The sequence below is a fragment of the Paraglaciecola sp. genome, assembly GCF_039964565.1.
Taxonomy (GTDB): domain Bacteria; phylum Pseudomonadota; class Gammaproteobacteria; order Enterobacterales; family Alteromonadaceae; genus Paraglaciecola.
On the sequence record NZ_JBDVXF010000049.1, the window covers coordinates 1 to 57,671 of the forward strand.

At 40.1% G+C, this 57,671-nt stretch carries 48 protein-coding genes (1 of these 48 running past the window's edge); 31 read left to right on the plus strand and 17 right to left on the minus strand.

Features of this window, described 5'->3' with window-relative positions:
• Window positions 1-624: 624 nt before the first annotated feature.
• On the minus strand, window positions 625-1,551 hold the full coding sequence (locus ABJK37_RS23495) for a LysR family transcriptional regulator (protein WP_348358890.1): 927 nt from the start codon (window positions 1,549-1,551) through the stop codon (window positions 625-627).
• Window positions 1,552-1,701: 150 nt separating this feature from the next.
• Between ABJK37_RS23495 and ABJK37_RS23500 the strand changes: the two genes are divergently transcribed.
• Window positions 1,702-2,379, plus strand: coding sequence for a hypothetical protein (locus ABJK37_RS23500; protein ID WP_348358892.1), 678 nt, complete (start codon window positions 1,702-1,704; stop codon window positions 2,377-2,379).
• Between the two features lie 144 nt (window positions 2,380-2,523).
• On the opposite strand, the gene rmuC is transcribed toward ABJK37_RS23500, so the two are convergent.
• A complete protein-coding gene (gene rmuC, locus ABJK37_RS23505) occupies window positions 2,524-4,002 on the minus strand; it encodes a DNA recombination protein RmuC (RefSeq protein WP_348358893.1) in 1,479 nt (492 codons plus the stop codon).
• Window positions 4,003-4,101: 99 nt separating this feature from the next.
• Window positions 4,102-5,619 carry a fumarate hydratase gene (locus ABJK37_RS23510; RefSeq protein ID WP_348358895.1) on the minus strand — a complete coding sequence of 506 codons (1,518 nt, stop codon included), beginning with the start codon at window positions 5,617-5,619 and terminating at the stop codon, window positions 4,102-4,104.
• A 137-nt stretch (window positions 5,620-5,756) separates the two neighbouring features.
• Here ABJK37_RS23510 and pabB point away from each other — a divergent pair, with 137 nt between their 5' ends.
• From pabB to ABJK37_RS23525, 3 genes are all read left to right on the plus strand, one after another.
• Window positions 5,757-7,190: an aminodeoxychorismate synthase component I gene (gene pabB, locus ABJK37_RS23515; protein WP_348358897.1), complete on the plus strand. Its 1,434-nt coding sequence runs from the start codon at window positions 5,757-5,759 to the stop codon at window positions 7,188-7,190.
• A gap of 6 nt (window positions 7,191-7,196) precedes the next feature.
• Window positions 7,197-7,763: a CoA pyrophosphatase gene (locus ABJK37_RS23520; protein ID WP_348358899.1), complete on the plus strand. Its 567-nt coding sequence runs from the start codon at window positions 7,197-7,199 to the stop codon at window positions 7,761-7,763.
• Between the two features lie 136 nt (window positions 7,764-7,899).
• On the plus strand, window positions 7,900-9,273 hold the full coding sequence (locus ABJK37_RS23525) for an L-serine ammonia-lyase (protein ID WP_348358901.1): 1,374 nt from the start codon (window positions 7,900-7,902) through the stop codon (window positions 9,271-9,273).
• Window positions 9,274-9,377: 104 nt separating this feature from the next.
• Here the strand turns inward: ABJK37_RS23525 and cysB are convergent, their stop codons facing one another.
• Window positions 9,378-10,352, minus strand: coding sequence for an HTH-type transcriptional regulator CysB (cysB, locus tag ABJK37_RS23530; RefSeq protein WP_215928755.1), 975 nt, complete (start codon window positions 10,350-10,352; stop codon window positions 9,378-9,380).
• A gap of 252 nt (window positions 10,353-10,604) precedes the next feature.
• Between cysB and ABJK37_RS23535 the strand changes: the two genes are divergently transcribed.
• Together ABJK37_RS23535 and ABJK37_RS23540 are read left to right on the plus strand one after the other, a co-directional pair.
• Window positions 10,605-11,294: an ATP-binding protein gene (locus ABJK37_RS23535; RefSeq protein ID WP_348358903.1), complete on the plus strand. Its 690-nt coding sequence runs from the start codon at window positions 10,605-10,607 to the stop codon at window positions 11,292-11,294.
• 58 nt (window positions 11,295-11,352) lie between these two features.
• On the plus strand, window positions 11,353-12,120 hold the full coding sequence (locus tag ABJK37_RS23540; RefSeq protein WP_348358905.1) for a hypothetical protein: 768 nt from the start codon (window positions 11,353-11,355) through the stop codon (window positions 12,118-12,120).
• Between the two features lie 40 nt (window positions 12,121-12,160).
• Here the strand turns inward: ABJK37_RS23540 and ABJK37_RS23545 are convergent, their stop codons facing one another.
• Window positions 12,161-13,057, minus strand: a complete 897-nt coding sequence (locus ABJK37_RS23545) for a LysR family transcriptional regulator (RefSeq protein ID WP_348358907.1) — start codon at window positions 13,055-13,057, stop codon at window positions 12,161-12,163.
• Window positions 13,058-13,227: 170 nt separating this feature from the next.
• On the opposite strand from ABJK37_RS23545, the gene ABJK37_RS23550 reads away from it, so the two are divergent.
• From ABJK37_RS23550 to ABJK37_RS23560, 3 genes are all read left to right on the plus strand, one after another.
• A complete protein-coding gene (locus tag ABJK37_RS23550) occupies window positions 13,228-13,941 on the plus strand; it encodes a CoA transferase subunit A (RefSeq protein WP_348358909.1) in 714 nt (237 codons plus the stop codon).
• A gap of 9 nt (window positions 13,942-13,950) precedes the next feature.
• Window positions 13,951-14,607: a 3-oxoacid CoA-transferase subunit B gene (locus ABJK37_RS23555; protein WP_348358911.1), complete on the plus strand. Its 657-nt coding sequence runs from the start codon at window positions 13,951-13,953 to the stop codon at window positions 14,605-14,607.
• A gap of 67 nt (window positions 14,608-14,674) precedes the next feature.
• Window positions 14,675-16,009 (plus strand): DEAD/DEAH box helicase, encoded by a 1,335-nt coding sequence (locus ABJK37_RS23560; RefSeq protein ID WP_348358913.1) that lies wholly within the window; start codon window positions 14,675-14,677, stop codon window positions 16,007-16,009.
• A 166-nt stretch (window positions 16,010-16,175) separates the two neighbouring features.
• Here ABJK37_RS23560 and ABJK37_RS23565 read toward each other — a convergent pair whose 3' ends face one another.
• Together ABJK37_RS23565 and ABJK37_RS23570 are read right to left on the minus strand one after the other, a co-directional pair.
• Window positions 16,176-16,730: an NAD(P)H nitroreductase gene (locus ABJK37_RS23565; RefSeq protein WP_348358915.1), complete on the minus strand. Its 555-nt coding sequence runs from the start codon at window positions 16,728-16,730 to the stop codon at window positions 16,176-16,178.
• A 65-nt stretch (window positions 16,731-16,795) separates the two neighbouring features.
• Complete coding sequence (locus tag ABJK37_RS23570) at window positions 16,796-17,419, minus strand: DoxX family protein (protein ID WP_348358917.1); 624 nt, start codon at window positions 17,417-17,419, stop codon at window positions 16,796-16,798.
• A gap of 210 nt (window positions 17,420-17,629) precedes the next feature.
• On the opposite strand from ABJK37_RS23570, the gene ABJK37_RS23575 reads away from it, so the two are divergent.
• From ABJK37_RS23575 to ABJK37_RS23585, 3 genes are all read left to right on the plus strand, one after another.
• Window positions 17,630-18,235 (plus strand): FlgO family outer membrane protein, encoded by a 606-nt coding sequence (locus ABJK37_RS23575; RefSeq protein ID WP_348358918.1) that lies wholly within the window; start codon window positions 17,630-17,632, stop codon window positions 18,233-18,235.
• A gap of 155 nt (window positions 18,236-18,390) precedes the next feature.
• Window positions 18,391-19,191, plus strand: coding sequence for a FlgO family outer membrane protein (locus tag ABJK37_RS23580; protein ID WP_348358920.1), 801 nt, complete (start codon window positions 18,391-18,393; stop codon window positions 19,189-19,191).
• A 48-nt stretch (window positions 19,192-19,239) separates the two neighbouring features.
• Entirely contained in the window at window positions 19,240-19,878 is a 639-nt protein-coding gene (locus ABJK37_RS23585) for a FlgO family outer membrane protein (protein WP_348358921.1), read from the plus strand.
• 157 nt (window positions 19,879-20,035) lie between these two features.
• Here the strand turns inward: ABJK37_RS23585 and ABJK37_RS23590 are convergent, their stop codons facing one another.
• Genes ABJK37_RS23590 through ABJK37_RS23615 form a run of 6 tightly spaced genes read right to left on the minus strand, consistent with a single transcriptional unit; the run spans window position 20,036 to window position 26,036 of the window.
• A complete protein-coding gene (locus ABJK37_RS23590; protein WP_348358923.1) occupies window positions 20,036-20,788 on the minus strand; it encodes a phosphocholine cytidylyltransferase family protein in 753 nt (250 codons plus the stop codon).
• The gene (locus ABJK37_RS23595) at window positions 20,785-21,384 is read right to left on the minus strand and encodes a gamma-glutamyl-gamma-aminobutyrate hydrolase family protein (protein WP_348358925.1); all 600 of its coding nucleotides are present in this window, start codon (window positions 21,382-21,384) and stop codon (window positions 20,785-20,787) included. Before ABJK37_RS23595 ends, ABJK37_RS23590 begins: the two co-directional genes overlap by 4 nt.
• Entirely contained in the window at window positions 21,381-23,708 is a 2,328-nt protein-coding gene (locus ABJK37_RS23600; RefSeq protein WP_348358927.1) for a PEP/pyruvate-binding domain-containing protein, read from the minus strand. The genes ABJK37_RS23595 and ABJK37_RS23600 overlap by 4 nt, the downstream gene beginning before the upstream one ends.
• A gap of 1 nt (window position 23,709) precedes the next feature.
• A complete protein-coding gene (locus ABJK37_RS23605) occupies window positions 23,710-24,486 on the minus strand; it encodes a methyltransferase domain-containing protein (RefSeq protein WP_348358929.1) in 777 nt (258 codons plus the stop codon).
• Complete coding sequence (locus ABJK37_RS23610) at window positions 24,483-24,995, minus strand: adenylyl-sulfate kinase (protein WP_348358931.1); 513 nt, start codon at window positions 24,993-24,995, stop codon at window positions 24,483-24,485. The genes ABJK37_RS23605 and ABJK37_RS23610 overlap by 4 nt, the downstream gene beginning before the upstream one ends.
• On the minus strand, window positions 24,996-26,036 hold the full coding sequence (locus tag ABJK37_RS23615) for a hypothetical protein (protein WP_348358933.1): 1,041 nt from the start codon (window positions 26,034-26,036) through the stop codon (window positions 24,996-24,998).
• Between the two features lie 1,040 nt (window positions 26,037-27,076).
• Between ABJK37_RS23615 and ABJK37_RS23620 the strand changes: the two genes are divergently transcribed.
• The 8 genes from ABJK37_RS23620 to ABJK37_RS23655 all read left to right on the plus strand — a co-directional run bounded on the left by ABJK37_RS23620 (window position 27,077) and on the right by ABJK37_RS23655 (window position 36,896).
• Window positions 27,077-27,751 carry a hypothetical protein gene (locus tag ABJK37_RS23620; protein WP_348358935.1) on the plus strand — a complete coding sequence of 225 codons (675 nt, stop codon included), beginning with the start codon at window positions 27,077-27,079 and terminating at the stop codon, window positions 27,749-27,751.
• 55 nt (window positions 27,752-27,806) lie between these two features.
• Entirely contained in the window at window positions 27,807-28,475 is a 669-nt protein-coding gene (locus ABJK37_RS23625) for a hypothetical protein (RefSeq protein ID WP_348358937.1), read from the plus strand.
• Between the two features lie 72 nt (window positions 28,476-28,547).
• Complete coding sequence (locus ABJK37_RS23630; RefSeq protein ID WP_348358939.1) at window positions 28,548-29,333, plus strand: hypothetical protein; 786 nt, start codon at window positions 28,548-28,550, stop codon at window positions 29,331-29,333.
• 257 nt (window positions 29,334-29,590) lie between these two features.
• Entirely contained in the window at window positions 29,591-30,376 is a 786-nt protein-coding gene (locus ABJK37_RS23635; RefSeq protein WP_348358941.1) for a hypothetical protein, read from the plus strand.
• Window positions 30,377-30,455: 79 nt separating this feature from the next.
• Window positions 30,456-33,776, plus strand: a complete 3,321-nt coding sequence (locus ABJK37_RS23640) for an SdrD B-like domain-containing protein (RefSeq protein ID WP_348358943.1) — start codon at window positions 30,456-30,458, stop codon at window positions 33,774-33,776.
• Between the two features lie 154 nt (window positions 33,777-33,930).
• Window positions 33,931-34,431 (plus strand): hypothetical protein, encoded by a 501-nt coding sequence (locus ABJK37_RS23645; RefSeq protein ID WP_348358945.1) that lies wholly within the window; start codon window positions 33,931-33,933, stop codon window positions 34,429-34,431.
• Window positions 34,432-34,448: 17 nt separating this feature from the next.
• Window positions 34,449-35,525, plus strand: coding sequence for a hypothetical protein (locus ABJK37_RS23650; protein ID WP_348358947.1), 1,077 nt, complete (start codon window positions 34,449-34,451; stop codon window positions 35,523-35,525).
• Between the two features lie 309 nt (window positions 35,526-35,834).
• Window positions 35,835-36,896: a LysM peptidoglycan-binding domain-containing protein gene (locus tag ABJK37_RS23655; protein WP_348358949.1), complete on the plus strand. Its 1,062-nt coding sequence runs from the start codon at window positions 35,835-35,837 to the stop codon at window positions 36,894-36,896.
• Between the two features lie 57 nt (window positions 36,897-36,953).
• Here ABJK37_RS23655 and miaE read toward each other — a convergent pair whose 3' ends face one another.
• Window positions 36,954-37,700, minus strand: a complete 747-nt coding sequence (miaE, locus tag ABJK37_RS23660; protein ID WP_348358951.1) for a tRNA isopentenyl-2-thiomethyl-A-37 hydroxylase MiaE — start codon at window positions 37,698-37,700, stop codon at window positions 36,954-36,956.
• Window positions 37,701-37,937: 237 nt separating this feature from the next.
• Between miaE and ABJK37_RS23665 the strand changes: the two genes are divergently transcribed.
• The 3 genes from ABJK37_RS23665 to ABJK37_RS23675 all read left to right on the plus strand — a co-directional run bounded on the left by ABJK37_RS23665 (window position 37,938) and on the right by ABJK37_RS23675 (window position 40,553).
• Window positions 37,938-38,186: a helix-turn-helix transcriptional regulator gene (locus tag ABJK37_RS23665; RefSeq protein ID WP_348358953.1), complete on the plus strand. Its 249-nt coding sequence runs from the start codon at window positions 37,938-37,940 to the stop codon at window positions 38,184-38,186.
• Window positions 38,186-39,400: a type II toxin-antitoxin system HipA family toxin gene (locus ABJK37_RS23670; RefSeq protein WP_348358955.1), complete on the plus strand. Its 1,215-nt coding sequence runs from the start codon at window positions 38,186-38,188 to the stop codon at window positions 39,398-39,400. The genes ABJK37_RS23665 and ABJK37_RS23670 overlap by 1 nt, the downstream gene beginning before the upstream one ends.
• A gap of 529 nt (window positions 39,401-39,929) precedes the next feature.
• A complete protein-coding gene (locus ABJK37_RS23675; RefSeq protein ID WP_348358957.1) occupies window positions 39,930-40,553 on the plus strand; it encodes an acyloxyacyl hydrolase in 624 nt (207 codons plus the stop codon).
• 211 nt (window positions 40,554-40,764) lie between these two features.
• On the opposite strand, the gene ABJK37_RS23680 is transcribed toward ABJK37_RS23675, so the two are convergent.
• A complete protein-coding gene (locus ABJK37_RS23680) occupies window positions 40,765-41,385 on the minus strand; it encodes a TetR/AcrR family transcriptional regulator (RefSeq protein WP_348358959.1) in 621 nt (206 codons plus the stop codon).
• Between the two features lie 378 nt (window positions 41,386-41,763).
• Here ABJK37_RS23680 and ABJK37_RS23685 point away from each other — a divergent pair, with 378 nt between their 5' ends.
• From ABJK37_RS23685 to ABJK37_RS23695, 3 genes are read left to right on the plus strand one after another with little or no spacing between them, the layout of a single operon-like run.
• Window positions 41,764-43,014, plus strand: a complete 1,251-nt coding sequence (locus tag ABJK37_RS23685; RefSeq protein WP_348358961.1) for an efflux RND transporter periplasmic adaptor subunit — start codon at window positions 41,764-41,766, stop codon at window positions 43,012-43,014.
• A gap of 10 nt (window positions 43,015-43,024) precedes the next feature.
• On the plus strand, window positions 43,025-46,201 hold the full coding sequence (locus ABJK37_RS23690; RefSeq protein WP_348358963.1) for a multidrug efflux RND transporter permease subunit: 3,177 nt from the start codon (window positions 43,025-43,027) through the stop codon (window positions 46,199-46,201).
• The gene (locus tag ABJK37_RS23695) at window positions 46,194-47,576 is read left to right on the plus strand and encodes a TolC family protein (protein WP_348358965.1); all 1,383 of its coding nucleotides are present in this window, start codon (window positions 46,194-46,196) and stop codon (window positions 47,574-47,576) included. The genes ABJK37_RS23690 and ABJK37_RS23695 overlap by 8 nt, the downstream gene beginning before the upstream one ends.
• A gap of 300 nt (window positions 47,577-47,876) precedes the next feature.
• On the opposite strand, the gene ABJK37_RS23700 is transcribed toward ABJK37_RS23695, so the two are convergent.
• On the minus strand, window positions 47,877-48,542 hold the full coding sequence (locus ABJK37_RS23700) for an HAD family phosphatase (protein ID WP_348358967.1): 666 nt from the start codon (window positions 48,540-48,542) through the stop codon (window positions 47,877-47,879).
• A gap of 63 nt (window positions 48,543-48,605) precedes the next feature.
• Window positions 48,606-49,439: a hypothetical protein gene (locus ABJK37_RS23705; RefSeq protein WP_348358969.1), complete on the minus strand. Its 834-nt coding sequence runs from the start codon at window positions 49,437-49,439 to the stop codon at window positions 48,606-48,608.
• 387 nt (window positions 49,440-49,826) lie between these two features.
• Here ABJK37_RS23705 and ABJK37_RS23710 point away from each other — a divergent pair, with 387 nt between their 5' ends.
• The 5 genes from ABJK37_RS23710 to ABJK37_RS23730 all read left to right on the plus strand — a co-directional run.
• Window positions 49,827-50,792, plus strand: coding sequence for a sugar-binding transcriptional regulator (locus ABJK37_RS23710; protein ID WP_348358971.1), 966 nt, complete (start codon window positions 49,827-49,829; stop codon window positions 50,790-50,792).
• Between the two features lie 79 nt (window positions 50,793-50,871).
• Complete coding sequence (locus ABJK37_RS23715; RefSeq protein WP_348358973.1) at window positions 50,872-52,587, plus strand: hypothetical protein; 1,716 nt, start codon at window positions 50,872-50,874, stop codon at window positions 52,585-52,587.
• 151 nt (window positions 52,588-52,738) lie between these two features.
• The gene (locus ABJK37_RS23720) at window positions 52,739-54,262 is read left to right on the plus strand and encodes a mannitol dehydrogenase family protein (protein WP_348358975.1); all 1,524 of its coding nucleotides are present in this window, start codon (window positions 52,739-52,741) and stop codon (window positions 54,260-54,262) included.
• Window positions 54,259-55,188, plus strand: a complete 930-nt coding sequence (locus ABJK37_RS23725) for a carbohydrate kinase (protein WP_348358977.1) — start codon at window positions 54,259-54,261, stop codon at window positions 55,186-55,188. The genes ABJK37_RS23720 and ABJK37_RS23725 overlap by 4 nt, the downstream gene beginning before the upstream one ends.
• Before the next feature lie 295 nt (window positions 55,189-55,483).
• A protein-coding gene (locus ABJK37_RS23730; RefSeq protein WP_348358979.1) for an EAL domain-containing protein crosses the window boundary here: on the plus strand, window positions 55,484-57,671 show its 5' portion. Its footprint extends 998 nt past the window's final position; only the first 2,188 of its 3,186 coding nucleotides appear in the window; its start codon is at window positions 55,484-55,486; the stop codon falls past the right edge of the window.

Genomic DNA, 57,671 nt, shown 5'->3' on the forward strand with positions numbered 1-57,671 from the left:
CCTTGATGGTCAAGAAAATGCCTAAAGGTGACTTAAGCTCGCCAGAAAAAGATGGCAAAACGGTACTCGCTTGGGCCTCTGAAAATGGCTTAGACGCTTCTCCTATCGTCGCTGCACTAAACGACAGAATATAAGCTTAAAAGAATTGTTCTAGAACGAACTGGGCTTCGGCCACCGAAACGTTCAACATGGAAGGTTAGTAGCTTATCCTGCTAACCTTTAAAAATGGCCTCTTTTGAGGCTGTTTTTTTTTGCACAAATAAAAATGTTAACCTCACAAAAAAAGCAACGATACTCTTTTCACTCTCGCACTGCTATTTAGCACTCTGTAATTTTTTGAGATGCAAAACATTAATAGCTATCCATTGCGGCTACATAATTTTCAGTCCAACGTGAGTGTTTTCAGTCAATGTTAGATTTTGTCACTATTATTCAGATAAGCAGGCCAGTTGCAAACATTCCTTAATCTATAATCTTACCAAGGACATAGCCTGATCTTGGGCATTATTTATAACGACTATTTACCCAGTCATTTCACTTTTTATTACTTTACTTACACAATCGACAGCACAGTTTATCCTCTTCCTCCAAGGTCAAACAATATATCTAAAAATAACACCAAGTTTAGGTGAGCAATTCCTCCATATGGGTGCTAAGAAAGTCCATTAGTACTCTTATTCTTCGATTGTGCTGCACATCTGCATGGCATACCAACCAAAATTCCAAATTTGGAATAGATATATCCACCATTATTTCCTGTAATTCACACCATTGTTTAACTAAATGTTTATGAGTAATTGTAATACCAGCCCCTTTCCTTGCCAGTTCAATCTGTAAAGGTAGGAAGTCTGTTTTGAAATTAAAATTTTTCTCAGTCAGAGGTAGACCTAATTGTTGAATCATCTTTAAAAATTGTGGATCTCTGTCGAACCCAATTAACTTATGCTGACTGATTTCTTGTAAGGATTTTGGACAACCATGCTTTAATAAATATTCTCTATTAGCAACTAAATTAAATTGTATGTCTGGTAAACGTTTAGCGATAAGATCAGGTTGTGTGGGCCGAAACATGCGTAACGCAATGTCGGCATCTCTTCTATGCAGACTTGTTGTTTGATTAGAAATATCAACTTCGACCTGGATTTCTGGGTAAAGCTGATTAAAAAGCATTATTGCGTGGGGCAAATAATATAATCCAATGACTTCGTTGGCACTAATCCGAATATTTCCTGCCAAAGATAGCGTAGCTCCCGAAGCGCTTCGCATAAAATGCTCTGATGCCTGTGACATCATATCGCTACTCTCTATTAATTTTGCCCCTAACTCGGTAATTTTCAACCCCTGAGTACTGCGTTCAAAAAGCGTTATTTGTAGTTTTTTTTCTAGTAAGGCTATTTGTCTACTTAATGTTGGCTGTGATGTTTGCAGCGCTTTGGCTGCTTTTGACAAACTTCCTAACTTTGCTACAACGGTGAAAACATGAATAAGCTCCCAAGATAAATGTTGCATATATTGTCTGTCTTTAGTCTCCAATATTGATAAAAACAGCATACGCTATTCATATATGGATAGCCACTGACAAAAAATCAAGATTCGATATACAAACCATATAAGTATACTAGGTTCAATCACTGTGAAATTACGATGTGAGTTTAATGCTTGACCGTGACTTTACACTACTTGTATAGGAAGAGGATTATTATGTTTATTGGTCATTATGCCGCTAGTTTTGCTTTAAAATCATGTAACAAGAACGCATCATTGGGCTTCTTATTTATTGCTGTGCAGTTCGTCGACATTTTATTTTTTCCACTAACGTTACTGGGTATTGAACATTTTAGGCTCATTGAAAACTTTACTGAGGCAACGCATTTTTCATTAGATTTTATGCCTTACAGCCATAGTTTAGTAGCCACTTTCTTTTGGGGTGCAGCAACATTCACATTTGTATTTTTTGCCTTATTTAAACACCACCAACTTAGACTTAAACTGGCAATGGTTTTTGCTATTGCCGTCATATCCCATTGGTTCTTTGATTTGTTAGTGCACACCCCAGACTTGCCATTAATAACAGATAATTCGTTAAAGGTTGGATTTGGATTATGGAATAACGATGTGCTTACTTATATTTTAGAATCAGTGATACTTATCGCTGGACTTTATCTTTATATGCGTTCATCAACAGGGGTAACTAAAATTGCGAAATACGGAATGCCAGTTTTTATTGTTGTTCTTTTGGGGATAAATATTATAAATATTTTTGGGCCTTTATCACCACAAGACAATGAGACTACTACCGCGGTATCAGCCGTTGTCGCTTATTTTGCTTTTGCATTAATCGCCTGGTTTCTAGACCGCAATAGGGTCAGTAATAGTTAACAAAAGAGTCAAGTCGAATTCGGAGTCACTAACTGATTTCACTTTGCTTATCACTTACTTCAAACTCGTCATATATTTGGGGAAATTAGCTGCCAATACTGAGCAGATAGATAGTCTGTCCCCCAAAATATGATGGCGAACAATCTAGTTTAATTCATCGTTTAAATCGGCGTTATCCAGTAAGTTTTTATCCAAAGTTTTATTACTCTGCACACCCAATTTACGAAATTGTTCAATCTGGCGAACAATATTGCCTTTTCCTGAAGATAATTTATTCATCGCCCCGTCATAACTTTTTTGACTCGACTCGATAGCTTTTCCCACCTTATCCATATCCACCATAAACCCATGGAATTTGTCATATAGTTTGGCGGCATTATCTGCAATTTTTTGGGCATTCTGATTCTGGTATTCGTATTGCCAAATATTGTTGATTGTACGTAAGGCCACCAGCAGGTTAGTAGGACTCACCAACATAATGTTGTTATCAAAAGCCAATTTCATTAATTCTGGGGCTTGGTCCGCCGCTAATAAAAAAGCCGACTCAATTGGGATAAACATCAACACATAATCTAAGGTTCGAATGCCCTTTAAGTCTTGATAATCTTTTCTACCTAACTCTCTTATATGGTTACGCAAGGAGTTTACGTGTTCTTTTAAGTGCATTGCTCGCGCTAACTCATCATCATGCTCATTAAAATAACGTTCGTACGCGGCGAGAGACACTTTAGAGTCGACCACAATATCTTTATCGTTGGGTAAATGCACCACCACATCTGGCTGGTAACTTTTACCCTGTTCATTTTTTAAAGCTACTTGGGTATTAAATTCATGTCCTTCTCGCAGGCCAGACTCTTTTAGCACTCTTTCTAATACCACTTCACCCCAGCTTCCTTGAGCCTTATTGTCACCTTTTAAGGCTTTGGTTAACGCGGCCGCATCGTGAGTCATTTGCTGATTAAGCTCTTTTAAGCCTAAAATTTCAGTTTTAAGGGAGGAGCGCTCCTGCCCTTCCTTGACATATTGATCTGTCACTTGTTTTTTAAATCCCTCAATTTGCTCTTTTAACGGTAACAAAATCGAATCCAACCCCGCTTTACTGGATTGGCTGAATTTTTCTTGTTTCTGTTCAAAAATTTTGTTCGCAAGATTTTCGAACTGCTCTTGCAAACGTTTTTCGGCGGCTTCAAGCAACTGCAATTTATCCTGACTGGCAATTTGTTCTTGTTCAAAACGTGCAGATTGTGACTCTAATTGGGTGCGTAACTCACTGGCTTGCTTATTACTTTGTTGATGTTGCTGCTGCCAGTAGTTTTTTTCTATTTCTAGCTCAGCAATTCTTTGAACTCGTTGTGTCAATTGACCCAATTTATTTTCGGTGCGCATTTGTTCTTGTTGGGCAGTGCGTTGCTCAGATGTGAAGTTTTTTATAGCCAAATCTTGTCGAGCAAGTTGCTCTCTTAATTGAGCTTCTTGTTGTGTTGCCAATAAATTGTTTTGTGCAATGGTTTTATAGGCACGTTGACTGGCTCTAAAGCCGGCAATTAACGCCCCAAATAAGCTTCCCAATAAAATTAAACCAATAAAAATAAATAATAATTTAGGGTCGTTAAATTGACTCATAATGGTGTGTTCGACTCTTGTTGTTACCTAAAGCTGGTGTGAATAAAAAAGGCGGTAAATTATCGCTGTAATTTACCGCCTCAATTTATTCTCAGATGTTTATTTTTCCATTTCAGCTATTTTAATTTTCCAAATTGCTGGTCCTGTTTCGTGGGCATTCGATCCAGTGCTATCTACCGCAACTGTCACAGGCATATCAACCACGTCAAACTCATAAATAGCTTCCATACCTAAATCTTCGAAGGCCACGACTCGCGCCTTTTTAATCGCTTTAGATACCAAATACGCCGCACCACCCACCGCCATCAAATACACAGACTTATGTTTCGCAATACTTTCGACTGTAGCCGGACCCCGTTCGGCTTTGCCTATCATGCCAATAATACCGGTTTGGTCTAACATCATATCTGTAAATTTATCCATACGCGTCGCCGTTGTAGGTCCAGCGGGACCCACAGCTTCATCACCGACTGCGTCGACTGGGCCAACGTAATAAATAAATTTGTTGTCAAAATCCACTCCTTCAGGTAACCCTTCGCCATTCGTTAACATGGTTTGAATACGTTTGTGAGCGGCATCACGCCCGGTTAACATTTTGCCCGACAATAATACTGTCTCGCCTACTTTCCATTCTTGAATATCTTCTTTGGTCACAGTATTCAAATCGACTCGGCGAGTCCCCTCGCCAACTTCCCAAGTTACTTTTGGCCAATCTTCTAATTTAGGTGGAGTAAACTCAGCCGGTCCAGAACCATCCAAATGGAAATGGGCGTGACGAGTCGCAGCACAATTAGGGATCATAGCGACAGGTTTTGACGCAGCATGAGTTGGAACAGATTTAATTTTGATATCAACGACTGTCGTTAACCCACCTAACCCCTGAGCTCCAATACCTAAATCGTTGACTTTTTTAAATATATCTAAACGCAACTTTTCTTCTGTCGACTCTGCACCTCGGTCCATTAATTCTTGTATATCAACAGGATCCATTAAACTCTCTTTGGCTAAAACTGCAGCTTTTTCAGCGGTACCACCAATGCCTATACCCAACATTCCTGGCGGACACCAACCCGCTCCCATAGTTGGTAAAGTTTTAACTACCCAGTCAGCGATATCATCACTAGGGTTTAGCATAACCATTTTAGACTTATTCTCAGAACCGCCACCTTTAGCAGCAATCATGACTTCAATCTCGTTACCGGGAACCGTATCAATGTGCACGACCGCTGGCGTGTTGTCTTTAGTATTGATTCTTTTGCCTGCAGGATCGGCGACAATTGACGCTCGCAATGGATTGTCAGGGTTAAGGTACGCACGTCGTGTTCCCTCATCAACCATTTGTTGTACAGTTAAATCGGTTTTATCCCATTGCACCGCCATACCAATTTTCACAAAACATGTAACTATACCCGTGTCTTGACACAAAGGTCGTTTCCCTTCTGCAGACATACGTGAATTGATGAGAATCTGCGCCATGGCATCTTTTGCCGCCTGACTTTGCTCTTTGTTATAAGCTTTTTCGACCGCTTTAATATAATCAAGGGGATGGTAATAAGAAATAAACTGCAAAGACTCTTCAATACTATCTATAAAATCCTGCTGACGGATAACTGTCATGGTTGCCTCTTAAATTTTCTAGGTTAAGTTTTTACTATTAGATATGATAACCTGAACACGAAATTTGCTCCACGACAATTCGGCAGCACTATTTGACTCCCATCAAGTAATTTTTAAGGTATACAGAACCAGCCACCATGAACAACCGCAAATATCCATTAAAAGTTTGCCCCCTTAATTTACCTAGTCACTATTCAATGGCTGACATCTTTTGCCACTATGCAGATCAAGCGTGGTCGATGCTTTTAGACTCCGCGAACAGTCAACACAAAGATGGTCGCTATGACATAATGGTCGCCAATCCTATTGCTACCGTATCCACAAAAGGTAATGTCAGTTATGTTTGGAATCGCCAAACCAATCACAACCAAGAGAACGCTAACAATCCTCTAACGTTAGTAGAGAATTTGCTCGAACAAATTATGCCAAGCACTCAAGTTGTCGGCGGCGACAATGCGCATTTACCCTTTATGGTAGGTGCCCTCGGTTTATTTGGTTACGACTTAGGTAAACGTTTCGAACATTTACCTGACAACAATAGAGATGAATATTCCACTCCCAACTTAGCAGTGGGAATTTATGGGTGGAGCGTCATAAAAGACAATGTAAGGCAGCAGTTTTATTTATGTTATCTGGACAATTACCCTCATCCATCAATCCAAGATATCCAACAACTAGCTGCAAGTGAACTGCCGTCGACCTCCTTTACTCTAAGTCGTCAATGGCAAGCTAACATGAGCCAAGAACAGTACACCCATAAACTGTCTAGAATATTGGCTTACTTAAATGCTGGAGACTGTTACCAAATAAACTTAGCACAACGTTTTTCGGCCCACTATAGAGGTGATGAGTGGCGCGCATACCAAGATTTAAGAGTCGCAAATCAGGCGCCATTTTCGGCATTTTTGCGTTTTGAAAATGGCGCGGTGATGAGCATATCACCCGAACGTTTTTTATCTGTAAAAGACCGTAAGGTGCAAACCAAACCAATAAAAGGGACCAGACCCCGTTGTGATAATGACGAAGACGATCAACTACAAATGTCAGCATTACTCAGTTCTGAAAAAGATCGGGCTGAAAACTTAATGATTGTTGATCTTTTACGTAACGATCTAAGTAAGCATTGTCAGCCTAGTAGTGTTGATGTTCCTGATTTATTTAAGTTAGAAAGTTTTGCGGCAGTTCATCATCTGGTCAGTACAGTCACGGGAAAGCTAAAAAACAGCAGCAGCCCTATGGATCTATTGCAAGGCGCTTTTCCAGGCGGTTCGATAACTGGCGCCCCAAAAATACGTGCAATGGAGATTATCGATGAGTTGGAGCCTAACAAGCGCAATGTTTATTGTGGAAGCATTGGTTATCTAGGGATATTGGGCGATATGGATACCAACATTTGCATACGCACATTGTTATGTGAAAATGATAAAGATGAACCTACCATCCACTGTTGGGCCGGTGGAGGTATTGTGTTAGATTCCGACGCCAAAGAGGAGTACCAAGAGAGCTTGGACAAAGTATCAAAAATACTACCTACATTAACTCAACAGTCTTCATTGACTAAACACGGATGATGACAGATGAATAAAGCGCAATTTATCACCCGTTTTCATCATGCCAAACAGGTCAACTCAGAGTCTGACTACCCTCTTAGAGCGCCTGGGAAGCCGGCTGCCGTATTGTTACCCATATTAGAATATAGTGACGAACTAACCGTTCTATTTACGGTTAGAGCCACTCACTTAAAACATCATGCGGGTCAAGTCAGTTTCCCTGGTGGTAAACAAGAGCTATCAGACAATTCGTTAGTGGAAACAGCATTACGAGAAACACATGAAGAAGTCGGATTACCTGCAAACAAAGTAGAGATTGTCGGAAACCTACCCTTGTATCGCACTGTCAGTCGCTATGAAGTGATACCTTATGTTGGTTTTATCTCAGCCCCAACAGAATTAACCTTAGATAAAAATGAAGTTGATAGCACCTTTGAAGTACCGTTAAGTTTTCTCTTAGATCAAAAAAATCATTTAATCCATTGGGTTAAACGTAATAATGGGCAGTTTCCCATTTATTTTATTCCTTGGAAACAACACAATATTTGGGGGGCGACAGCGGCTTTTGTGAGAAATTTGTCTAATCATTTTTAGTCTACCCATTTATTCTCTTTAAAAAACAACAGCAATCTTTACACCGCGCCTAGTCAACTTATCACCTTAGCTATTGTTCTCACTAAAATTAACCAGCACAATTAACTATTAATTTTTTTGTTGTGGATCGTACAAAATGATCAGTGTTTTTGACATGTTCAGTATCGGCATTGGCCCTTCAAGCTCACATACTGTGGGTCCAATGCGTGCTGCCAAGGCTTTCTGTGGGGAATTATCAGATCAAGGCTTTTTCGACACTATTGATGAAGTTCAGGTGGAGCTGTTTGGTTCCTTGGGGCAAACGGGTAAAGGTCACGGAACAGGTAAAGCGGTGATACTCGGATTACTAGGCTACGTGCCAGAATCCATTGATAGCTCATTAGTTGATGGCTTGCTAGAACAAGTTAAAAGCACACAACAACTCAATCTAGATGCAAAAAGGTTGATTAAATTTCCTGCTCAAAATGCCATTATTTTTCATCGTCGCAAATCCTTGAGCCAACACCCAAATGGCATGACCTTACACGCCATGAAAAATAGTAAAGTGCTCATTTCACAAACTTACTTCTCAATCGGGGGTGGGTTTATTATCCGCGAACAAGACTTTGCAGACCGAAAAGTAGCCGCCCTTATTCACGAAGAACAAGCCGTTCCCTTTAATTTTTCCAGTGCTAAGCAGTTACTTGAGCTTTGTAATGAGCAAGGTATGCGTATTAGCTCTATCATGATGAAAAACGAACAAGTATTTCAACCCAAAGAACAAATAGTCGAAAAACTCTGGCATATATGGCAAGTCATGTACAAAAGTGTGCAGACCGGTATTCATAATGAAGGTATTTTACCAGGGGGCTTAAAAGTGATGCGCCGTGCCCCGGGGTTGTATAATCGCTTACAAAATGAAAAAAATGCCGATCCAATGGTCGCCATGGATTGGGTGAATCTATTTGCATTAGCAGTCAACGAAGAAAACGCCGGTGGCGGCACAGTAGTTACAGCCCCTACTAACGGGGCCGCAGGCATTATTCCTGCGGTATTGTGTTATTACGATAAATTTGTAAAACCTGTCGACAAGGACACCGTAAGCCGCTATTTGTTAACTGCTGCTGCAATCGGGATTTTATACAAAAAAAATGCATCGATTTCTGGTGCCGAAGTTGGTTGTCAGGGAGAGGTAGGCGTGGCTTGTTCGATGGCCGCAGGTGCATTAACCGAAATAATTGGAGGTTCGGTGGATGCAGTTGAAAACGCTGCTGAAATTGGAATGGAACATAACCTTGGATTAACCTGTGATCCAGTCGGAGGGCTTGTACAAGTCCCTTGTATCGAACGCAATGCTATGGGTGCCATCAAGGCAATCAATGCTTCAAGATTAGCCCTGAGGGGCACAGGTCAACATAAAGTGTCTCTCGACAAGGTTATCAAAACCATGTGGGAAACGGGTAACGACATGAAGTCAAAATACAAAGAAACCGCTCGTGGCGGCTTAGCTGTCAATATTATTGAGTGTTAAAAAAGTAGCTCCATCCGTGCCAACAACCACGACTTAAACTAAAAACGGCGTCAGTTGTAATATTGACGCCGTTTTTTCAAATGTTAGATAACTTAACTGTGTTTTTACCTGACCGGCAAGGTTAAACCTTTAAACATTTTCTCTACTTCGTCGTTATTTTTTAACATCATCGCTTTTTCAACCACTGTTTTAGTAAGATGTGGTGCAAAACGTTCGATAAACTCGTACATATAGCTGCGTAAGAAAGACCCTTTTCTAAAGCCAATCTTAGTGGTGCTGTATTCAAACAAATGACTCGCGTCAATTTTAACTAAATCAGAGTCTAACTTATCGTCAATTGCCATTGAGGCTATCACCCCAACTCCCACACCTAGCCTGACATAAGTTTTAATTACGTCAGCATCTGTGGCAGTAAACACAATTTTCGGATCGATTCCGGCACTACTAAATGCTTGGTCTAAGGAGGATCGCCCAGTAAAACCAAACACATAAGTAACTAAATTGTATTCCGCAATGTCTTCTATGGTGATAGCAGTTTTCTTCGCTAGCGGATGATCACGGTTAACAATGATGCTCCGATTCCAGTGATAACAAGGCAACATCACTAAATCATTGTACAAATGTAACGATTCAGTAGCGATTGCGAAATCAGCTTCGCCCTTAGCGGCAAGATCACTAATTTGTGAAGGTGTGCCTTGGTGCATATGCAGCGAGACTTTTGAATACTTGTTCATAAAGCCTTTAATTACTTCAGGTAAAGCGTATCTCGCCTGCGTATGAGTCGTAGCAATATTCAACTTACCTTGATCTGGTAAAGTATGCTCTCGAGAGACAGCCTTGATGCTTTCAACTTTAGCCAATATTTCACGAGAGATATTAATGACATCTTGGCCTGCTTCCGTTACATGAGTAAGATGTTTGCCACTACGACCAAATATTTGTACGCCCAACTCATCTTCTAACATACGAACTTGTTTACTGATCCCAGGTTGTGATGTGTACAAGCTTTCTGCGGTAGCCGATACGTTTAAGTTGTTATTGAGTACTTCAACAATGTATCGGAGTTGCTGTAATTTCATGTATTAGCCTTGCTTGTTAACCGTGGGAGTTTTTATATATTAAAACGTTATATAACTTTAACAAGGTGAATTCCATTTTTTTTTAAAAAAAAGTTCTAGTTATATAAAAACCCAAACGGCCAAAAAGCTAAACCTGTAGGCAAATCAAATATCAAATTACGAAAAAGGTCTGATAAGATGCAACGAACGAATAGACTTATTTCACGTTCAACCCTATGTTTTTTCCGTTAATTTACCCAATGGGAATACCCTATGCCTAAAGATGAACTAATTGATTTTTCCACTGTATTGGGGTCTGCTGTACATGATATGAAAAACTCTTTGTGTCTGTTAATGCAATCAATTGAAAATTTGGGGCACACAGTAAGTGATTCCGATCCTCAATCCAAAGAGCATTTAGCATCGGCGCATTATGAGGCCTCAAGGCTCAATACAGGTCTAGTGCAATTACTTTCGTTATATCGAGCTGGATTGAACAGTTTGCCGCTCAATATTGACGAACATCATATAGAAGATGTCATCGACGATTTGTTAGCAACTAACGAAAGTTATCTAAGCCATAAAAATATGATTTTAGAAGTTGAGCAATCAGCCGATTTAGTATGGTACCTAGATTCGGATCTCATAGGTATTTTGTTAAATGACGTTTTAATAAATGCAATGCGTTACAGCCAAAAAAAGATACTGTTGAGTGTTTATTCAGAAAACGACAAATTAGTATTTAAGGTCGAAGATGACGGCCCAGGTTACCCACAAAGCATGTTAGACGCACATAACATCAATATGCAACACTGCGATATTGGTCAAGGTAGAACAGGGTTGGGGTTGTTTTTTGCAAGATTAATTGCTCAAGCACATACCAAAGCAGAGGCCAGAGGCACAATATCACTTAGAAATGGTGGTAAGTTAGGTGGTAGCGTTTTTATTCTGACGTTACCCTAGTTTACTCCTTGAAATAGCAAAGAGAGATTAAGCGCGAAAGTGGGAAAGTTATAGAGTTATGGTATTTACAATAATAATAATATTGATTGTTTCATTAGTGCTAGTTGGCATTATTGTAAACGCGATCCAACAACACAAAAATAAAATTGAAAGCGATCGTCGGGCCGAATTATCAAAACTAAAAAATATTATCGAGAATACCGAAACGGCGCTATTGGCCGCAGAGCAAATCCCTATCTCTCAAAGATTGATATTTATTCTGCAAAGAAGAATATTAGCTGCAATGAAAGCGGCTAAACAAATAGGTGACAACACAACGGGCTCAGACGATAGAATAAAAACTGCAGAAAGCAGCCTAAAAGCCATTGAAGTAAATAAGCCCCCTCCAAGCGAAGAAAGTTTTCAGTTACCTCAAAGCGACAAGCAAGTTATTCAGTTCATTCGCGGTATTAAAACCATGCGAGCGTTATTACGAGCAGAATTCAAAAAAGGCAAAATTGAAAGTCGAGTCTTCTTAGCAGAAGATAAGCTACTTGAAAGGTTACAACTACGCGCGAACGTTGACACCTTAATACGCCGAGGAGAGTCGGCCTTAAAAAATAATCAATTGGGATCTGCTAGGCAATGTCTAGAAAAAGCGATCAGTGCTCTCGCTTCTCAGCCTAACCCAGACGAATTTATTGTTACTAGACAGGCACAATTGGAAGAACAATTAGAGAACATTGAAAATAGCTTAAAATCCGTAAACAGTCGTGATGTGGCGAAAAAAGAAGAATCAGAAAGAAACGAACTCGACGAACTTTTTGCAGAAAAGAAAAAATGGTAATTTAGTCAAAACGTTGCGTTGTAATCACGAATCAATATTACTAGGAATAAGAAACATTATTCACTGTCCAGTGCCAAAAAGAAGATGCTACAGATGACAGATTGCCATTTTTTTGGCGAATGATCCCTACTCGTTTAGACAACCCACTTTGATGAATTTTCAAGCAAAGCAAATCTTTGCTCAACATTTGCTCTTTGCACAAAGCAGGTACTACCGATACACCTAAGTCATGTTTTACAAATTGCCCTAGAGTAGCAAGTTGACTTGCCTCAACCACAATATTGAGTGATAACCCATTGATAACCATGAATGAATCAATCCAATGACGAATGGCTGATCCTTTGTTCATAGCCACAAATGGGTAAGATGAAATCTGTGCCCATGACAAACTTTCGTTTGCACACAAAGGATGATTGACTGGCAGTACCGCAATAAAATCATCAGTAAGGATAGGATGAAACTGCAAACCATCCATTTTGTCATGTTCAAACGAAAAGCCTATTTCTGCTCTTCCTGCCTGTACATCTTTGATCACTGATTCCATGACCACATCTGCAACAGACAACTTGATATTAGGACACTCCGTTTTAAATTGTTGCAAAATACCCGGCAACAAACCCGCAGCAAACGAAGGCATAGCGGCAATTGATAATTTTCCTCGACCTAACGAAAATAAGTTATGTAAGTCTGAAAACGCTTCTTGCCAATCATCAATAAGGCGCTCCGCTACCGGCAAAAACTGTCGTCCTTCAGGACTCAATTCAACTTTTCGGGTGGTACGTGAAAATAATCCCCCCCCCAATTGAGATTCCATTTTTTTAATTGCCGAAGACAATGCCGGTTGCGACAGACACATTTTTTCAGCAGCCTGAGCAAAGGTGTGCGATCTCGCGATACATACAAAAATCTGGAGTTGGCGAAAAGATACGTTATACATAGAGTCACTCGTTCATAAAATCAATTAATAAATTAAATTTATTAATACAGACATTAATTTGATTTTACTATTTAAACGTATCTTTTACACTCTAAGCATTGTTGTTTATTTGCACCTACTAGATAGATGCATAATCAACACTCCTTAGTCACTTAACTTGAGAGTAAATCATGGCAGGTTTTAACAAGGTTGTAGAAAGTTACGAAGCGGCAATGGCCGGCTTACAAGACGACATGACAGTCATTGCTGGCGGATTTGGCCTTTGCGGTATTCCCGAAGGGTTAATTGCCCAAATAAAAAAAATGGGTACCAAAGGGCTCACTGTTGTTTCGAATAACTGTGGGGTTGACGGTTTTGGTTTAGGTTTGTTGTTAGAAGACAAACAAATCAGCAAAATGGTGTCATCTTATGTGGGAGAAAATGCTTTATTTGAGCAGCAACTTCTCAACGGCGAACTGGAAGTTGAGCTCACTCCCCAAGGTACCTTAGCTGAAAAAATGCGCGCTGGAGGCGCAGGGATCCCAGCCTTTTACACTGCAACAGGTTTTGGTACCCCTGTTGGTGAGGGAAAAGAGTCCAGAAAGTTTAATGGTCGTGATTATATATTAGAAGAATCAATTACGGGTGATTTTGCCATAGTCAAAGCGTACAAAGCCGACCGTTATGGAAATTGTATTTATCGCCATACCGCACAAAACTTTAATCCCATGGCGGCAACAGCGGGCAAAATTACTGTTTTAGAAGTCGAAGAGATCGTCGAGCCAGGGGAACTCTCGCCAAGTGAAATTCACACGCCAGGTATATACGTTGACAGAGTTATTGTAGGCCAGTTTGAAAAACGTATAGAACGTAAAATCCTTTCATCCGCTAGCAACAATCAATAGGTCATTATTATGTCATTAAGTAGAGAACAAATAGCTATGCGAGTAGCCCAAGAATTTGGTGATGGTCATTATATTAACTTAGGTATTGGCATCCCTACCCTAGCCGCCAATTATGTGGCTAGTGATATTGAAGTGATGTTGCAATCAGAGAATGGGTTACTTGGTATGGGTCCCTATCCGACCGAAGCGCAAGTCGACGCAGATATGATAAACGCCGGTAAAGAAACCGTTACTGCTGCTACTGGAGCGTCTATCTTTAGTTCTGCAGAGAGTTTTGCGATGATCCGCGGCGGCCACGTAGACTTAACAGTGCTTGGGGCTTTTGAGGTCGATTGCCATGGTAATATCGCCTCGTGGATGATCCCTGGTAAACTTATCAAAGGAATGGGAGGTGCCATGGATTTAGTTGCAGGAGCTCAAAACATTATCGTCACTATGACGCACGCTGACAAACATGGTAATTCAAAACTGTTAGAACAATGCACCCTACCCTTAACCGGCGTAAATTGTATTAACAAAATCATTACCGACTTAGCCGTTCTTGAAGTAAAAGACGGGGCTTTTCACTTAATTGAGCGCGCACCTGGCGTTTCAGTGGCAGAAATCCAGTCGAAAACTGCGGGCAAATTGGTAATAAGTGATAACGTTTCTGAAATGATGTTTTGAAATAAACCGACACAATTGTCAACAGCCTTGTATAATCGGCGTAATATCAGTTTTTAGAGCATGTCTTTTGCAATTTACCGACCTACCTTTACATCATAATTTATTAAAAGCCCTTGAAATTAAAGGGCTTGATTCTCCTACCGAAATCCAAAGTAAGGCTATCCCTTACGGTTTACTGGGCAACGATTTAATTGCCTCTTCTAAAACTGGCTCGGGAAAAACCCTAGCGTTTTTATTGCCGGCAGTACACAGAGTATTAACCAAACAACCACTGAGCCGCCGCGATCCGCGAGTGTTAATTTTGGCGCCCACTCGAGAGTTAGCTAAACAGGTGTTTTTACAGCTTAAGTGGTTAATTGCAAAACAGCCCCTCAAAGCCGCATTGGTATTGGGCGGAGAAAACTTTAATGATCAGGTCAAAGCGCTCAAACATCATCCACAGTTTATCGTAGGCACTGCAGGCCGAGTGGCCGACCATTTGGCTGGCAAATCGTTATTCTTGAACGGACTTGAGATGCTGATATTAGACGAAGCTGATCGTATGTTAGATTTAGGTTTTGCGTCACAATTAAGGCTTATCAATCAAGCAGCCGACCACCGCAAACGTCAGTCCATGATGTTTTCTGCCACGCTCGACAGCGCTGCGTTGCACGAACTAACCCAAACACTTTTAAAAAGTCCGCAACGCATTAGTGTGGGATCTGCGGGTGAAGAACATAAAGATATTCAGCAGCAATTTTATTTGGCTGATCACGTTACCCACAAAGAATTGTTATTGGCACATATCATTAAACAGCAAGATTACCGCCAAATAATAATTTTTACTGCCACCCGTACCGATACTGAAAGACTAACAGTGTTGCTAAAGGAGCAAGGATTTCACGCAGCAGCCCTAAGTGGTGATCTCACCCAAGGTCAGCGTAATAATATTATGAGTGAATTCGGCCGTGGTCAGCATCATATATTGGTCACCACCGACATCGCCTCTCGCGGCCTAGATTTACTGAATGTGGCTTTAGTGGTGAATTTTGACTTACCTAAATTGGCCGATGAATATGTCCACCGAGTGGGCAGAACAGGACGCGCGGGTAATAAAGGCCAAGCGGTATCGTTAGTTGGCCCCAAAGATTGGTTTAGCTTTTTAGCCATCAAGAGTTTTATGCAGCAAAACATTGAGTTTAGTGACATTGAAGGGTTAGAAGCTAAGTTCAAAGGCCTAAAACCTATTAAAGCCAAAACAGCCATCGGCAAAAAAGCGACGAATAAAAAGGTTAACCAAAAACCTAAACCCAATAATACGCCTAATCGAGTTAAAACCATGTTAGGTAAAGAAGTGGGAGATTTACCGATGAAACGTAAACCTAGAGTTGCGCAGAAACCAGAGGACGATCAAGAAGAATAACGACAGTAAAGATCGGCTTCTAAAAACAGAGTACAGACATGAATCTTTGTGCTTTTAGAGCACGCAAATTACAGAGGTTAAAGTGTCTAAACTGTAATCAGCAGAGCATCACTTTGATGCTCTGCATTGACAATTCAAGGTAGCAAGTTTTGTGTGTTGTTCGCAGTTATTCATCCCAAAATTCGAAAAACTCAGCGCTGTCTTTTGTGGGCTTAGGTAACGGCGTAACAGCAGATGATCCTAAATACAAAAAACCCACTATTTCGTCTTGCTCTGATAAATCAAATGCCTGTTTTACAATTGGATCATGGGCATAGCTGCCAGTTCGCCACACTCCTGCAAACCCCTGAGCAACGGCAGCCATTTGCATGGCCATAACCGCACAAGAAGCCGAAGCAACTTGCTCGACCCAAGGCACTTTTTCGTGCTCGGTATATTTTGCAATTACAACAATCACCATAGGAGCACGTAATGGCAATTGCGGCGCACGCTCAATTTCTTTTTCTGACTTATCTGCAGAAATGGCAGCTTGTTCATATATTTCGCCTAAGCGTCGTAACCCTTGTTTTTGGCAAACAACAAATTGCCAAGGGGTCAAGCTTGCATGATCAGGTACCCGCAACGCGGCCTGCTTAATATTCTCCAATACTTGGCCTTCTGGCGCCGGCGATTGTAGACGAGGTTGTGAGCTGCGGGTAAGTAATAAATCTAACGCTTGCATGAAATTATCCTATATTTCAAATTTGCCCTATCCTAATCAAAAAAACGTTCACGCGCAGAGATTTTTTATTGATGAACTAAATATTTTTTAGCCAAGAAATAATCAACACTAGTGAACTTGCCGCCACCGGTGAAAAACAACGAAAGCAGCATAATAAAGTAGGTCATGGCGAATTCAATCCCGTTGTTAAGTACCACAAATTTTCCACTGGATGTAAGCCATTCATAATTGCCATGCTCTTGCAAAATCTCTTTCGCAGCCGCTAATTTTGCAGGTGCATTAATTACTGCTTCGTTAAGCATGATCGTCCCATCAGACAACCAACTGCTGGCATCGGCAATCGCAGCCCAGCCATTTGGCCAGTGCACAGCAAACACTGCGACTAACATAGTCACCATTAGTGGGATAGATATCCAGCGCACAGCTAACCCCAGTAAAAGTAAGAGTCCTCCCAGCAACTCAGTTGCCGTTGCCAAAAACGCCATCAGCACAGGAAAAGGTAAACCCAGTCCATAGTCAGCATTACCAAACCAATCGACTATGGCATCGAAGCTCTGATATTTGTTCCAACCTGCTTGTAACATCACTGGCGCCAGATAAAGTCTTAACAACAAAGGCGCCACCCCTTCAAACGTTAAACTTTTGTCTAGTAACTTTTGTAACTTTGTATACGGTTTGATTAAATTCATATGTTTTCCAAATAATGTCGTCTGTTATTAAGAGGGAGCCAACACCCAAAACCTTTCGTGTCATTTTATTTTAGTCAGTTTCTAAGCTCAATTATTCTAAGCCCTCTTTTATTGGAGCCATAAACACTTTAAAAAACCTAGTATAAAAATGCTATTGGCATTTATTTTGCTCTGTAACCTCTTAAAGCTTATACGAAAGAAATAAACTCTATGCGAAATTTATGCTTAATGCCCCTAGTAGCGGTCTTGATTTCAGGCTGTGCCATGACCGGCTTAATGGAAGATAGCAACAATCATGTAGTAGTGAAGGATGCGAAATCAGAGCACCCATCAAACACACTACATGGACATGTTGAGAAACTCGCTAGACAACTATTGGGCACTTCGCAGTTTTTTGACACCGCCAACACCATAGCTATCGGCACAATTTTACCGACAATGGGTGCAAGCGGCGAGTCTTTGCCTTCAAACATGGCGTTAGGTTTACAAATTCAAGAAAGCCTTATGACCTTTGCGACGCAGGCAGGTTTACAAGTTATTGATTTTAAAACCATGCCAAATATTAAAATTAATAAACATGCCGATAAAATGCTCAGTAGACAAGTCAATGAACTGTCACCCAGCATCAATGCAGACTATTTCTTAACTGGCACCTATACCTTGCAAGAAAACAGCACTATGGTGAATATCAGGTTGATTCAAATACCAGAAAACATTGTGCTTGCAGCCGCAACGGATTATGTACCCAATGACGCCATGTGGAGTGCGTCAAAAGTTAATATGAAACACAATCAAATTTACCGAAACGCTTATTAGCGTTTTAGTTCGTAAGCGCTAAGTCGACCATTTAGCTAACTAATTAGATGTTTTGACTAAACCTTTGTTTGGCACTTTATTTGCTATTACGTTTGTTATTAGAAGCAATACAGCGCCCTAACAGGCCATATACATCGCACTTGAGGATCAATAACATGGCAGTAAAAACGTTCAGTCTTTTGGCAGTCTTGGCCCTTGTTGGTTGCTCTGCTTTTACGCCTACGGAAGACACAGTCAACACTAACGCAACCACTCAAGATCCCGAGGTGACCCAAGCCCAAAATGACGACTCCACCTTAGCTTCGAGTATGAGTTTTCAGAATCAATTTAAACAAAACTTCCAATATAAAAATGCCTTAGCGACTGACGTAAAACGTCAAGAAAACATTCAAAATTCAAAAGAGCACAGTATTAACCACTACGTACGTGGTCTAATGCAAGATCTAGTGGCGAACCTGCAGTATGTTAATTCGACCACTCCCGTTGCAGTAGTCAGTTTTGTGATGTTGGACAGTGATTACAATGACGCCAATTTATTGGGAATTCAAATAGCTGAAAGCCTAATCCATGAAGTACATAAATTCGGCATACCGGTAATTGACTTTAAAACGACAGGGTATATCAGGGTCACCGAACAAGGTGATTTTGCGTTCAGTAAAGATTACGAAGACTTTAGTGGTCAGATGCCAGCACGCTATATTGTAGGTGGCACTATGCTTAAGCACACCGATGGATATCTCGTTAACGCCCGCATAGTAGGCGTTAAATCTCAAGCGGTTGTGGCAAGTGCGCAAAGCTTTATACCCAACAGTGTATCAGCGCCAATTTTAGCGATGTCTCGTTTACACGACACACCCGAACAAAACCAAACTGTTGGAATGGGCAGCGTAACCAGAAGTCAAAATAAGATGCCCGAAAGCGCTTCTGCTAACAGCATTTCTTTAATTCAAGAATAATAACCAAACCAATGCCAACAACTTATCCTCATTTTTGGAAGTACGACAATGTTACAGACTAAAAAGTTAGTGAGTATTTTACTGTTAACCGCATCATTAGGGGCGTGTTCTAGTATAGAGCTCACCCAAGACAGTAATAAAAGGCTCTGTGCTAAAGATGACGGCACTTTCTACACTTGCCAAGACATGGTTCTGCAACAAAAAGAAATAACAGAAGCAACCTCTCATCCTAGTTTATTCACTACAGATTTACATTTTAATGGTTTAGATGAATATACCGAACAAATGGCGGCGGAATTACAACAAGATGTAAGGGGAATAGAAGTAGACCAAGCCATTGTTGTTGCCTCTTTTGTTAATTTGGACTCGTCACTACAAAACACCAACACTATTGGAATTCAGTTGGCAGAATCCTTTATAAACGAATTACAACAAATAGGGTTACCCGTCAGTGACCACAAAATAATGGGAAAACTCGATGTAAACGGCAGAGGAGACTTTGCATTTTCACGCGACATGGAACAACTCTCTAACAACGTTAATATTGGTTATGTGTTAACTGGTACCATGCTTCAAAATAGCCGTGGGATATTGGTCAATGCGCGCTTGATCAACTTTAAAACCAACGTAGTAGCAGCGTCATCATCAAAGTTTTTACCTAATGTAGTAATTAGCAACTTAATGTAATTGTTTGGTAGATCATAAGTTAGGTAAAAGTCTTGGCACATCTAATTCTTCTAGGGATATGTCGCCACAACAAATAGTGGCGTTAGACTCTTAAATATTTGCAAGTTGTTTCTAAATCGAGCACCCAAACGAGTAAAGTACCGCAAAAAAACAAATTTTAGAGACCAAAGTCAGCTGGCTGCTTACTCGCATACAAATTGTAATCATCAATCGTATCCATTTCGATCCAGCTTCCAGCCACCAATTCAACTTTTACGTTATGGTTATCAGCTACCTGTTGGATTAAATCGGTCATATACATATTCTTACTTGCCGCACCGTCACATTTTTTTAGGTAGTCAGCTAAAACCGTTGTTAGAAATTGCGTCTTAACTTTTATCATCCCCATGTACTGGGCCTGAACTTGCTCAATAGAATCAGGTTCCTTTCCAATATCCTGTAATTGATATTTTTCATCAAACTGGAAGGTTTCAGCATCCGTCAAGGGGTCTTCCAATCTTTGAGACCAAAGTTCGAGCCAATTCGTATTACCCAACACGACCATTTTAGAGTGTGAGTCAGAATCGATCAAAGTAGCCAAATGTGCGTTAGAATACGCGATATCGCCATACAAAATGAGGGTGTGTTCTTCAAAACATTGCCGCAATCTCGATAACATTTTGCTTAAACTAAATACCATGTTGGTCGAGTCGTATTCTTCATTAACAACGGTATCTACGCCTAAGATTTCAATATTTTCTTTACAGTAGCCTGTCACAACCGAAATGTCCGTTAATCCAAACGTTTTTAATTGCTGTAGTTGACGAACTAGTAAAGATTCTCCCCAAATACTGACCAATGACTTAGGCGTGTCTGCCGTTAGTGGACGTAACCTTTTACCTTCGCCCGCAGCTAAAATAATTGCTTTCATGAATTAAATGTCCGCTTAAAAAAATCGATATCAGGTTTTCGGAAAGGAATATGGCGTTCTGGGTGCCACATTATTCCGTAAAGTTTGTTATTCACATGCTTAACCGCTTTGATTACTTCATCTTCACTTACCGCCCAAGACTCAAGCGGTAAATCACAGTGTTTAGTGCCCCAGTTATGGTATGAATTCACCACTGTTTGTTGGCCATTAATACTGATGTTTTGTTGCTTTGCGACATGCCCGGCAACGGGTTCTAAGGGGTGTTGGTATGCCAATTGAATGCTTTGCATTCCGCGGCAAACCCCTATTAGCGGTTTGTTATTTTGAATAGCCCATTCAATTAAAAGCGTATCCACTTCATCTCGAGCGGGACAATCTCCTCCATATTTAGCAGGGCTATTACCGCCAGTTAAAAGCACGCCACTAAATACAAATTGCTCAAGATAGATTTCTACCAAATCGGGACTGTTTGGCATTAATATGGGTGTTAGACCACATGAGTGCAAAAATGGTAGCCACTTCTGATCTAGTCCGTCTCTTATTTCGTCGTAACCCGCCGGTTTATCAGCTCTCATAGTAACGCCGATCAATTTCATCTTAAAACCACAACCTTACGATTACCTGCGTCTAACTCCAGCAAAGCGGCGCTTTTCCATTTATTGTATAGCACTTCCCCCGCACCTATTACACTGGGTATTCCTAGTTCACCCGCTCGAATTGCCATATGACTATTCGCGCCCCCATACTTAGTGATAAGTCCAGATATATTATGTGAAAATAACCAATCGAAACCCGGATCCGCAGCAGGAATAAAAACGATTTTACCTTCCAGACTATCGATATCATCTAGGTCGACACTCGTGTGTGCCACCACTTTTAATAGTGTAATAAAATTAGGCTCTCCCTCTGGCATTTTAAAACAATAAACATCATCTGCATCAGTTATCAAAGGAGGTAGGATAAGTGTTTGAGTATCCCGATATAATAATTTTCCTTCAATAATTGAGTTGGTCATTAATGTTTGGATATCATCAGATGATGAATAAGCCTTATACAAAGCTGAAATATCACAAAACGCCATATCGCTTTTACTAAATCCAATTTCATCGCCTAATTGTTCAACTAAATAGATGGCATCGCTTAGGCTTTGCGAAAAGACAAATTTTGCGTACTCTCGCCCTTCGATCGCCCCTTTAATAAATCTAAACAATGAAATGACATCATGCTCAATACCTAAGTCCTCAAGTTTTGACTTTAGTTTTTCCAGTTGTTTCAGACTTAGAGAAAAATCCTCACAAATTTGATGATTACTATGGCTATCCTTACCATTAAAATATTTCTCGGGTGCTTGATCGTAACGGGGAGATAAAATGTCGTAAGTTCCAGGACGCAAGTGTCCGTATTTTTCTAAAAACGCGCTAAAAGACAAATTTACTTTATCTTTAGCCATATTCGAACTAACAGTTTCCAACGAGCGCATGAAGCTCTCATAGTTACCTTCAGTTAATATTCCTTCTGTTACCATGGATTTTAATAACTGTACCGCAATAAACCCCGCTCTAGCTAAACCAGCAAAAGGCAAGGTACCGTAACGTTTACAGTCCTCTAATAACCAATATATTTTTTCAACGGAGGTCAAATCGCTATCGACAATAGTTTGACGCCGGGCAGGCAATGATTCAATTTTAAGAATATCTTTGGACCACAAGCCATTGGGGTTAATGATATTATTAGTTAATGTTTTGAGCGAACTCGTTAGCTGAGAAATTTCATTCTCTTCGAAACCCACGTCTTTCAATACCAATAACCGTTTATCAATATCCAATGTAAAACACGAAAAAATGATATCAAATTCAACTTTGTCGTGCTTTTCGGGGCTAGTTTGTAATTGCTCAATGTAATAATTAATAAGCTTTTCAGCCAACGAAGAAGGAATATCTGCCGGAACAAAAGAGTTAAAGCTAACTCTTACATCTATATAGGGTAAACCTGCGAGACTAACCAACAACGGAAAACTGCGCAACTGCTTATACCCATAATTATTGCGTTGATAAGCCCAGGTCGAATTGGTGACTAACTCTCTATATAGTGAGAGCGCCAGAGGGTTAGGCCTAATTCCTATAATTTCTGCAGGGTTCCAGTCTGGCATAACTCCCAACAGTGTTTTCGCACCGTTTAAATAGGGGTGCGGCTTACTCAAACGACTAATAGTTGCATACACCCGTTCTAACAATAACTGATGTCTAGACTTTGAGTTAACAATTGGCATTGTACTTTCATTCACCAACACTAACGGTCTAACTTGAAACAAATATAATTGTTGCTGCTTATCAAACGCAAACTCTATATCCAAACTATCGTTTTCAAAGAGTAATTCTAATTCAGAACATAAACGTAGTAATACCCTGTGCCAATCAGCTTTGGCGTTACCAGATTGGCACTTCGCGATGTAGACAAGGTTTTCATTCAAACTGCCAGAAGTAACCGATTCAGTACTTCCACTTTGCGAATAATTGATAACATAATAGGGTGAATGAGTAGATGGTTCTTTAGTAAACACCACACCACTAATAGAAACATCACTCAACATAGGTTGAATAAAGATTTGATCGTTAATATTTTTTTGTTCTAAAGACGCGACTACTTGCGTTATGGCAGATTGCAATGCTGCTCTGCCGCAAACATTAAGTACTGAATCAAAATGGCCCGCTAATGAAGCATTTTCACCATCCTCAGCCATACCACTGCTTCGAACGACTAAATTTTCATTAGACCAGTGGGTATCCTCAAAAAAACGGTCCAATAAGGAAGAGGCATCTTTTAGCCACATGGCAAGGGTAAAACAAACTTGAGGTAGCACTATTGCGGCTTCGAGCTGCCCCTCAAGTTGCTTTAGTACATCGGCTTTACTTAGCTTCATATCATTTGTTGACTCTCGCCGCCCAAGCTCTTGTTTGGTAAGTAGTTTCAATAAAAGGCAAATCAGCCACTTTGTCCTCTACATATTTCATAAAGTCAGAAAAACACTGCTCGCCAGCCTGAACTCTAATATCATTGACCGACCACCATACACCTATGTATTCCTCTGGAGTCTGTTGTACTACGTGCCGACCTTCTAGATAAAGTACATCAGAAAACTGAGGGCAATCATTAAGATTATTCAGAAGGTTATCAGTAAAAGTCGCCCTTCCAGAAGACACTCTTTTTATATGTGGCGCCATCTCATATAAAGTCCGCTCGATTTCAGTAAGCAGTGGATTGACCTCTAATAAGCGTGGATTCCATAGCGCACAAAATATCCCTTGATTCCGCAACACTCGGCTAAACTCGGCAATGCCTTTTTGAAAATCTACCCAATGGAAAGATGAGGCCATGGTTAATACATCAGCAGAGTTACTAGGCAAGTTAGTAGTTTCTCCATTTCCTTCTATCCATTTTATATTAGTTTGTTGCGAGTCCTTTATACCAAAACTCCGCATGTCATCATTTGGCTCTACCGCTGTAGCCGAATTTAAACCACGCATGGCAACCATCCTAGTCCAAATACCAGTCCCGGCCCCCACATCAACAAAATCTATTTGATCGGCAGGTTTATTAGTTATGCCTAACAATGCATCCAATATAAATGGCGAATAGGCTGGTCTGAATTTAGAATAATTTTCGGCTAAACCGGTAAAGTCACCAAGTTTTTTTGTCATGGAAGTCTCTTCTCTATTATTAAATTGAAAATTTGATCTACTAGTGATTCTGGACAAACATTGCCATCATTCATTAAAACCAAATCTGGCGCTTTAGGTTCTTGCAAAGCAATATCGAAGCCAACAACATTTTTCCCACTACCTGCTTCAGCATCTGAATACAGGTTCTTTTGATTGCGTTGAAGTAAAACTTTCGGAGGGACTTTGATATAGACTTCTACGTAATTAGAAATGTGTTTAGCATTCCATGCTCTGACATCATCAAACATTGATACAGTTGCGCATATAGCAATTGATCCTTGTTTTGAAAACATTCGACTCAAACGAGCATAAGTAAAAGCCAATTTCTTACGTGACTCTGAATCGTAACGATGCACTTGCAAGGCATCACGTAAGGAATCTCCGTCCAGCACCAGAGATTGTAATCCCTTGTTGCGTAGTTGTTTAAGTAAGATATTGGCTAAGGTACTTTTTCCTGCTCCTGGCAATCCAGTCATCCAAATGACCATTTATACATCCCATTTTGATTTAAATTCAGGATAATAGCGGCAGAATATATCCAAATCCTCTTTCATCATATTTGCCACATAATCACGATCGGCGTCACTCAATTCATTAAGCTTAATGGCTGCCACATCCTGAGACATTTGCTCAGCATTTTTGGCCCAAACAGGCAAAACTTCACCCACGATATCCTTGATCCCATCATTGAGCATTTTACGGGTTTTACTCGATAAACGTTTATACTCTTGATTATTTTTAGGAATAAAGACTAAATCACCTTCAAGTTTAGGTAGGGTTGGACACAGCTCATAAATTTTCTCAGTATCGTGAATAATAATCCAAGGTTTGAGGTTTTTTTCCTTATGAAAAAACAAATCTACTGGCGCCATACCCATTCTGATAACTTCATTATTAAGCCTGAAATCGATTCCTTTTTGTAACAACTCTTTGGTATAGGTATTTTGTTTGTCGTGCAGCATATTACATTGATAATTATTGTCTACACCCAAAAAATTGTGAATATCGGTCATAGTTGATTCGATACTTTCTGTCTTCAAGGCCTCAAAATCAATCACTTTGGTACGTTTATAATTTTTGTACAGGTTTCGACATTGAAAACCTGCTCGCATTGTATGAAAGTGTTCTGGGTAGCGTGAATAAAAACTCTCTACTGATGCGGGAATTTTACCCCACCCCATAATGCCCATACACGCACAAGCATTGATGTGATTGATCCAACTTTTTACCATATCATAAGGATTTCTGACCATGTGAAGAATAGCGTCTACTTTTATGTTATTCATAGCCACCATTTTCTTTCGATACTTTTTATGGAAAAACAGTGCATCGTGAATAACGATTCCGTGACGCTTTATTTTCTGGTCGTTTGAAACAAATAAGTTACCGATATTCTCGTTTGGTGAAACAAATACTCTAGAACTTTCTTGAAACGGCGGTAGAGAAATCTGTGGATGCCCCGTAAGATAACGATTTATTGCTACCGTGCCGACGCGCCCCATAGATATAATTTTAAACTTAGTATTCATGTTTACTGGTTGTCCTCATTTGTTAAAACGATCTAAACGAGATTTATTTGTTACATATCAGCTCCCGATGAAGCGGCGCCCCAACAATCTATTTTGGCTGAGCTCATACATCTTATATGGACAAAACACATCGACTACCTGTTAATAATATTTTACTCATCTTTGTTTTTGAGAAAACTCGAAAATATCATAAAGCAAACTTGGTGCCAAAGAAATACGTTACACAACAAGCGTTTGCGAATCATAAACCTGAACAGGAGTTGACTCTTAATTTTGCTCTCAAATCATAAAAAATCGTAAACGAGCGACCGTTAGACGGTATTATGTCAATCCGGAATAACCTGTCCTCCTGCGGCCTTAGTCTAGGTAACATTTTGCCGTTTATTACAAAGCGACCTAAAAAGATCAACATTAAACTATGATATGAATACCACAACTTGAAATAACTGTTTATTGACTGAGCAAGAGCCAACTGGGGCTGGCGATTTTAAAAGTAGAAAATAGAAATCTGGCTGGCATTTAATTTGCTAATTTTATTTTAAAAAAATCCCTAGGTATAATAATCACAGTGGTACTTAGGCGGGATAGTAATTACTATAAAAACGTATAATACCTTTTGTATGACATTAATATCTCAGCCCTATATTTGATTGGTGCTATTAGACTAACTTCAAAGTTAGCTATTTTAATGTTCTACTTTATCGTTAAGTTAGAAAAATATTGGTTTCATTATACGTCAGACAATAATGTTTTTACGTTAAACAAAAATAAATTAAATTTTATTGTCGACCTGCCGATAACAAATCGAGCGTGGTAATACCCTGCATTGAATTAATCAGCAGGGGCAGTAAGCCAGTTTATATTTATATTTGTAAGCTTACGGTGGCAACCAGCTAATTTAACTAAAGTTTTTCTCAAAAAAGCCGCTAAGGAAATTGTATCTCCTTAGTGTTATATAAAATCGTTAATTGGAGAGCATTAGTGCTTTGTTATTTAATGCAAAACCAATTGACACTAATTTGTTAAATAGGAGTGTTGCTATGCAACCAAATAAAACAAAACTGGCTCTTCAAATCGGGACTGTTATATTGGGGGCAGCTTGCGCTTCTAGTGTATTAGCAACCACCATGACTATGACCGTTAACACCATATCCGATGTCACCGTTGGTACGGTGCAAGATTTGGAATTTGGTACCAATATACTTACAGATGAACTGGTAAGCTGTTCTATGGGGGCCCTTGTCCCTGCACCAGCTGATGTGTTTTCAGATGACACTACAGGTGCCGCGGGTACTACCACTGGCACATCTGGAACTGCTTTTGGCCTGCTGAATGGCGCAGGCTGTATAGGCAGCGGAACAACAATTGCCCAACCAGGGATTTACTCCATTTCAGGTGAACCCACTCTAGATGTTAACTTAACTGTAAACAATGACCCGGCAGCTCAAGATGGTCCTTACGACTTTTCACCTACTGGTGGTTGTGGCGTTGATCATGATGGTAGCGCCGGCACAGCAGGCACTGACCCATGTAATGCAATCACTGTTGGCGCGCCAATTGTACTGACACTGGCTGGTGGATCAGACAGTGGTGTTGCAGCAACGGTGTTCGGGCAGACTCATTTTACTGTTGGCGGAACAATCTCAGTTCAAGCGGGGGGGTTGTCGTCCGACACAGACTATGTCCCAAGGTTCCTTGTTAGCGTGATTTATTGATCTTAAAAAGACAATTCAATATCAAGCATATAGTTGAAAATATTTGGAGTTAAACATGAGTATAAAATTACATAAAATTGCTGCAGGGTTCGCTTTGTTGACTTTTTGTTCAGGCGCATTGGCTGTTACTGATCAACCCATTACCGGCACATTTAAAACCATAAAAGAAGTTTCTGTTACCCAGGTTGTAGGTGAAGAAATGATTTTTAACGGGTTACAACCAGCCTCAGGTTCGATTTGTACTATGGCTCAACCAAGCAACCTTACAACAGCTTGGCCTGGCGAAACGAAGATGAAACTGTCTAACACCGTTGCATCTTCAACTTTGGGTGCGGGTGCAACAAACGGCGCGATGAGTGGTGCTGGTTGTTCAACCAGTACTCCTGGAGTACCTGGTATTTATGAAATAGATGGCGCAGAGGGAGCAAACGTTACTATAGATGTTCCAGGAACCGCTTTTATTGGTGGTATTAAGTATGAGGCCACGGGATGTGCGGGGGACTATAACGCAGCCGCAGATGGAGATAACTGTACGGGGTTTACCTTTGCAGCTTCTCAAACTGTCAAATTGGCTTCTGTTTCTGATGAAACAGTCAGTGCAGGCCAAGGTCAGCCTGAATCAGGGATATCTCGTATTGCTCTTGGCGGTACAGTCACTTCCAATATAGGTTTGACTGCTGCTCAAGCATATTCCCTAGACTTTGAGATAAACGTCGTTTACTAACCTATAGCGCTAGTATTAGTATTGAGTCATGGTAGCTAACTAGTTACCATGACTTTTTTTTGAGGAATTATTGTGTTCAGACATTATATCAATAACCTATCTAGAACTTCCGCAGCGTTAATACTGTTTAGTTCACTGTCCGCTCAAGCAATTAGTCTTTCTACCTATCGTATCTATCTTGATAACGACAGCAGCACGGCTTCCTTTATTATGTTTAACAAAGAAGCGTTACCTCAGACCTGTGAATTAGACATAGTGCACCGTGGTTTTAATGAAATGGGTAAAATGCTCCGAGTTGACGACGCAATAACCCCAACCAATTCCGCTGCCCCGTGGTTTCGCTATTCACCGAGAAATTTTATTGCTGCCCCCAACTTAACGCAAACAGTTCGTTTCACTCTAAGGCGCAAAGCCAATAGCGCCGCCGCTGAATACCGTTCTTATTTAAAAGTATTTTGTGATACAGATGAAGCACCGGTAACTTCTGAGTCTGACCTCGACCAACCAAAAGTAGGCGTTAAACCCCATATAATTCAGAATGTGCCCATCATAGTGCGAACTGGCAAGCTCAATGCTCAGGTAAATTTTAGTTCGATGCACTTAGAGGGAAGACAACTATCTTTCACTATACATCGTAAAGGTAATCGTTCTGTGTATGGAACTTTAGAGCTAGTCAACAAGAAAAATGATGAAATTGTCGATTACACAAGAAACATATCTCTGTATACCGAAACCAAACAACTCGTCCAGCATTTAAATACTGCAGGCATTCCAGTCAATCAATTGGCGTTACGCTTCGTCGAAGACGAAAAATATGGTGGCACAATAGACTATCGACAAGACGTAAAACTCAATTAAATTAATTTCAAGCTGGTCAACCTAACTGCACCACATTCAAAGCTATAAAACCCAGTATATATCAATCATGCACTTTGCTATTGATTCATTATCAACTAAGAATGATTCTGCTAGCAAATCTGTAGCAATAAAAATTAGATATACTGGCTATATTGGCACAGGTTTTGATTAATGTTGAGAAGATATATAAAAATTTAGTACTTTTTTCTAGGTAAAAAAGCTAAATAGTAAGTAACAATTCTATAGGACAGTAAATAGTGAATAGCCCATATATGAAGAATCTAACCAGACTGACAGTGGTAACAATGTTGTTTTTGTTAATGACTACCCCAGCTCAAGCGATAAGTCTTTCTACCTACCGCATATACTTAGATAGTGATAACAGCAGTACATCCTTTGTGATGTTTAATAAGGAGGCGGTTCCACAAACTTGTAAGCTCGGTCTGCAGCACATCAATTTTGATAAAAATGGACAATTGTCACGTGTTCCCTCTGGTACGTTGCCAGATAACTCTGCCAAACCATGGTTTCGCTATTCCCCTCGAAACTTTACTGCCGCAGCGCGCGCTCCTCAAACAGTTAGGTTTACCTTGAGGCGCTCCGCTAAAATGGAGCCTAAAGAGTATCGTTCTTATTTAGAAGTCTATTGTGAAAATGTCGCGACTGACGACTCGTTAAATAAGGATACCGGCAATTTCGCAGCCGAACCATTGATGGTACAAAATGTGCCTATTATTGTTCGTACAGGTGAACTGGAAGCCCAAATTAGCTTTAGTGACTTTAGAATAGAAGACAACCTAGTACATTTTAACATCCAACGCCAAGGTAACCGGTCAGTACATGGTAAAGTTGAACTAATCGATAAAATGACTGGTGAAGTTATTAATTTCCGCAGAAATGTTTCAATTTATACCGAAACAAGCTCATACCCCTATAAATTAGAAATTCGCGAAAAGCAGCCTAGTCAGTTGGCAGTGCGTTTTTCTGAGGACAAACGATATGGTGGGACCATTAACTATCAGCAAGAAATTGTACTTAAATAAAATTGGCATAAAAATCGCTTGTATCGCAGATAACTAATAGAGGTCAGTGGCTTGTCAAATTAATGGCGTTGTTATCAGCATGTTAAATTTACATTTTCGATTGTTTTTAATATTTTGTGGGCTATTACTTAGCAGTAATCTGCAGGCTGAATCAGAAAAACTAAGCAAAGTCCCCCTTGACGAAGATCAGTTGATTTTACTAGATGTAACATTGAATGGTCGTACAATTAGCCGTTCACTAGAAGTTTACCAAATCAACGATAAGCTGCTAGTCGCCATAGAGCCATTATTTGACGCTCTTAAAATTCGCTATATCGTTTCAGAAAACTCCCTTAGTATCTGGCAAGACCAAAAAGAACATAGATTTGAACTTGACCAAAACGTTTCTAGCAAAAATTTTAATAGACATGTTTGGGCCACAGATGATTTTTATGTATTCAGCGATTTGGAACTGATTAAACGTTTGTTCCCGGCAAAAATGGAACTTGTATTCCAAAATTTACAATTAACAATTGATACACCTTACAAAACTTCGATGTTCCCGCTGCAGAAGATTGCTGAACAAAATAGGGTCCGACAATTAAACAAGGTAACAGGTTCTTTTGTATCCGGCGAACGCCAAGAGTTTCCAATTACTATAGCCGACCAGTATCGACTTTTAACTATCCCCCATGGACGAGTTAGCATCGCGGCCAATACAAATGATACCAATACTACTATAAATGGTTCAGCCCAATTAACCTCTGACTTTTTGTATCACTCAGCTAGCTTAACGCTTAGTGATACAAATAGTAGTGATTTAGCTGCTCGTTTAGTTCTTAGTCGTTATAAAACCAAACCTGATGATTATATCTTAGGTATATATGATCAATATCAAATTGGAGATGTGAGTAGTGTAAGTAACGGCATCAGTACTGCAGGTAGCGCAGGGCTTGGGCTTTCTTTTAGCCAATATCCAACTAACTTTAGGCCAAGCAACCAAGCAATTACACTTGAAGAAATTGCTCCTCCAGGTTGGGAAGCTGAATTGTTTCGCAATAACATTTTCTTAGACACTTCCACAGTACCAAACAATGGACTATTAATTTTTGAAGACGTAGAAGTGGAATATGGTGTAAATAGGTATCAGATAAAACTATATGGGCCATATGGTGAAACCGAAATTCGAAATAAAAGCATTGAGCTAAATAGCAACCCTCTCAAGAAAGGACAATTTTCTCACTCTCTGTATGCGCTAGACAGAAATCATCAAATCATTAATGATCAAAGCGATGAAGGCTACGGCTTAACTGACTTCGGTGGCACAATCGACTATGGTGTGAGCGACAATTGGCAAATCGGCTTTGGTTACGCCGGTCTCGAAGATAATCAGCAATTTTTAAATCTAAAAAATGCCCTCAGTTTACCGGGAATGTTACTTGAAAATGACATTTCATTTGATCAGGATAGTAACTATGCACAAATCACCACACTAAAAGGTAGTGCTTTTGAGAATGACCGTTATTCGTTAGTTTTTGAATCTGCTGATAATTTTACGAGTAACCGCACTTCTGCGGTAGGCAAGAGTTTGGCTCTGCAAGGAAACTACAGCAAACCTACGGAATGGATTAATCTCAATTTTTCTGGTGGCTATCGTGAAGATGATTTAGCAAAAAACATTACGTTTTCTAATCGACTTTCCGAAAACATCGGCGCAATGAACTTTCGACACACCCTGTCATATTTTAAAAGCACTCCCAAACAAGATGGTGGAATCGAAGGTTCAGGTATGCGCGGAAGTATAGGCTTAAGCGGCACATTACCCTACAAAATTCGTGTCAGTGCTGATGTAGATTATGATCCTGAAGCGAGTGATCCTATTCTAGAATCTTCTTCTGTTATTATTCAAAAAGGATTCCAAGACTCATGGCAGGGTTATCACACCCTAACAGCAAATTATCAACCATTAGCGACCGATAGTTCAGCTAGTTGGCGTTTTAGCCATAGAGCATCATGGCAAGCCGAAGCTTTTCAATTAAACGTTTCAACCAGTTACGATGAGTCAGACAAATGGTCATTCCAGCTTGGAGTACAATTTTTTCTTGGTTACGACTATCGCAACAACCGTTTATTGCTAAATCAAAAGCTTCTTAACAATTCTGCCACCTTAGATGTGCATACCTATTTGGATCGACAGCTCAATGGTGTGCCCGACCCTCTCGACTATAACCTAAGCGATGTAGAGTTTTATGGAAACAACGAATGGAAAAACATCCCAAGTGGAGAGAACGGTCGCACTATTTTGCCGGGTGTATTTACTGTTACTCCATTTAGTTTTAGAGCTAAGTGGAAAGAAGGTAGTAACACCATAAACAACGATTACGTAGTGTATACCCACCCTGGAGCATACGTAGATGTTAATATGCCTTTTGTATTATCAACAGATGTTGTGGGATTTGTTTTGAGAACACGAAATGGCCGTGAAATAGGTGTACAGAACGTCAGCATTGAGCTGTTAGATGAGGCCCTTAAGGTTTTAAGAGTCAGTGATACCGACTTAGATGGGTATTATGAATTCAATGCGCTGCCACCTGGCAACTATCAAATTAGAATTGCGCAAAGTAATTTAGCGTCCAAAGGATATACCTCAGAGATCATAGGTTATAACCTATTGACCGGCGGACAAGGGGGTTACAGCGAACTGCCGACCATGACACTACGGCGCCTTAACTCGGCTCAAGGTAAGGGAGCGGAAGAGATTGAAATATTCAGTTTGAATGCTGAAAATTCAGAACCGGTAGTCTGGGACAACGATGAAAATATTCGTCGCAACTATTTTACATTACCGACTAAAGATAGAGTCATGGCCAAACACTCTTTAACTGAGAACACTATTGCCCCAAAATCTGCGTCTTTAAAGCGTATTGTTAAAGTAGCAAATCAAAACACTCCCAACTTCGAAAACGTGGGTAAAAACAAATTAACTCAAAGTGTAACTAATTCACTGTCTAAAAATAATACTTCCTCACTGAGCCAAAGTAGCAAAGTTGGTGGGTTACCAACACTCACAGTGGGGAAAAGTATAATACCCAATGTGCCCCAAAAAGTTCAACCACCGGTTACCCTAAATACTCTGGAAGAGACCGAAACAGAAGGCGAAACCTTGCCAAGCAAAAACGTAGATAAAGGGAAGTTTGTTATTCAGTTTGGAGCATATCGAGACATAAAGTATGCCCAAGAACTCATTGATGAAATGGCCTCTGAGGTATTTAAACGAGAACAATTCAGCATTATTGAAGATACGTCAAAAAGTATTTATCGCTTGAGTTATGGTTCTTTTCTTACAATAGGCGATGGTATGGAATTTGCTCAACAGCATATACCACTTGAACAGTCTTATTTTGTTCGTAAAAAGGAATAATTAGTATCAAAAGTAACGACGATAATTAAGGATAAATATAAATCCATAAAAACGTTGCTTCGTTAACCGGAATTGGCAAATCAATGCATTTGTTTCAGAGCCACAGTAATACTCTTATTAGGTGTATCAGTGGAATGTTTATAGAGAGAGCGGTATGTTCAGAATTTTATTGAAAATCAGTTTGTTGTGCCAGCTTGCAGTATTAAGTATGAATTCGTTGGCCCTTACACCTACGTTTAATGTAGTACAAGAAATAGATTTCGGCAGACTCACTTTAGGTACTGGAAGTTGCCGAATGAGCCCTATAGATGGTTCAATCGTTAGTTTTCAGGGGCCTTTTTTATGTAGCCTATCTGGTGATGTGCAACCAGCAAAGTATGTAATTGTAGCTAATCCAAATCATAGGTTGCAAGTGAAGGTCATACCTAGCCTGGATAATGGGGATGGCTTCATGTTTAACCCCAGAGTAAATATGACAAATGATGTGACGTCAATTTTGATTGTGGACAATACCGAATTTGTTGAAATAGATACAGGAACCTCTGGAATTGTTCACCTAGATATGGGCGGTGACCTTACAGTTTATGGCTCAATATCCTCAGGGCAAACTTTCAACTTCACCTATGAAGCTGCTATCGAATGGAGCGAACTCTAGTTAAGAGAGAATAATACATGTTAAATATTAAGTCGCTCATTAGTTTCTGCAAACCTGCCATACATTTACGCAACAGTATTTTTGCGTTCATTTTAATTCTGGCGGCTTGTACCACCCCGATTGAACTAGTTGGCGAACGCCACCAGTCAGCGGCGCAAAAGTGGTACGCATTGTCTCAATATACATCAAGTGAATTACCTGTTTACGGTTTTACCGTTATCGCGCAATTAGGCGTTAACAACAAAAATGGTCAGTTCGAACTTGCCCTTCAAAACATTAACTTACAACCAAACGCAGACCATGTTTCTCTTGATTTGTTAAGGCCAGATTTTATGCAGAAGTATGTCTGTGACCCAAAATGTACACAATTGGTAGAGTATGCGGGAGAAAATACTCTTTTATCAGATTTCCTTGAGCTATATGAATTCGAGTTGTTTGCGTTCTATGGTGAAATGTACGTACTAAATTCTGCTTGGGTGAAACTGAGTAATGAAAACGCTCAAGTTTTAGGTGAGTATTTAACTTACCTATCAAACAAACAAGATGGTTTCGATTCTTTGAACGACTTTATTGTTTTTTTAAAAGAGGCCTCAACCCTATCTGCTTATCGGGAATTTATTAATGATCCAATGCTGCGACATACAAGCCTAGTAAAACAGTTTTATTTGCAACCAAAATCAAAAAAACAAACGGCAAGTTTTAGTGATGCTAATTGGAATGAAGGACAACTGACCAATGACCCTACCCAAAACTGGGATTTAACTAGTGAACCCAAAGAACTAGAAACTTGGACTACGTTGTTAGAAACGAATACCAGAACATCCCAATGGATTGCTGTTAGAGACCTGCCTATTATCAATGGAACCGTAGTTTGCAGCTTTGCTGATAGTTATTTTGGTGTGGTTCAATCAGTGTCGAATAAGCAAGTTGAAGTATTTATTCAGGGACAAGCTAGAAAAAACCAAGATGGCCTCATTACCAATGTGACAGCTGGGAGTTTATTTCAAGAAAATGCGAACTTGGAATTTTTACCTATGGCAGAGAATAAACAATTTATTGAGTCCGATATTGCTCCCTGTAACATCCAATCATAGCGCTTTTCGATAAACCATTTTAGCATTTTTAAGGAGAGCCCACTCGGTGATCCTAGATTAGTTAATCATTCGTTAGTTTTATCATGCGAAGCGTTATCTAAAGCAAGTAAACTAAAACATGAAATTTTTTCCGTGTCGAACAGTGCTTTTAAAGCCTCATTGCCCTACCTTTACACCTCAATTTTGGTTTAGAATAACGAAACTTTAAAAAGTACTTCGGTATAAAAATAAATGCCCCTTGCTTCACTGTCAGTCAAAAAATCCCGACGTAATAAATACTTAATTTTCTTTACCCTTGCGGTTTTACATATGGCTTGTACTACTAATCAGACGATTACCCCCTTATCTGAACCAATCGATCGAACGTCTGACGAAACCGAAATTAAGTTATCACACGTAAAAGCTTATTTAATGATTGGCAACATTAATAAAGCACAGGAATCCTTTAACGCTATTGATGCGACAAATTCCCGAGACGTACCAAATAATTTGATAACGCTATCGGAGTTGCGAGCTGCAACTGGTGATGCCGAAGGTGCGCAGAAAGCATTCTTATTAGCGTTGAGCAACGCTCCATTCGACAAACTTTCAGTACCAGAGACATTAACCGATTACCTTTGCTCCGAAAAAAAATGGCCCGCACTAGAAGGGTATGCTGCAGCACTATTTACCAGTTCGGATGAAATCCCAAATGAATCTCGTTCTTCAGCTCGGATCAAATTAAAAAACAAAACGCTAACGCAAATAGGATTATGTTTCTTTAACGGGCAACAGCTAGAACAGGCCGATCAGTTGCTGCAACAAATTGATTTAACTCAAAATATTAACCCTGAAGTACATCTTGCTTTAGCTCGGATTGCTGTAGAACAAAACCAGCTAGATACTGCCCAAGCCTCTATGAAAAGGTATGAAGCGACTAAATCACAAATCGATGCAAAAATGTTATGGACGGCGTTTGAGGTGTATCAAGCCCTAGAACAACCAGAAATGACCGAAAGAACAGGGGAATACTTGTACTCGTTGTTCCCTCATAACGAATACACCCGAAAATATATTTTGGCTAGAAAACGTAGCGAAAGATTAAAACGGCAACAAGAAGCTCAGGAATTATTGTCAAAAAACGACTTAGTGCCACTAGGATACGAAAAAGAAATTAGTACTAAAGCAAAGGCAGCGAAGGAACAAGAAACACAAAATCAACGACTTCCAGAACCCGAATTTTCAATACACATCATCAAAAAAGGCGAAACTCTTTATCAATTATCGAAACGTTATGATGTTTCTATTCCTGAATTACAATCGTTGAACCCTACTCTTGAGATTGACAATATTTCGGTAGGTACAAAAATTCGCATAACCCGTACTCGTTAAACCGGTCACTAATAACCCCGTTTAACCTAAGTGACCGTAAACATTTACTCAATTATTTTATGGTGTTCCGCTATGGAAGCGAAACTCACTATCTGCGGTGCTAATGAGCTCCGCTTCTTTTAGGCCAAAATGCTCGACTCTTTGCTCTATATTGGACGAGCTAATTTTGGTCGCTAAGGTTAAGTAGTCCTGAAAATGCCTAGCTTCGCTGCGCAGCAGCGACACGTAAAAACTCTCTAGTTCGCTATCTAGGTAGGGAGATAACTTCGCGAAACGCTCACAGGAGCGCGCTTCTATGTATGCTCCACAAATCAAAGTATCGCTGAGTTTAGCTGGTTCATGGGTGCGAACATGTTTCATTAGGCCCTTAGCATAACGAGATGCCGTCAGATTATCGTAGGTATCTCCCCTACTTTGCATAATTTCCCATACTTGCTGAAAATGATGTAACTCTTCTTTTATCAACAACACCATTTTACTGATCAATTCATCACCGTGTTCAAAGTCAGATTTACTGATCAATTTTTTGGATAAATTCTCGTAATCACTAAAATCACCATCACCTATTTTTCGATAAACAAAATCTTCATAGGGCTTTAGCCAGGCTAACAAAGCGTTACCACTTTGCAAATCTACAGCATAACGGCGCAACAGTAACATGGCCGTTTGGGCCGCTTTTAATTCGCAATTGGCGTGATCGACTAATAATGTTGGCAGATTTTCAGGCTTGATGGCCTCTTCGATCCAAGCTTGAGGGGTTTCACATTGTAGGAATGCATTAATGGGTTTTAATAACTTTTCCAATTAAATACTCTATTGTTTAGCTTATAACCAATTGTAACGTGTTTTTCATTAAATCGAAAAATGTATTATAAAAATATTGACCGCGGATTTATAACAATATCAATGGTTTGGTAATGTCAGGTTTGGCTAAATAAGTACCTCTCCCCACCAAAATGTCAATATATATTAACTTTATATGATTGAAAACTCCTTATTGTTAATATATGTTATCAATTAGGCACTTAATGGGAACAACCAATGCATTGGTATGATGGGTCATTGATTGAAGCAAAGCGTAAAGAAAAAGGTTGGACACAAAGCCAAGTTTCTTTGCAAACAGGGTTAAGCCGTAACCAAATAATCGCTATGGAAAAAGGCAATTTTACCGGGGGAATTAAATACTTACGTAGATATCTTGACCAGTTAGGTCTCAAGATAAACATCATAGAAGAACACAATGAATTACCGCAACTGGATGAATTATCCAGCATGTTTGAGGATGAATAATGGCTGAACTTCCTCAAAACATAAGCCATATTAAAGTGAGTGCATTTGGTAGCGAGTCTGGTGAACTGGCTCAACCATCTCAATTTACTTACCGCTATACATCCTCAAATCCGGTGTCTATCACCATGAACTACCGTCAGGAGCCATATAATTATGGCGAACTCCACCCAATATTCAGTCAAAACTTACCTGAAGGTTATGTGCGCCGTTACATTAGCGAAAAGCTCAGACGTCATGCCAATGTCAATGATATGTATTTACTTGCACTGCAAGTCGACAAAGGCATTGGACATTTATCCTATGCTAGCAACATCAAAAAAACAGCTACCGAACAACTATCGTTAAAAGATATTCTGCAATGGCAAGGTAAAGAAAATATATTCCATCAGTTACTCGACCGTTATTACCTAAATGGTCTGGTATCTGGAGTTCAACCAAAAGTGCTGGTGAATGCCGTGAACGACACAGGTAAACCTTCAGTTGGTCGTAGCGTTTTACAACAAGAAGACTTTATCATCAAAACTTTTGACGAAGAGTTTAAGTTGTTAACAGCAAATGAATTTGTTTGCATGGGAGCAGCTAGAGTTTGTGGTTTAGCACCTAGCCAATGCTGGTTATCAGAAGACTTGAAAGCCTTCGTGACAGATCGGTTTGATGAAATAAATGGCAAACGTCTAGGAATCGAAGACTTTACTGTATTGATGGGTAAACGTGGAGATCAAAAATACCAATCTAGCTATGAAACATTAATGAGAGCGACTCAAATATTTACCCAATCCGATTTGCAACTTAGCCGGATGTATCAGTACATTGTATTTAATTGTTTAATTGGTAATGGTGATGCTCATCTTAAAAACTTTGCAGTGCAATATGACGAGAGCCGCACAAGCGTCACTTTGACACCGCCATACGATATTACCCATACACTTATATACGACACAATAGATAACAAGATGGCACTAAAGCTAAATGGTGTAAAACTTTTTCCAGATAAGAAGCAACTTATTAAATTAGGCAAAGACAATAATGTAGATAAACCTGAAACGATTATTGATGAATTCGCAGAAACCATTAGAGATTACCTTAATAATTCTGCGGAAGTGGAAGCGCTAGCTGGATTAAAAGATTCAATATTACAAAGTGTACACAGCGGTACTAGCCGGAAATATTCATCAAAAGGATATATTCAGGACAAGAAAAAGAAATTTAACTAAGGACAAAAATGGCAGTTACACACTTATACCTTCAACTCGCAGTTGGCGTAATCCACCAGCAACGTTGATAAATTTTCTGGCTTTATTACTTCATCAATCGAGCTCCGCAGGGTTTCACATTTAAGAATACAATGTAACGTTGAAAGTAGCTCCGATAAAATCAGAGCAGCGTTCCTGTGTGGAATTAGAATTGAAGATGAATACCAGGCAGCATGTGTTCATGCAACATTCGGATAATCGCAGTACCAAAATAAGTCATTTCGACATTCTAACATCCCTACAAATTCGATCCCCTCCTAAGCACATTTAAGTCCCTTACAATCTATGGCTCCTCAACACTAGCTAGCTCATTTAGACTTATTTTTACAATTTAATTTGACGTTTCATACCGACCGGTATATTATTTATTTAAATACCATTTGGTACAAAATTAATGAAAGCAAAGCACTAATGAATCACTTGTTTCAGGTAGAGCATCTCGTTAATTAACAATCTTTAAATTTAAACCACAGAAAAACAGAGTTACGTCATGTTTAATAATTTACTTTTTAAAAATCTAGTACCCATCATTAGTTTTACTTTAATGCTATCAACTGTTGTTGTTAGTAGTGTTTGGTCTCCTAGCAGCGGCGCTGCTTTGAACGAGCAAAATCGTCAATTGAGCTCCAACAATAAAACCACTCAAGCCGTTGCGGTAGATGTACTTATTGGTTCAGACGATATTACTGGGATTCGATTGGCCTATAGACCTTATATTTACGAACTGAAAAATGTGCCGTACTTTGACAAATTAGATATTTACTGGGAAACCAGCTTAAACTTTTGGGAATATGGCGAACAAAATAGTCATGAGACAAATTTTGTGCTCGCGCTGTCTCCAGTAGTCAGTAAAACGTTCTACTACATTAAAGACAAGTATCCGCTCAAATGGGAGTTTGGTATCGGCGTGTCTTTGGTTAATGACACTAAATTTGCAGGCAAAGATATCGGCTCACATTACCAATTTGAAGACAGGTTAGGTTTAACGATTGACTTAAACAGTGACCAGACAGAATCGGTTTCGTTAAGGTATATGCACTACAGTAATGGTGGCTTGAACAGTAAAAACCCTGGAGTGGACTTTTTGAATATGTCTTACGCCTATAAGTTTTGATAGTGAGTGTAACAAACCAAACACCCAACTAACGATATCTAGCGATCAAAAAAGGGGGATACTTAATCATAGTATCCCCCTTTTTTGTCATTCTCGAATAAGCGCCGAATACACACTTTTTAGCTAGCTCAACACCACTCTATTCTGCAACAGTAATTACGAGTAGACGTTCTAGATTTAGTTATAGCTTCACTACATCTAAAGCATCATACTACTGTCCCTTTCCTCCCGGAAAGCTTGCCAATGCTAAATTGGCGACATCAATCAATTGTTCTTCTGTGGCGCCGCTACTAGCCTGAATAGAAATACCTTGCATCACCGTGTTTAGATATCGAGCTAAATTACAAGCATCCACATTTTCTGGCAAATCACCTTGTGCTTTGGCTAATTCGAATCGATCTTTAAGTTGCTCTTCACTTTGCTGTCGGTGTTTAATTAATTCTTCTTTCACACCAGCAGCTGCTTCACTACATGACAAAGCGCCTTGGATCATCACACAGCCTTGAGGATGAGAATTATCGGCCATACTTTTAGCTGCGCCTAAAAGCATACTCTCAGCCACTTTATAGGCAGTTGGCTGCCCTAAGGCGGGTTTAAAAAATCCGCATGGACGATCCTTATAAAACTCAATCGCCTTCAAAAACAATTGCTCTTTATTACCAAAAGCAGAATACATGCTAGGTTTATTGATACCCATTGCAGAGGTTAAATCAGACAAAGACGCGCCATCAAACCCTTTCTCCCAGAATACTTCTAACGCTTTTTCTAGTGCTACTTGCACATCAAACGCCCTAGGCCTACCAATAGCGGTAGCACAATTTGCGGTGCTCATTGATTAACTCCCAACTTAACTTTGTTCACATAATAAACGCCTAATTATCACATGTCTATAGCACATTACTTACTTGTCAGTACAAAAAATAGTTGTTTTTGAAGTAGCTTAATTCTTGTTCGCCGCGTTGGAGACAACTGCCACTTGTTATAGGGCGCAACTAGTAAGGCGGCGTATTCTTATACTCTGCGCCCAGTTTGATTGATAAAAAGTTGCCATATAAAAAAAAGACATGAGATAGATTTTATTTTTCATACCAAATGGTACACAACATTTGACTACACCATCAAACACTATATTCTTACCAAACAGTACATAAGTTAATTTTTAATAGAACAATTTAAAGTAATATTATTAAAAGATAGGTTGAGAGAGCTCATGAGCATAAAACACACCATAAAGAATTGGATATTAGGCGCAGTCGCAAGTGTTGTGTTGCTTGCCTGCGGCACCCAAGATAACACAACAAACCAAGCTTCTACCCCATTGGCACCGCAAGTCAGCGTTGCTAAAGTCGTCAATGAACGTATCACAGAGTGGGACGAATTTGCTGGTCGTTTACAAGCACCACAAACCGTGACTTTGATGCCACGTGTATCGGGATATATAGAAGAGGTTTTGTTTGATGAAGGAGCCGTAGTCAATAAAGGCGAAGTGCTGTTTCAAATCGATCGTCGTGCATTTAAAGCCGAAGTTGAGCGTTTAAAAGCCGAACTACAAAGTGCAGAAAGTGCTTTCGTGCAAGCGCAAAACGACTTTAAACGAGCCAGCAAGCTTAGCGAACAAAACGCGGTATCCATTGAAACACTCGATGGTCGCTTAGCTCGCAAACAGCAAACCCAAGCCACTATTGCCTCGGTAAAAGCGGCGTTACAGCAGGCAGAGCTAGATTTATCTTATACTCAAGTTACTGCGCCAATTTCAGGTCGTGTTTCTTATGCACACATCACCGCAGGAAACTTTGTCACTGCAGGTCAAAGTCAACTCACTACCCTAGTATCAATGGATAAAATGTATGCATACTTTGATGTTGACGAACAAACTTACCTTAAATATTCACAGTTAGCTGAGTCAGGAAAACGTTCAGATACACGAGATGCATCTGACAATCCAGTGTATATGGCACTTGCCAATGATGAGAATTTTAGCCACACCGGTAACATTGATTTTGTTGATAACGCTGTTAACCAGCAAACCGGCACTATTCGTATTCGCGCTAGTTTCCCTAACATTGACCATTCATTGCTACCAGGCTTATTTGCTCGCGTTAAACTCACGGGTAGCCATTCTTATCAAGGTATTCTCATTGACGAAAAAGCCATTGGAACCGACTTAAATAGAAAGTTTGTGTTGGTTGTTAATCAAAATAATCAACTGGAATATCGTAAAGTTGTTTTAGGCGAAAAAGTAGAAAAGCTACGCATCATCACCGAAGGATTAAATCCCGAAGATGTCATAGTGGTAAACGGACTGCAGCGTGTTCGCCCTAATATGCAAATTCAGCCTCAGTTAATCGACATGACTTCACAAGAAACATTAACTGCTTTGCGCCAGCAACAAAAGCTACTCGACCAAACCAGCAACGAATTGACAGCACAAGCTGACAAGATCCTAGCTGATCGCGGATAGGGGGAAAGTCATGTTTTCGCAGTTCTTTATTCGACGTCCAATATTTGCAGGCGTTATCTCCCTGATTTTTTTTATTGTCGGTGCCATATCAGTTTGGCAACTACCAATAACCGAATACCCAGAAGTGGTGCCTCCTACTGTTGTTGTTACCGCTAATTATCCTGGAGCCAACCCTAAAGTTATTGCCGAAACGGTTGCTTCGCCGCTAGAGCAAGAAATTAATGGTGTCGAAAACATGTTGTACATGTCTTCTCAGGCCACCTCTGATGGGCGAATGACCTTAACCGTCACCTTTGCCATAGGCAGTGATGTGGACTTGGCACAAACCCAAGTGCAAAGTCGAGTTGAACGTGCCAAACCACGTTTGCCTGAAGAAGTTCAGCGCCTAGGCATCACCACCGAAAAGTCCTCACCTAGTTTAACCATGGTGGTGCATTTAACCTCGCCAGATAAACGTTACGATATGTTGTACTTGTCGAACTACGCTAGTTTGAACGTTAAAGACGAGTTAGCGCGCATAGAAGGAGTTGGCCAAGTTCGTGTATTTGGCGCCGGTGATTACAGTATGCGCGTTTGGCTTGATCCAAATAAAGTCGCGGCCCTTGGGTTATCTCCAAACAATATTGTAACCGCCATTCGAGAACAAAATCAGCAAGCCGCGGCAGGCAGCTTAGGTGCACAGCCAAGCGGAGAAAGTGACTTTCAACTTTTAATCAACGTTAGAGGGCGTTTGTCAAAGGTTACAGAATTCGAAGACATCATCATAAAAGTAGGTGAACAAGGTCAGATTAGCCGCTTAAAAGATGTGGCGCGAGTCGAACTAGGCGCATCTAGTTATGCATTGCGTTCAATGTTAGATAATCAAGAAGCGGCTGCGATCCCTGTTTTTCAAGCTTCAGGCTCTAACGCAATCCAAATTTCAAACGATGTGCGTAGCAAAATGGCAGAGTTGTCTCAAAGCTTCCCCGAAGGTTTAGAGTACAACATCGTATACGACCCGACTGTGTTTGTGCGTGGCTCTATACAAGCTGTAGTTAAAACGCTACTAGAAGCGGTATTACTGGTGGTGTTAGTGGTAGTGCTGTTTTTGCAAACATGGCGCGCCTCGATTATTCCGTTAGTTGCGGTACCAGTTTCTTTAGTGGGCACCTTTGCTTTTATGCACCTGTTAGGGTTTTCTTTGAACGCACTGTCGTTATTTGGACTCGTGCTGGCCATAGGTATAGTTGTTGATGATGCCATAGTAGTAGTAGAAAACGTTGAGCGAAATATAGACGAAGGTTTGTCTCCGATTGCGGCCACTGAAAAAGCCATGAAAGAAGTCACAGGTCCAATAGTGGCAACCACCTTGGTATTGGCGGCAGTGTTTATTCCCACCGCCTTTATGTCTGGATTAACAGGGCAGTTTTATAAGCAGTTTGCTTTAACTATTACCATTTCAACCTTTATTTCGGCCATAAACTCGCTTACGTTGAGCCCTGCACTATCGGCCTTGTTACTAAAAAGTCCGGATCAGAAAAAAGACTTGCTTACTCGAGCCATGGATAAATCTCTAGGTAGCTGGTTGTTTAATCCCTTTAATCGCTTCTTTGCACGTTTATCTAATGGCTACGGCTGGGTTGTTAAAAAAGTCCTACGCTACGGCATGTTAGTCGGGGTCATGTACATTGGTTTGCTCAGTATTACCGGGCTACAGTTTGCCACTACGCCAACAGGTTACGTGCCAGGGCAAGATAAACAATATCTGATTGCTTTTGCGCAGCTACCCGATGCAGCTTCGCTGGAGCGCACTGAAGAAGTCATTGAAGAAATGTCACGGATAGCCCTCGAACATCCAGGTGTGGCACATTCAGTTGGTTTCCCAGGACTGAGCATAAATGGTTTAACCAATAGCACCAATAGTGGCATTGTATTTACGCCCTTAGATGAATTTGAAAACCGCACTGATGCCGCGTTATCGGCTAATGCTATAGCGGCAGCGCTGAATCAGGAATTTGCCGCTATCGAAGATGCCTACATTGCCATATTCCCGCCTCCACCGGTACAAGGACTAGGCACTATTGGTGGCTTTAGATTACAAATTCAAGATAGAGCCAATTACGGCTACGACGAACTCTACAAAGTGACGATGCAAGTCATGCAAAAAGCTTGGGCTACGCCAGAGTTAGCCGGGGTATTCTCCAGTTACCAAATCAATGTACCACAACTTGATCTGGACATTGATCGCACTAAAGCTAAGCAACAAGCGGTATCACTAGATGAGTTATTTACCACGCTACAAGGTTACATGGGTTCGGTTTACGCCAACGATTTCAATCAATTTGGACGTACCTATCAAGTTAATGTGCAGGCTGATGAGAAGTTTAGACAAACTCCTGAGCAAATTGGTCAGCTTAAAGTACGCAATAACCACGGTGATATGATACCTATTGGCTCCTTTATTAACGTTACCGACACCGCAGGACCAGACCGCGTCATGCATTACAACGGCTTTACTACGGCCGAGATCAATGGTGGTGCGGCACCGGGATTCAGTTCCGGTGAAGCCCAAGCAGCGATCGAAAAAATCTTAGCTGAAACCCTACCCAATGGAATGAGTTATGAGTGGACAGAGCTGACCTACCAACAGATATTGGCTGGCAATGCCGGAATATATATATTCCCTCTGATTATCTTATTGGTGTTTATGGTGTTGGCTGCGCAATACGAGAGTCTAAGTTTACCTTTAGCTATCATATTAATTATACCTATGACCTTATTGTCAGCGTTAAGTGGTGTACTGATTGCAGGAGGAGATAACAACATCTTTACGCAAATTGGTTTTATTGTTCTGGTGGGGCTGGCAACCAAAAACGCGATATTAATCGTAGAATTTGCCAAAGACCTCCAAGACCAAGGGCGCACCGCGTACCAAGCCATTCTCGAAGCTGGTCGCTTACGTTTACGTCCAATATTGATGACATCTATTGCGTTCATCATGGGGGTAGTACCTATGGTGTTTTCTAGTGGCGCTGGGGCAGAAATGCGTCAAGCAATGGGCGTCGCTGTATTTTCAGGCATGATTGGCGTCACCGTATTTGGGTTACTACTTACTCCGTTATTTTATTATGTACTTGCAAAACGAGGGGAGCGCAAAACCCTTGACGCCCAATCACTAGTAACAACTAAGGAGGCGACTCATGGGTAAGCCATTAAATACAGTTGCCATTTTGAGCGTACTCTGGATTTTGAGTGCTTGTGCGGTAGGCCCTGATTATCAGGCGCCAAAGCAGGTCAACAACATCGACATGACCACGCCATACCAACAATCTGAGAAATTGACGACTTGGTGGCAAGCCTTTAACGATAAAGAGCTCAACCGTTTAATTCAAGAAGCGTTAACTGAGAACCGTACTTTGCTGCAAGCACAAGCCAATGTGCAACGGGCTTACGCGATATTTCGTGATGCAGATAACGACCTACTGCCTAAAGGAACACTAGACACAGGTTACCAAGCGACGAAAAACTCAACGGTTTTGAGTAGCGACAACAATACTATTACTCGCGGTTACAGTACTGGTGCAAATCTAACTTGGGATGTGGATTTGTTTGGAAAGGTTCGCAGAGCAATAGAAGCAGCTTCTGCCGAAGCCGAGCAGGCCGACATTCTTTGGCATGACGCGCAACTACAAATTATTAGTCAGGTAGCCACAAGTTATGGTGACTATAGAGGGGCACAATTTCGTTTAAAGGTAGCGCAACAAAACCTCACTAACCTGCAACAAACTCGTACTATTGTTAAAGTTAGGTTCGAGGCGGGTTTTGCTTCGGAGTTAGAAATGGCGCGAATCGACGCACAGGTATATGCAGTTGAGGCAACAGTGCCGCAATACGGCACATTACTCGCACGTGCTGATGCGACCTTGTCGGCTTTATTAGGCAAGAAGCCCGGCACATTAGCCTTAGACGATCTCAGCGTTTTGCCGCAACTTTCAAAACCTATCGCCTTAACCCAAGGCGAAAACTACCTGCGATATCGAGCCGATGTGGCAAGCTATGAACGCGCCTTAGCTGCTACTACCGCAAGAATTGGGGTCGCAACGGCTGATTTATATCCCAATCTGTCTGTCAGTGGATTTCTAGGATTTTTATCAGGTCCGGGGCTCAGCGTAAACGGCCAGAATGAAAGCTGGAATATCGCTCCAAGCTTAAGCTGGCAAGTAGCCGATTTAGGCTCAGTTAAAGCACGTATTCGCCAAGCACAAGCAAGCTCGGTTATTGCCCTTGCGCAATTTGAACAACAAGTGTTTGACGCCCTTGCAGATATGCAGTTTTCGTTACAAAGCTACAATTTTAGCCGTCAACAACAACTCAGTACCGAATACCAATGGCGAGCCAGTGAAAAAGCCATGACAATTGCAAAGCAGCGTTTTGAAGCCGGCAGTGGAGAGTTTTTAGATTTGTTGGAAGCGCAACGTGACGTGTTAGAAAGTCGCAGTCAACTAGCCCTTCTTGAACAACAAAGCTTCAATCGATTAGTGGATATATACCGCGCATTTGGTGGCGGCATAAGCGTGATCTAATTTAGCCAATATCTACTTACTATAGGTACTGAAAAATGGGATTCACCTAGAGTGAAATGAAAACAAGCCGGTCATTAATGACCGGTTTAATGGCCGACTCAGAGGATGAAGCACGGCGCTTAGGCATATGGCAAGACTCTAATCTCTGATTTAGTCATCGGCATAATATTACTAAAGGGAATGACATAAAAACCGCAGTTTCTAGCAAAATTAGAAAAGTGTACGGTTCTTAGACATCTAATTGATATTCACTAGCATTAATGACACGTCTTACATTTCAACTTTTTGATTAGGGTCGAGTTAAGAGATTAAATGCTCTAACTGCTCCCAATGGGTAATAGTGTGCACATCATCATGATAACTGTGATGAATTAAATGACTCGCGCCTGCATACCTAATGACTCGCATATTCGCAGCCTTTGCACCTTGAATACCCGCAGGAGAATCTTCAATGACTAAACAATGTTCAGCTGCCACGCCCATCTTTTTCGCCGCATGTAAAAATAAATCTGGGGCAGGTTTACCCTTTTTGACTTCGGATGCCGTAAATACTTTACCAGAAAAATACTCATTTAAAGCAGTGGCACGCAGTGCATGACTTACCTTAGCAGGGCTACTACTGGTTGCCACACACGACTTCACATGCAAGTTTTTTAGTATGGAATCTAACTCAAGGGTAGGCTTTAACTCAGTAGTGAAGACCTCTAACAATGCATCTCTGTATGCAAAACGAAAATCTTCACTCAAAACAACTGAAAAATCTTCTAAAACTTTTGCCGTCACATGCTCAAAGTTATGCCCCAAAAAATGCCTGTAAAAGTACTCATCAGATACAGTTGCCCCCAACTCACTGAGCATTTTAAGCAAGGTTTGTTTACTTAAAATTTCACTATCGACTAACACACCATCACAATCAAATATGATCAACTCGATTGGGTTACACTGCAAATAATTAGACAAAGTCATAATAATAAAAACCTATTTATATTTGATGATGAGCGCTAATTTTATATAGAAGAACACTAAAAATCAGAACAAATTCACAGCGACTTGCAGTGCACCGTGATTTAACGCAGGATTCCACATCGCCGTTGCCGAAACAGGTAAACTATATCCAGCAACCTTAAGTTGCTTTTTATAGGTCAAACCGAGGTTATTAATATTCGCACTGTCTGAATAGAAGTTTTTTTCTTGAACTGGAGAAAAAGCACCGCCTATAAACACATCAACTGTTTCACCGTCTTTGCCTTTCCAAACTGGCGCATTGATTTCTATATAGTTAGTGTAAGCACGTTCCATTTTGCCTGAATCAGCATCCACAAAAGAATCAACGCCCTGCACTATAACCGAATAATATACCGAAATAGGCATATCTCCTTCAAAGGTATAACCGAGACCTAAGTCAATAAAGTTACCTGTTTTTAAAGGATCTGAAGAATAATCGAATATGTCCACATTACTAGCAGGAATAGACGAATGGTTACCATGATTAACAATTTCAACAAACAGCTGATCAGAAAACTGGTGGGAAGCAAAATAGGTAAACTCCTTGAACTCCCCATTAAAAGAGCCCCCACCCCATAACCCAAAAGTGGTTTTATTGTCGGCTGTTTTATAAGTCAGTTCGCCTGACGTCATCACCCCGTCGGTGACAATAAAACCATGCCACAGGTGATTAGTTTTCAGGTCGAACCGAAGATCCCACCTTGCTGCATTTTCATTCGCAACGCTTTCAGAGCTCAAACCAAATAAACAGAATATCGCTAAGGCAAAAATTGATTTCACGGGATTGATTAACATTTTACTCTCTCCAAAAACAGTGGCTTTAGTGAATGATGACTGATTGGTTTTAGCTATATTCATCGTCAAATATCCAAAACAGCTTATGACCAAATAACACAACTGAGCATATGCCCAACCGATGAGCATTTTCCACAACCCCGATATTCAGGTCAATGATTTTATTTACAAAAATTTAATAAAATCCTCGATTACTTTTAATAACTTAATGTATTCAATAAGTTACAAGTAACTATTTTTTTTAAATAGCAATTTAGCTTTGTATCTCAGGTATTGGCTAAAACCAGTACATTTAGCTTTGTTACTGTTTTGTTTAATTTTTGTATAAAAAAGAGGCGGCAAAATGTTGACATACTAACAAACAACTGAGAATATGCCCTCAACTTGAGCATAAGCTCAAGCTGATTAACAATTATTGTAAGACCAAGTTACAATCAAAAAGGCATCCTGATGGATAATAGATCGACAACAGAGTTAAAGCGTTTAGAAGACGCGGCTCGCGCAGCATGGCTATATTATGTAGCCAAAAATACTCAAGATGAAATCGCCCAAAAGTTAGAAGTATCTCGCCAATCCGCACAACGATTAGTGGCCCTTGCTGTAACTGAAGGTTTGATAAAAGTGCGTTTGGATCATCCAATTGCTCAATGTATGGAACTGGCACAACAGATAAAAAATAAATTTGCTTTGCTTGATTGTGAAATAGTCCCTAGCGACCCAGCAACTCCTGACTCAAATCACGGTTTAGCGCAATGTAGTGCGACAATTTTAGAACGTTATTTAAAATCAGAAACGCCAAAAACATTGGCCTTTGGTACAGGAAGAGCACTAAAAGCTTGTATCGATGAGCTTCCTTCAATGCAATGTCAACAGCACAAAATTGTGTCACTTGTAGGGAATATGATGGCAGACGGCTCGGCCTCAGCGTTTGATATTGTGGTGACTATGGCAAATCGTATCAATGCTAAACATTTCCCAATGCCTCTTCCCGTCATTGCATCTAGTATTTCTGAAAAAAACACCCTGCAAAACCTGCAACCTGTTAAAAGTATTTTTAGCTTAATTGAACAAGCCGATGCGACTTTTGTGGGCATAGGTCAAATTACCGATAGCTCTCCTTTGTTATTAGACGGTTTCATTAATGATTCTGAATTAAGTCATTTGAAAAATGATGGTGCTTACGGAGAAATTGTGAGTTGGCTCTATGACCAAAATGGACACCTACTTTCTAATGCAACCAATGATCGCGTAGTCAGCGCGCCATTAACCATTAATGCGTCTAAACCTGTTTATGGCATCGCCGCAGGGTCAGACAAAGTACCAGCAATTCATGCTGCCCTGAAAGGCAAACTAATTAATTCGCTAATTACAAACGAGTATACCGCCAAGGCCATACTTGCATTGTCTTCAAAGTAAACATTCTTAATTCTAGTTTAAAAATATTATCGCTTACCTGCTTGTTTACTCAGCGATGGTGATAATGAGGAAAATAAAAATGGCTAATACTCGAACAGAAAACGCTTTTCATGGAATAAATGAAGAACAAATGCCAGTCGCCAAAAACAAATTGCATGGCTGGAAACATTTTGCGGGCTTATATGCAGGTGAACATGTTGCCGCCACAGAATTTGTTATCGGTGCCACCTTTGTCGCGTTAGGTGCATCGACCAGAGACATCTTATTAGGTTTGTTAATTGGTAATCTACTAGCAATGTGTTCATGGTGGTTGTTAACCGCCCCCATAGCGGTTGAGACTCGTTTAAGTTTATATAATTACCTGAATAAAATTGCCGGTAATTCGATGACCAAGCTCTATAACTGGGCGAATGTAGTGATATTTTCGGTGATCTCCGCAGCCATGATTACGGTGTCGTCCACCGCAGTCAGGTTTGTATTCGATATTCCTGCACAACTGGATTGGTACCCCAATAGCTTTTGGTTTGTCGCCATTGTTTTGGCCGTAGGCTCGATAGTGGTGTTGGTTGCTATGTACGGTTTTGCCACTGTAGCTGATTTTTCTAAAATTTGTGCACCTTGGCTGTTTGTTATCTTTATTGCTGGCTCGTTTACTTTATTTCCAGCCCTATCTAATCATGTATTAGGTACCACTACGTTTAGCGGATGGGGCGACTTTATCACTATAGGAGATCACTCCATTTGGACCGGCTTTACCGGTAGTGGTGAAAAAGGCATTGGTTTGTTAGAAGTCATAGGATTTGCTTGGGCAGCGAACTCTATCACGCACTTTGGCTTAATTGACATGGCTATATTTCGTTTCGCTAAAAAGAAAAGCTACGGACTGTTTTCTGGTGTCGGCATGTTCTTTGGACATTATTTAGCATGGATCTCAGCCGGTATTATGGGGGCTGGTGCGGCCGTTTTACTTAAAACCACTATTACGTCACTTGATCCAGGTGATGTGGCTTATCACGCGCTAGGTTTAACAGGTTTTGTGATTATTATTATTGCTGGTTGGACAACCGCAAATGCTAACTTATATCGCGCAGGTTTAGCTGCTCAGTCTATTTTTGTTAATCATTCACGTGAAAGAACAACGGCTGTAGTCGGTGTAGTGACTGTGATCATTGCGTGTTTTCCTTTTGTATTTTCGCAAATGTTACCCCTACTCACTTATGCTGGTTTATTAGTTGTGCCGGTTGGTGGCATTGTATTTGCTGAACATACTATTTTTCCGAAAATTGGCTTAACGCGATATTGGGCTAAGTACCAAAAACTCTCTCGCAGTATTCCAGCCATTGCTACTTGGGCGTTGGCCTTAACATTTGGCTTTGGACTAAATGCGTTAGATGTGATGTCTTTTTATTACTTATTTATCCCTACTTGGATTTTCAGCATCATTGTTTATACCTTTCTAGCCAAAAAATATGGTGCCGATAAGGATTACACTAAAGAAGTCGCAGCTGAAGTACTTGAACAACAACAAATAGTTGCTTATCAAACCGAACAAGCTATTGATAATAAACCTTTTATCCATGATACAAGCGGCATCAGCAAACTACTCAATGCCGTATCGGTTATTTCACTCTTGGTCATTACTGGGTTTGCCTGTCAGGTTATGTTTTTTAGTGAAAGTATGCATATTTATGATGTTAATAAGGCGCAGTTCGAACTGTACTGCTTCATCTTTACCCTCACTTACTTTGGCAGTGCCTATATGTCTCTTAGACGTCAAAAGTCACTTAATAACTAGGTATCAGCTGATAACTTAAGGTGCCACTTAACTTATTGCTTTGAATTACAGCAACCAGTTAAGTGGCAAAACATTGGTAAAACTGATTAGCCTGCAGCATGGCTAGCCAGCATATATTGTGGGAAGAATCCTACATAGAAAGGTAAAACGAATGACTAACAATCAATTAAATCAATCAAATTTAGCTAATTTACCCAGCCATATTGATATTCCCAATTATGATCGCAGTAAACTTACTGCGGGCATAGTGCATATTGGTGTAGGTGGTTTTCATCGCGCACACCAAGCGATGTACATTAATGAGCTACTAAAAACCCCAGGTTCAGAGCACTGGGCAATCTGTGGTATCGGTTTATTAGAAAACAACCGTAGCTTACGAGACATTTTAGTCAAACAAGACTACTTGTATTCATTAGTGGTTCGCCATCCCAATGGTCAAATTGAGAACAAAGTCATAGGCTCAATGATCGATTTTATGTTTGCCCCTGACAACAAACAAAATGTGATTGATAAATTAGCGAATAGCGAAACCAAAATTGTATCCTTAACCATTACCGAAGGAGGTTACAACATAGATCCTATGACGGGCGATCTTGATTTAAATCATCCCGATATTGCCCACGACATTGCCCATCCAAATGATCCTAAAACGGCATTTGGTTACATTGCCGCAGCTCTAAGAATTCGTAAAGCAAATAATATCCAAGCGTTTACTGTGCAGTCTTGTGACAATATTCAGCATAACGGCGTAGTCACTCGCAAAATGTTACTCTCATTGACTGAACAACAAGATGTTATGCTAAGCCACTGGATTGCACAGCACGTTGAATTTCCAAATGCCATGGTTGACCGAATCACCCCTGTCACAACAAAAGTCGATATTGACTATGTGGCACAAACTTTTGGATTAAAAGATGAATGGCCTATTACTTGTGAAGCTTTTGCACAATGGGTAATTGAAGATAACTTCAGTGACGGACGACCTAACTGGGATTTAGCAGGCGCGCAATTTGTCGCTGATGTCACGCCTTTTGAGAAAATGAAAATTCGCCTATTAAACGCCGGTCATTCGGTTTTAGGATTATTGGGTGCAATTCACGGCTACGCGACTATAGATGAAACTGTATCTGATCCAGTTTTTGCTAAATTTTTGCGTGCTTTTATGGATCTAGAAGTGACGCCATTGTTAGATGAATTACCCGGTATTGATTTAGAACAATATAAAAACACCCTAATTGAGCGTTTTTCTAACCCTAATATAAAAGACAGTTTGGTACGTATTTGTTCTGAAAGCTCAGCTAAATTACCTAAATTTTTAATCGCTACTATCCACGAAAACTTAAGGTCGGGGCGCGATTGCTCGCTTGCGGCACTGGTGATTGCTACTTGGTGTTTATACAGTGACAAACAAACAAGTGAACAACAAGAGCTGCTCGAAATTCAAGACGTAATGAAAGACGAACTTGCCACCTACGCTCACAACACAGCTAACGACAAACTTGCATTCTTAAAACTAAACAGTGTATTTGGTGATTTAAATACACACCCGGTATTTACCCAAACATACGGCGAAGCTATTGACGGGATCTATTCGGCAACAATTAAGATTAAAGACGTCATGAAAAACACCCTAGAAAGCAAACAGCTTAGCGTTTCCCAAGGAGTGCTTGAATGAGCGGCCTATTGATTAAACATAAAGCGGGAAATGATATCTCTATCAATTGTTTTGGTGAGGTTTTGTGGGATTGTTTTGATACTGGAAAACGCATAGGTGGCGCGCCGTTAAACGTATGTTTACGATTAAATGGGCTTGGGATGCAAGCTAATATAATAAGCGCTGTTGGAGACGATAAATTAGGTAAGGTGCTTCTCCAGCAAATAGAAAATCGTCAGACCAATACCGGTTTTATTGCTGTTATACCTGATAAAAAAACCAGCACAGTTGAAGTGAAATTAGACCAAAATGGTTCGGCATCTTACGAAATTGTGGCCGATACGGCCTGGGACAATATTCCACTTACTGTTGCTTTGTTAGAACAAGTAAGCTCGTCAGACGTTTTTGTTTTTGGCAGTTTAGTAGGTCGCCAACAAGTATCATTGGACACCTTAAGAAAATTAATAAAGGTAGCCAACTGTAAAATATTTGATGTGAATTTGCGCAAACCTCATTACAACCTGAAGACTCTAGTGGAAATGATGAACCACGCAGATTTCATTAAGCTTAACGATGATGAGTTGTATGAAATAGCCCATGGGATGGGCTCTGAATTTAACTCCTTAGAGCAAAATCTAGAGTTTGTCGCTAATAAAACCAATACCCAGAATATTTGTGTCACTAAAGCCTCACATGGTGCCTTACTGAGATTCAATGATGTGAATTATTATAATTCTGGCTACTTGGTAAAAGTAGTAGACACTGTTGGTGCAGGAGACTCATTTTTAGCGTCATTAATTTATCAACTATGCCACACCAACAATCCTCAATACGCGATAGACTTTGCGTGCGCAGTAGGAGCAATGGTGGCACAACATAAAGGTGCAACGCCTGAATTAAGCATTGCAGAGATTGACAAATTTATGGTGCCAGAAGAAACGAAATAAGAAGATCTCGTATTGTTATTGTGCGCAAGATGCGCATGTAGTTTAAAAATCGAGAGTTTTTTCGTGTTCTTGGTTTATGTGCTCAGCATCGCTATTTGGAACAATCATGTAGTCATACACTTTGTATTCTGACAATGATAAAAAGACATAAAAATAGCGATTGCTCAATTCAAAGATTGACAAGTTTCAATCGATAAACTAACGTGCTAAAGATAGGTAACCGATTGTTTTTCCTAATTTTATCTTGTTGCTTTTATTGTTTGTGATTAGCTTCTAACTTGGATGGTATTGCTACATGAACCGATTTTTTAGGTCGTTAAAGACCAAATTAACTATTGTTATTATTTTAGTTGCGCTTCCTGGGCTATTAGCGATTGTTTATTTTTCTCTTTTAGCTCGAGAATACGCCCTAGATTCCGCATTAGAAAGGGCAACAAAAACAGTAGAAATCACTACCACGTTTCAAACTCTTTTAATCAATAGAACTAAAAACTTTTTACAGAATTTAGCAACGTTTCCGGAAGTGATGACCCCTAACTCTCCAGAATGTAGTGCTTACCTAACTGATGTCATCAAAATAAAGGATATTTATGCCAATATTGGGATCGTACAGCTAGATGGAAACCTGCTATGCAGCGCCAAACCATTCAATGTGCCGGTCAATATTTCTGATCGTTCCTATTTTCAACATACACTTACGAATAAAAGCTTTGCAATTGGGGGGTATCAACTAGATCGCGCAAGCGGCGTTACTACTATCAATTTTGCCTATCCAGTCATAGATCCTAATAGTGATAAAATAGTAGGGGTCGCTGTTGCAGCCATATCCTTGAATTGGTGGAGTAAACAACTTTCTGAGTCACATTTACCTAAACATGCCGTAGCTTATATTACCGACTTACAACAAAACATCATTGCTAGCTTTCCGGTAAAAGACGAGTTGCTCGGTACGCCTGTTGATGAAGTACAGCCAAATTTGAAGGCATACCAATTCGAATCACATCCTAATATCAAAACTTTTCTTAGCTCCGACCAGCACTTAAAAGTGTTCGTAGAAAGGCCTCTTTTTACTGACGATAAACGAGTAACTTTGAGTGTCGGGATCCCTTTTGAAACTAAACTTTCAGATATTAACGAGACTTTATTATCAACAAGCTTAGTTTTAATTTTAATCGTTGTTTTGATGTTTTTAGTCGCCACTTGGGGAATCAAAAAAAGCTTACTCACCCCGTTAAACATTCTTTTAAAGTCCACAAAAAAATTGGAAGCGGGTGAAGAGATAGGTTGTCTATCCCCCATTGGCGCTTCAGAACTATACGATCTACAAACACATTTTATATCCATGGCTAAAACGCGCTTAGACGCAGAGAATCGTCTTAAACATAGTCAACAAGCCCTACAAAAAAGTGAAGACCTCCATTTAAGTCACATACGAAATACCCCCCTAGGTTGCATTTCCTGGGATAAAGATTTTGTTTGTACTAGTTGGAATAAATCAGCTGAAAATATTTTCGGATACAAATCTCATGAAGCAATTGGCCAACATGCACTTAAACTCATTGTTGAACCACAATTGCGCAGTAACATTAATAAGCTTTATGATTTAATACTCACTCAAAAAGGTGGGAGTTTTGTTAGTAACGAAAATATAACCAAGTCAGGAGAGTCATTAGTATGTGAATGGCACAATACTATTATTCAATCTGAAAATGGTTCGCTCATAGGTGTCACATCCCTAGTTCAGGATATTACTAAAAATAAAAAAGTAGAGGCCCAACTTACCCTCGCAGCCAGTGTTTTTTCTCAGGCAAATGAAGGGATTATCATTACGGATACCACTGGAACAATTATTGAAGTTAACAATAGTTTTGTGGAGATTACAGGGTATTCAAGGGAAGAAGTGATTGGTAAAAACCCGAATATTCTCAAATCGAATCAACAGTCTCAAGAATTCTACCGGCAACTTTGGAAATCTATAAATGAGAATGACAGTTGGTCCGGAGAAGTATGGAATAAACGTAAAAACAATGAAATTTATCCTCAATTATTAACCATCAGTGCAGTATATGATGACGACAAAAAATTGAAAAATTACGTTGCCATATTCACTGACATTTCTGAAATCAAAGAAAAACAAAATCAACTGGAACATATGGCACATTTTGATGTGTTAACCGACCTCCCGAACCGCTCATTATTGGCAGACCGTTTAAATCAATCGATACTCTTTAGTAAGCGTAGTAAAACTCAAGTAGCCATAGTATTTCTCGATTTAGATGGGTTTAAAGAAATCAATGATAAACATGGGCATAGTGTAGGTGATGAACTTTTAGTTGTTTTTGCTGACCGCCTGAAAGACATCTTACGTGAACATGATACTTTATCTCGCTATGGTGGTGACGAATTTGTGATTGTACTCAGCGAGTTGGAGAGCAACCAAGACTTTCACCCAATAGTTGAACGCATGCTAAACGCTGCTTCTA

What these genes read in the sequence shown, in the direction of transcription:
- ABJK37_RS23650 (WP_348358947.1), top strand. Translation starts at nt 34,449, where the DNA reads ATGTTAAATATTAAGTCGCTCATTAGTTTCTGCAAACCTGCCATACAT.
- ABJK37_RS23535 (WP_348358903.1), top strand. Translation starts at nt 10,605, where the DNA reads ATGCCTAAAGATGAACTAATTGATTTTTCCACTGTATTGGGGTCTGCT.
- ABJK37_RS23525 (WP_348358901.1), top strand. Translation starts at nt 7,900, where the DNA reads ATGATCAGTGTTTTTGACATGTTCAGTATCGGCATTGGCCCTTCAAGC.
- pabB (WP_348358897.1), top strand. Translation starts at nt 5,757, where the DNA reads ATGAACAACCGCAAATATCCATTAAAAGTTTGCCCCCTTAATTTACCT.
- ABJK37_RS23580 (WP_348358920.1), top strand. Translation starts at nt 18,391, where the DNA reads ATGGCAGTAAAAACGTTCAGTCTTTTGGCAGTCTTGGCCCTTGTTGGT.
- ABJK37_RS23725 (WP_348358977.1), top strand. Translation starts at nt 54,259, where the DNA reads ATGAGCGGCCTATTGATTAAACATAAAGCGGGAAATGATATCTCTATC.
- ABJK37_RS23720 (WP_348358975.1), top strand. Translation starts at nt 52,739, where the DNA reads ATGACTAACAATCAATTAAATCAATCAAATTTAGCTAATTTACCCAGC.
- ABJK37_RS23645 (WP_348358945.1), top strand. Translation starts at nt 33,931, where the DNA reads ATGTTCAGAATTTTATTGAAAATCAGTTTGTTGTGCCAGCTTGCAGTA.
- ABJK37_RS23700 (WP_348358967.1), bottom strand. Translation starts at nt 48,542, where the DNA reads ATGACTTTGTCTAATTATTTGCAGTGTAACCCAATCGAGTTGATCATA.
- ABJK37_RS23690 (WP_348358963.1), top strand. Translation starts at nt 43,025, where the DNA reads ATGTTTTCGCAGTTCTTTATTCGACGTCCAATATTTGCAGGCGTTATC.
- ABJK37_RS23655 (WP_348358949.1), top strand. Translation starts at nt 35,835, where the DNA reads ATGGCTTGTACTACTAATCAGACGATTACCCCCTTATCTGAACCAATC.
- ABJK37_RS23680 (WP_348358959.1), bottom strand. Translation starts at nt 41,385, where the DNA reads ATGAGCACCGCAAATTGTGCTACCGCTATTGGTAGGCCTAGGGCGTTT.
- ABJK37_RS23600 (WP_348358927.1), bottom strand. Translation starts at nt 23,708, where the DNA reads ATGAAGCTAAGTAAAGCCGATGTACTAAAGCAACTTGAGGGGCAGCTC.
- ABJK37_RS23555 (WP_348358911.1), top strand. Translation starts at nt 13,951, where the DNA reads ATGTCATTAAGTAGAGAACAAATAGCTATGCGAGTAGCCCAAGAATTT.
- ABJK37_RS23500 (WP_348358892.1), top strand. Translation starts at nt 1,702, where the DNA reads ATGTTTATTGGTCATTATGCCGCTAGTTTTGCTTTAAAATCATGTAAC.
- ABJK37_RS23685 (WP_348358961.1), top strand. Translation starts at nt 41,764, where the DNA reads ATGAGCATAAAACACACCATAAAGAATTGGATATTAGGCGCAGTCGCA.
- ABJK37_RS23625 (WP_348358937.1), top strand. Translation starts at nt 27,807, where the DNA reads ATGAGTATAAAATTACATAAAATTGCTGCAGGGTTCGCTTTGTTGACT.
- ABJK37_RS23670 (WP_348358955.1), top strand. Translation starts at nt 38,186, where the DNA reads ATGGCTGAACTTCCTCAAAACATAAGCCATATTAAAGTGAGTGCATTT.
- ABJK37_RS23615 (WP_348358933.1), bottom strand. Translation starts at nt 26,036, where the DNA reads ATGAATACTAAGTTTAAAATTATATCTATGGGGCGCGTCGGCACGGTA.
- ABJK37_RS23705 (WP_348358969.1), bottom strand. Translation starts at nt 49,439, where the DNA reads ATGAATATAGCTAAAACCAATCAGTCATCATTCACTAAAGCCACTGTT.
- ABJK37_RS23510 (WP_348358895.1), bottom strand. Translation starts at nt 5,619, where the DNA reads ATGACAGTTATCCGTCAGCAGGATTTTATAGATAGTATTGAAGAGTCT.
- ABJK37_RS23665 (WP_348358953.1), top strand. Translation starts at nt 37,938, where the DNA reads ATGCATTGGTATGATGGGTCATTGATTGAAGCAAAGCGTAAAGAAAAA.
- ABJK37_RS23570 (WP_348358917.1), bottom strand. Translation starts at nt 17,419, where the DNA reads ATGAATTTAATCAAACCGTATACAAAGTTACAAAAGTTACTAGACAAA.
- ABJK37_RS23495 (WP_348358890.1), bottom strand. Translation starts at nt 1,551, where the DNA reads ATGCTGTTTTTATCAATATTGGAGACTAAAGACAGACAATATATGCAA.
- ABJK37_RS23590 (WP_348358923.1), bottom strand. Translation starts at nt 20,788, where the DNA reads ATGAAAGCAATTATTTTAGCTGCGGGCGAAGGTAAAAGGTTACGTCCA.
- ABJK37_RS23595 (WP_348358925.1), bottom strand. Translation starts at nt 21,384, where the DNA reads ATGAAATTGATCGGCGTTACTATGAGAGCTGATAAACCGGCGGGTTAC.
- ABJK37_RS23550 (WP_348358909.1), top strand. Translation starts at nt 13,228, where the DNA reads ATGGCAGGTTTTAACAAGGTTGTAGAAAGTTACGAAGCGGCAATGGCC.
- ABJK37_RS23715 (WP_348358973.1), top strand. Translation starts at nt 50,872, where the DNA reads ATGGCTAATACTCGAACAGAAAACGCTTTTCATGGAATAAATGAAGAA.
- ABJK37_RS23710 (WP_348358971.1), top strand. Translation starts at nt 49,827, where the DNA reads ATGGATAATAGATCGACAACAGAGTTAAAGCGTTTAGAAGACGCGGCT.
- ABJK37_RS23695 (WP_348358965.1), top strand. Translation starts at nt 46,194, where the DNA reads ATGGGTAAGCCATTAAATACAGTTGCCATTTTGAGCGTACTCTGGATT.
- ABJK37_RS23585 (WP_348358921.1), top strand. Translation starts at nt 19,240, where the DNA reads ATGTTACAGACTAAAAAGTTAGTGAGTATTTTACTGTTAACCGCATCA.
- ABJK37_RS23540 (WP_348358905.1), top strand. Translation starts at nt 11,353, where the DNA reads ATGGTATTTACAATAATAATAATATTGATTGTTTCATTAGTGCTAGTT.
- ABJK37_RS23675 (WP_348358957.1), top strand. Translation starts at nt 39,930, where the DNA reads ATGTTTAATAATTTACTTTTTAAAAATCTAGTACCCATCATTAGTTTT.
- ABJK37_RS23545 (WP_348358907.1), bottom strand. Translation starts at nt 13,057, where the DNA reads ATGTATAACGTATCTTTTCGCCAACTCCAGATTTTTGTATGTATCGCG.
- ABJK37_RS23620 (WP_348358935.1), top strand. Translation starts at nt 27,077, where the DNA reads ATGCAACCAAATAAAACAAAACTGGCTCTTCAAATCGGGACTGTTATA.
- ABJK37_RS23575 (WP_348358918.1), top strand. Translation starts at nt 17,630, where the DNA reads ATGCGAAATTTATGCTTAATGCCCCTAGTAGCGGTCTTGATTTCAGGC.
- cysB (WP_215928755.1), bottom strand. Translation starts at nt 10,352, where the DNA reads ATGAAATTACAGCAACTCCGATACATTGTTGAAGTACTCAATAACAAC.
- ABJK37_RS23605 (WP_348358929.1), bottom strand. Translation starts at nt 24,486, where the DNA reads ATGACAAAAAAACTTGGTGACTTTACCGGTTTAGCCGAAAATTATTCT.
- ABJK37_RS23610 (WP_348358931.1), bottom strand. Translation starts at nt 24,995, where the DNA reads ATGGTCATTTGGATGACTGGATTGCCAGGAGCAGGAAAAAGTACCTTA.
- rmuC (WP_348358893.1), bottom strand. Translation starts at nt 4,002, where the DNA reads ATGAGTCAATTTAACGACCCTAAATTATTATTTATTTTTATTGGTTTA.
- ABJK37_RS23520 (WP_348358899.1), top strand. Translation starts at nt 7,197, where the DNA reads ATGAATAAAGCGCAATTTATCACCCGTTTTCATCATGCCAAACAGGTC.
- ABJK37_RS23565 (WP_348358915.1), bottom strand. Translation starts at nt 16,730, where the DNA reads ATGCAAGCGTTAGATTTATTACTTACCCGCAGCTCACAACCTCGTCTA.
- ABJK37_RS23640 (WP_348358943.1), top strand. Translation starts at nt 30,456, where the DNA reads ATGTTAAATTTACATTTTCGATTGTTTTTAATATTTTGTGGGCTATTA.